This is a genomic window from Occultella aeris (genome assembly GCF_902703175.1).
GTDB lineage: Bacteria > Actinomycetota > Actinomycetes > Actinomycetales > Beutenbergiaceae > Occultella > Occultella aeris.
Genome location: NZ_CACRYJ010000021.1, coordinates 1 through 46,280 on the forward strand (window position 1 = coordinate 1; position 46,280 = coordinate 46,280).

The window sequence follows — 46,280 nt, forward strand, 5'->3', positions numbered from 1 at the left end:
GGGCAATGGCGGCGGCGATGACTGATCGCCCGCAGGGCCGTCGGCTGGTCCCGGGGACGCTCCTCCCGGGGACGCTCTGAGCGCCAAGGGCGCGGCCGTGCGCCGCGCCGTCGGGATCGGTGCCCTCGGTGCCGCCGCAGGGCTCGGCTGGGCCCTCCTGGAGGCGCAGGCCTACACGCTGCGCCGGGTCACCGCGAGCGTCCTGCCGGCCGTGGCACCGGACGTGCGCGTGCTGCACATCTCCGATCTGCACCTGCTCCCGAGCCAGCGGCGCAAGGTGGAGTGGCTGCGCGCCCTCGGGGACCTGCAGCCGGACCTGGTCATCAACACTGGGGACAACATGGCCCACCGGGACTCGATGCCTGCGGTGCTGGAGGCCCTGGCGCCACTGCTCAAGGTGCCCGGTGCGTTCGTGATGGGCTCCAACGACTACTACGAGCCGGTACTGCGCAACCCGGCCCGGTATCTGCGTGACGACCCCCGGAGCCCGGACGCGCCTGTGGCGCCTCCGCTTCCTGCCCGGGCGCTCGGCCAGGCGTTCTCCGCGGCGGGCTGGGCGGACCTGACCAACACCCGCGCGCAGGTCGAGGCGGGCGGCGTGACGTTCTCGTTCGTCGGGGTGGACGACCCGCATCTCGAGCGCGACCGCTACCCCGCAGCCGGCGCCGGCGACCCTGGCCGATCCACCGCGGGTGAGCCCGACGGCGGTGGACCCGTCGTGCACGTCGGCGTCACCCACGCCCCCTACGTGCGGATCCTCGACGCGATGCACGCGGACGGTTGCAGCCTGATCCTCGCGGGCCACACCCACGGCGGACAGCTCTGCGTGCCCGGCTACGGCGCGCTCGTCACGAACTGCGACCTCGACACCGGTCGGGCCAGCGGGCTGCACGGCTGGCCGGGCGTGCGCCCGGACGTCGACGGCGGCGCCTCCGGATCCTCCTGGCTGCACGTGAGCGCGGGGCTCGGCACGTCCCCGTTCACGCCGGTCCGGTTCGCGTGCCGCCCCGAGGCGACGCTGCTCACGCTGACCGCGGCGCGCTGACCGGCGAGCGACGGGCCGAGCGGCTGGCCGCCGCCCGGCCTGTGATCGTCCGCACACCGGGCCAGTTTCACTATGGGCCCCGGACTCCGCTATCCTGACGAGGCTCCCCGGGGTGTGGCGCAGCTTGGTAGCGCGCTTCGTTCGGGACGAAGAGGTCGCAGGTTCAAATCCTGTCACCCCGACAGATTGTCGCTCGGCGAGCAACACGAAGCAGGCCGGTCCCTCACGGGGCCGGCCTGTTTCGCATGTGGTTCCGGGTGCGGCGTCAGTCGCCGTCGGCAGGCGTGCCCGCACCCACCGGCTCGACCGCGGTCCCCCGCCACCGGGAGATGGCACGCATCACGTGGTAGACGAGCAGCGCGGAGGCGGTGCCGAGGGCGATCCCCTCGAACGTCAGCGATCCGGCCACCCAGGTGTAGTTCGCGATGCCGACGATGAGCGCGATGCCGGCGGTGGTCAGGTTCACCGGGTCGGAGAAGTCGACCTTGGCCTGGACCCAGATGCGGGCGCCGAGCACGCCGATCATCCCGTAGAGCACTGTGGCCGCGCCGCCGAGCACGCCCGCCGGCACCGTATTGATGACCTCGCCGAACTTCGGGGACAGGCTCAGCACCAGCGCGAAGGTCGCGGCGGTCGCGTAGGCGGCGGTGGAGTACACCCGGGTGGCGGCCATGACGCCGATGTTCTCGGCATAGGTCGTCGTCCCGGAACCGCCGCCGGCCCCGGCCAGGGTGGTCGCGAGGCCGTCGGCGATGAGCGCCCGCCCGGTGATCGCGTCGTAGTTGTCACCGGTCATCGCGGCGACCGACTTCACGTGCCCGATGTTCTCGGCGATCAGCACCAGGACCACCGGGATGAACAGGCCGAGCGTCGCGAGATCGAACGTCGGCGTGGTGAACTGCGGCAGCCCGACCCAGTCCGCCTCCCCCACCTTCGTGAAGTCGATCTCGCCCCGCCACGCGGCCACCGCGTAACCCACGAGCACCCCGAGCAGGACCGCGAGCCGTCCGAGGATGCCCCGGAACAGCACCGTGATCAACACGATCGCGGCAATCGTGACGATCGCGGTCACCGGCGCCGCGGAGACGTTGCCCCAGGCCGCCGGGGCGAGGTTGAAGCCGATCAGGGCGACGATCGTGCCCGTCACGACCGGTGGCATCACGACGTCGATCCAGCGCGCCCCGGCCACGTGCACCACGACGCCGACCAGCGCGAGCAGCACGCCGACCACGAGGATGCCGCCCAACGCCGTCGACATGCCGTGCGTGCCCATCACTGCACCGATCGGTGCGATGAACGCGAAACTGGAGCCGAGGTAGCTCGGCAGGCGGTTGCCGGTGATCAGCAGGAACCCGAACGTCCCGATCGCGGAGAAGAACAGGGTCGTCGAGGGTGGGAACCCGGTGATCAGCGGCACCAGGAACGTCGCGCCGAACATCGCGACCACGTGTTGGGCGCCGATGCCGATCGTGCGTGGCCAGGACAGCCGCTGCCCGGGGCCGACCACCTCGCCCGGTCGGATCGTCCTGCCGTCTCGATACAACGTCCAGCCCTGCACGGGTGCTCCTCACCGAAGTGTCCGGGCCACCGGCCGGGACCCGTCCGGCATCGTAGCGGCGCCACGAGGATCGGCCCGACGCCCCTTGCCTGGGCAGGCCGTGCGGAGCCCGCCCTCGTGCCCGTGGCAGGATCGGTGCCATGCCGATCCCCGACTTCGTCACGGACCTACGACGGCACGTCGGGACCGAGCTCCTCTGGCTCTCCGGGGTGAGCGCGGTGGTGTTCGACGACGCCGGCCGGGTCCTGCTCGGGCGCCGCAGCGACACCGGCCGGTGGGCCGTGATCAGCGGCATCCTCGACCCCGGCGAGCAGCCCGCCCTCGCCGCGCTGCGCGAGGTCGCCGAGGAGACCGGGGTGAGCGCACGGGTGGAGGCGTTGACGTCGGTGCGCACCGGCGCCGCGGTCACCTACCCGAACGGTGATCGTGCGCAGTACCTGGACCTGACGTTCTGGTGCCGGTACACGGGCGGCGAGGCCCGCGTCGCCGACGACGAGTCGCTCGAGGTCGGGTGGTTCGCGGTGGACGCGCTGCCCGAGCCGCTTGCCGACTCCACCGGGCAGCGCCTCGCGGACACGCTCGCCTTCCGGGCCGACCCGTCGGCCGGGCCCGCCTTCGAGCGGTGAGGCGACGCCGTCGCCGATCGGGCCCGACGGCGGAGCGTCAGTTCGCGCGTCGCCGCGCCGCCGCGGCGGCCAGGTCCCGGAGCACCGATTCCGTCGTGTCCCACGACATGCAGGCGTCCGTGACCGACTGGCCGTACGTGAGCCCCGTCGGCGCCGGTTCCTGGCGCCCGGCCACCAGGAAGCTCTCCAGCATCACCCCGGCCACCCCGCGCTCCCCCGCCGCGACGAGCTGCGCGATCTCCCGAGCCACCTCGGCCTGACGGACGTGGTCCTTGCCGCTGTTGCCGTGGCTGGCGTCCACCACGAGACGCCGGACCAGGGCTGAGGCCTCGAGCACGTCGAGGGCGGCGGTGAGCGCGGGCGGGGCGTAGTTCGGCCCCCGCCGACCGCCGCGCAGGATCACGTGGGAGTCCGGGTTGCCCGCGGTATTGACGACGGCGGCCCGGGCGGCCGCGTCCACGCCGAGGAAGGTCTGCGGTGCGGACGCGGCGATGCAACCGTCCGCGGCCACCTGGACGTCGCCGTCGGAGGAGTTCTTGAAGCCGATCGGCATGGACAGCCCGGAGGCCAGCTGCCGGTGCACCTGGGACTCGACCGTGCGGGCACCGATCGCGCCGTAGCTGACGGTGTCCGCGATGTACTGCGGTGACGTCGTCTCGAGGAACTCGCACCCGGCGCTCACGCCCGCGGCGAGCACGTCCAGGAGCACGGTCCGGGCCAGGCGCAGACCGCGCGGGATGTCGTAGCTGCCATCGAGCCCGGGGTCGTTGATCAGGCCCTTCCAGCCGGTGGTGGTGCGGGGCTTCTCGAAGTAGACCCGCATCACCACGTGCAGGTCGTCGCTCAGCTCCGCCGCGAGCTCGGACAGCCGGTGGGCGTACTCCACGGCCGCGACCGGGTCGTGCACCGAGCACGGGCCGACCACCGCGAGCAGTCGGTCGTCACGGCCGGCGAGGATGTCCTGGGTGTGCGCGCGGGAGCGGGCCACGAGGTCGGCGGCCGCATCCGGCAGCGGCTGCTCGGCGAGCACCTCGCTCGGGGTCGGCAGCGGCTCCATGCGCAGCACGCGCAGATCGTTCGTGCGTTCGCTCTGGATGGGGTTCATCTGAAGGGGTGTCCTTCCGGTCCGGGCGGATCACCCCAGGTCCCGGAGCGCCCGCCTCAATGGCGAAGGGCGGGACCGTAATGGTCCACGCCCTGTGTCGGCTCCGGTTGCGCGCGTCAGTGGCTGAGCGCGACGGCCGGGGCCGACTCGCTAAACCAATACTGCCGTGCGCAACGCATGAGGTGAGGATACACACCCGGCAAGGCTGCGCCGTCGGGCGTCTCACCCGACGGCGCCGCCACGCACTCAGTAGGCCGGACCGGTTCGCCGGATGTCGTCCGGCCAGGCCGTGGTCACTCCGAGCGTGCCCCGCAGCAGATCCTGGTAGTCGCCCCGGCTGGTGGCGTCGGCGTGCACCTTGCGGGGGGCCACGCCCCGGTCCAGGCAGAACGCCACGAGCGCGCCGACCGCCTCCCCGATCGACCACTCCACCGGGTGCAGGCGGTAGCAACCGTTCGTGATGTGCGTGGTGCCGATGTTCTTGCAGGCCGGCAACAGGTTGTCGACCCGGACCGGCAGGAGGGCACCGAGGGGGATCTGGAACGGGAAGCAGGCGATGTCCACATAGGTGCGCCCGGCGGTCGAGGGGTGCAGGTCGATCCGGTACTGGCCGATGCCCACGGCGTCGTCGAACGCCTCGGATCCCGCGCCCGCTCCGCGAGCCTTGACGCCCACGTGTTGCTCCAGGACCGTGAACTCGGCCTCGATCCGGCGTGACTCGCGGATGTAGGCGGCCTTGGCCAGTCCGTCCGCCGTGCCGGTCACGTCGGGGCGGAGCCGTAGGCCCGGGTAGCCGGTGCCGCCGTCCTCGCGCGGCGCGTCGGTCTGCATCCAGTACAGGAAGGACAGCGACAGCTCCCGGCTGGCCGCGAGGGCCTGCTCCTTCTCGGCCGCGTCGACGCCGAGGAGCGGCGCGTCCCAGTAGTCGATCTGCGGCCAGTTCACCGTCGAGATGTCACGCAGGCCCGAGGCCGGATCGAACTGCTCGGCGGCCAGGATCCGGCGGTAGCGCCAAAGGTCGAACGGGACGCCGTCCGTCGGTTTCGACATGAAGATCGGCCGGTCCCGACGGGCCAGGAACACGGGCTCCACGTCCACCCAGGACAGCTGCGGTCCGGGCCAGAAGTCGTCCACCTTCGTGGCCCAGTGCTGGTAGGACGCCGGGCGGTCGATCGTGTGGTCCTCCCCGGGCCGGTGCTCGAGGGCGTAGCACCAGGAGACGGCCTGCTGATCGAGCGGGTCCGCCTCCTCGGGCGCATGGAGTTCGCCGGTGCTCCGACGCGACTCGGCGCCGATGACGTGTTCCACGCCGCCGAGCTCGAGGAGGTCCCCGAGTTCGGTGGCATCGACGACGAAGTCCGCGGTGACGGTCACCTCGTTGCCGGTGCGCTGATCGCGCAGCGTCACCGCGTCGATGAGGTCGCCGCCGGCGTGGACCGCCGTCGGGATGTGCTCACGCAGCACCTCGATCGCACCCGAGGCGCACCACGGAGCCAGCATCTCCTCGATGGCGGCCACCGCGACCCTGGGTTCGTGGCACAGCTTGGACACCCGCCCGAGCCCCGGGTTGAGCGCGGGGTCCCCGGCCGCGTCCGGTAGTAGCGGGTAGTTGCGCCGGTAGTAGTCACGGATCCGGCGCCGGAGCTCGGCGTAGCTCGGGGAGACGAGGTCGGACTCGATCCAGGCGTGCTCGTCGGGTGGCGTGAGCTGGGCGGTCAGCTGCCCACCGAGCCAGTCGGTCTCCTCGGTGAGGACCACCCGCCGGCCCAGCTTGGCCGCGGTGAGCGCCGCGGCGACCCCGCCGAGCCCACCCCCGACCACGAGGATCTCGGTTCGTCGTTCCGTCATTGATGTGCCTTCCGTTGTTTCGCATGGGTGATGGTGCTGCCGGGCGCCACGGAGCACGGCACCCAGGTCTGCTTCGGGCCTGTGCTGGGTTCCTCGACGAGCTCGATCAGCTGATCCACGGCCCGGCGGCCGAGTTCGAGCCGGGGGATCACGAGGCAGTCCCAGGCCACCGCCGAGTCCGGTGCACGGGTCTCGAGCACCGCGATGGAGACATCCGCGGGCACGGTGAGACCGCGGGCGGCGAGCGCGGCAGCCATCTGCTCGGCGAGCCACACGCTCTCCGCCACCACCGCCGTCGAGCCGCTGCGCAGCAGCTCCTCGACCGAGTCGTCATCGAAGCCCGATCTGCCCGCCGCGCCCGGCGAGTCGTCCCGCAGGCCCAGCTCCGCGAGCGCGGTCTGGTACCCGGCCCGCCGGTCCTGGTAGGGCTCGTTGTCGTTCGGGTCCCGCAGGTAGGTGAAGGTGCCGTGGCCAAGACCGGCCAGCTGGGCGACCACCTCGGCGGACGCGGTGCGATAGTCCGGGATGACGCACGAGATCTCGACGCCGGGCACGTCCCGCCGGCCGACGTGCACGAACGGGTAGCCGTCGCCGCTGAGGCGGGCCAGCTCGTGCGGATCGGACGCGACGCCGAGCAGGATGCTGCCGTCCGCCATGCCGAGCCGGTTCATGCCCGAGTTGTAGACGGTGCCCGTCCCGCTGCGGCCGGTGGCCGAGGTGAACAGGACCAGGTCGTTGCCGGTCTCCTCGGCCCGCTCCTCGATGCCGAGCAGGAAGTCCAGGTAGAACCCGTCCCTGGCCCACTGGAACAGCGGCTCGAACGCATGCACCCCCAGCAGCGAGTTGCGCCGCCCGCGCAGGCTCCGGGCCGCCGGGTTCGGGACGTAGCCGAGTTCCCGCACGGCCGCCCGGATCCGCTCGGCCGTGACCGGGGGGATCCGGGTGAGGTCCCCGCTCACCACCCGGGACACCGCCGACTGCGAGACACCCGCCAGCCGCGCCACGTCCGACTGGCGCACCGGCCGGTCCCGGCGGGCCGTCGTCACAGTGCCGGCTCCGTGGTGCGCCGGGCCAGCGCGGCCGAGTAGCTCTCCGCCCCGATCTCGTCGGCGCGACCCTCCTCGTGCAACCAGCACCGGGACCAGTGCCCGTCGCCGAGATCGGTCCGGGGTGGTTCCTGGAGCGCGCATCGGCTCATCGCGAACGGGCACCGGGGGTGGAACCGACACCCGGTCGGCGGCTCGATCAGGCTCGGTGGTTCACCGAGCGTCTCGGCATCGGCGAACTGCTCGTCCCTTGACGTGGTGCCCACCCGGTCCGGGTCCGGTGAGGACTCCACGAGCAGCTTCGTGTACGGGTGCGCCGGGGCGCCGATGACCCGCTCCTTGGGACCGCCCTCGATCATCTGGCCGGCGTACATCACCACCACGTCGTCGCAGACGTAGCGGGCGCTGGCGATGTCATGGGTGATGTAGAGCATGGCCAGTCCCTCGTCACGGCTGAGCCGCCCGAGCAGGTTGAGCATCTCGAGGCGGATCGAGACGTCCAGCATCGAGATCGGCTCGTCACCGAGCAGCACCTTGGGGGCCACCGCGAGCGCCCGGGCGATCACGACCCGCTGGCGTTGACCGCCGGAGAGCTCGTGCGGGAACTTGTCGAGGAAGTCCGCGCCGGGGGTGAGGCTGACCCGCTCCAGCAACCCGATCGCCCGCCGGCGTCGCTCCGCCCGGCCGGTCCGGCGGTCGTGGATGCGCAGGGCACGGTCCAGGTTGTGCCACACCCGGTGCACCGGGTTCAGGGATCCGAACGGGTCCTGGAAGATCAGCTGGACCGTCTGGTGGTAGCCACGGCCGGCGGCACCCTTGCCCACCGGGACGTCCTCGAGCCGGATCTCCCCTTCGGTCGGTTCGTAGAAGCGCGCGAGCAGCCGGGCCAGTGTGGTCTTGCCGCTGCCGCTCTCCCCGACCACCGCGACGATCCGCCCGGCGTAAAGGTCGATCGAGGCGTGTTCGACGGCGCGCACCACGGAGGAGTCCCCCACCGCGTTGCGCACCACGAAGTGCTTGCTCACGTCGACGGCGGAGAGCACCGTGCCCTCGTCCGTTGCGGTTGATGTCGGGCTGCTCATCGGCTCTCCTCCGGGGTCAGCAGCAGGCACGCGGCCTCCTGTTCGGGCAAGGGTACGAGCGCCGGCGTCGTGCTCACGCAGGCCTCCACGCGCACCGGGCACCGGGGGTGGAACGGGCACCCGCTCGGCAGCCGGCGCAGGTCAGGCGGGCTGCCGGGAATGCCCTGGAGCGTGCGCAACGGTGCGTGCAGGGGTGGGAACGAGTCCCTGAGCCCGCGAGTGTACGGGTGCGCCGGGTCGCGGTACAGGGCGGCTGCGGTGCCCACCTCCACGATGCGCCCGGCGTACATGATGGCGATCCGGTCGGCCGCCTCCAGGAGCAGGGAGAGGTCGTGCGTCACCATGATCACGGCGAAGCCCGGTTCCCGCCGCAGCCGCAGCACCTGGGCGAGGATCTGCCGTTGCATCACCACGTCGACGGCGGTCGTCGGCTCGTCCATCACCACCAGTTCCGGTTCGCACGCCAGGGCCAGCGCGATCGTGGCGCGCTGGCGCATCCCCCCGGACATCTCGTGCGGGAAGCTCCGGGCCCGGTCCGCCGAGATACCGACCATCGCGAGCAGCTCGGTGGTGCGGTCTCTTGCACCGTTGCGGCCAAGGTCGGGGTAATGGGTGCGCAGCACGTCGACGAACTGGTCGCCGAGCCGCATCACCGGATTGAGCGCATCCATCGCGCTCTGCAGCACGATGGACATGGTCGACCACCGCATCCGGCGCAGCTCCCGCGCGGACAGGCCCACCAGGTCGGTCCCCGGCCGGCCGTCCGCGGGGTGGAACGTGATGCTGCCGGACGTCGTCGTGGCCGGAGGCCGCTGCAGCCGGGTCAACGCCGTGATCAACGTGGACTTGCCCGAGCCGGACTCACCGGCGATGCCGAGGATCTCACCACGCCGGAGCGACAAGGTGACGTCCTTGCAGGCCGCGACCGCGCCGTCGGGCCCGATGTATTCGACCGTGAGGTCACGCACGTCGAGCACCACCTCGTTGGCTGGCCTGCCGGCGGCGGCCGGGGTCCGGCTCCGGGTCCGGGCGGGCGCGCTCATGCCGTCCTCGCATCCGCCGCGACGGCGCGTTCCACCCGGCGGGTGCGCCGGACGACTCTGCGGGTGGCGGAGCGCAGCTTCGGGTTGGAGAGCTCGTCCACGCCGAAGTTGAGCATCGCCGCGGCGGTCCCGATCAGGGCGATGCACAGCCCCGGTGGAACGAACCACCACCACAGTCCCCGCAGCACCGCGCTCTGCGACTGGGCGGCCTGGATCATCGAGCCCCAGCTGATCGCTCCGGAGTCGGAGATGCCGAGGAAGGCCAGGCCCGCCTCGGCCAGGATCGCGCCGATCATCGCCGAGAGGAACATGGAGGCGATCCAGCCACCCAGGTGCGGGAGCACCTCGGCACCGATCAGGCGCGGGTTGGACTCCCCGAGCATGCGCATCGCCAGCACGAAGTCACGGTTGCGCACACTGAGCGTCTGGGCGCGCAGCGTCCGGGCCCCGCCGGCCCAGCCGAACACCCCGATGATGATCGCGATCATCCAGAGCCCGGTCCCTTGCAGGTACCCGGAGACGATGAAGATCAGCGGAAGCACCGGCATCACCATGAAGAGGTTCGTGACGAAGTTCAGGATGTGGTCGGTGCGCCCACCGAAGAAGCCGGCGGTGACACCGAACACGATCGCCAGCACGGTACCAATGAGCGCCGCCAGGACGCCCACGAACATCGATCCGCGGGCTCCGGCGATCAGTTGGGCGAGGACGTCCTGCCCGAACTGGGTGGTGCCGAGCCAGTGCTCGGAGCTCGGCGGGGCAGCGATCGCGGAGATGTCGTTCGCGCGGGGGTCGATGCCGAGGACGGTCCCGGTCAGCCATGGACCGAACACGGCGAGCCCGACGAAGAACCCCACCACCACGAGTCCGAAGCGGACCTTCGGATGGGACAGGAAGGTTGTCTTCACGACGGCATCAACCCTGCTCGCGGACCCGGGGGTCCACGAACACGTAGACGGAGTCGGCGATGAGGTTCGCCACCAGGACGGTCAGTGCTATCAGCAGGAACACGCCCTGCATCACGGGGTAGTCACGCTTGGTCAGTGAGTCGTAGAGCAGGTAACCGATGCCCGGGTAGCTGAACACGATCTCGGTGAGCAGGGCGCCGCCGATCACCCCGCCCAGCGCCAGGGCGAACCCGGTGAAGCTGGGCAGCATGGCGTTGCGCGCGGCATAGCGCAGCACCACCCGGCTCGGCGCGAGCCCCTTCGCCTGGGCGAGCAGCACGTAGTCCTCCCGGACGGTTGTGACCGTCATGTTGCGCATCCCCAACAGCCAGCCCCCGAACGCGGAGAACACGATCGTGGCGGCCGGGAGGATGCCGTAGCGAAGCGCGCTCAGCCAGAACGCGGGGCCCTCGAGGTCCGGGTCGTAGCCACCCGAGGACGGCAGCCAGCGCAGTTCGAAGGCGAACACCCACAGCGCGATCAGCGCCACCCAGAAATACGGCACCGACGAGATGAAGGTCGAGGCCGGGGTGACGATGGCATCGAAGCGTCCACCCGCCTTCCAACCCGTCAGCACACCCAGACCGGTGCCGATCACGAACGCGAGCACCGTGGTGGTGCCGACGAGCATGAGGGTCCAGGGCAGCCCGGCGGCCACGAGGTCCGCGACCGGGGTGGGGAAACGGGAGATCGAGGTGCCCAGGTCGAATCGGGCCAGCTGGCCGAGGTAGGCGAGGTACTGCTCGCCCAGGTTCGCGTCCGGATCACCGAACAGCGTCTGGATGGAGACCAGGGTCTCGGGCGGGAGCTGGCGCCCACTGACCCGTTGCAGCTGGTCCACGATCGCGATCGACGGGTCACCGGGCATCAGCCGCGGGAGCAGGAAGTTCAACGTGATCGCCGCCCAGGCCGCGGTCAGGTAGAACCCGAGCCGGCGGGTCAGGAAGGCCCATCTGCTCGGCACCCGCAGCCGGGTCGTGGGCGCCGCCACCTCCGTCAGCTGCGGTGCGAGGGTCACGGCGCCTCCCCCGGCCGGCGGCGCGCCGTCACGACTCCGCCCGGCGCAGGCCGAGCAGGGTCAGCGTGGTGTCCGGGCCCTGCTGCGGGGACGGGATGTAGCTGAAGTCCTCGGGGGTCGGCCAGCCCGTCCACTCGCTCGCGTTGATGTCGATGAACCAGTAGCTCGTGTAGATCGGGCTGTACGGGACGCCCTCCACCACGATCCGTTGCATCTCGTGGCCCAGCTCGCGCAACTCCTCGGGATCTGCCGTGGATGCCATCCGTGCGATGACGTCGTCGGTGGCCGGATCGTTCCAGCGCCCGTAGTTGGTGGCCGCCTGTTCACCCTCGGGTGCCAGGTACTGCGAGCTCAGCCCGCTGTAGACCCCGTACACGCCGGCCCCGCCGGTGGCGTTGATCGTGATGTCGAACTGACCGGTCTGCTGCTGCTCGAACAGGGCGGCGCCCGGCGCACCGGCCGGCGTCACCTCGAGGCCGAGGTTGTCGCGCCAGCTGTTGATCATGATGTCCGCGTAGGCCTCCCAGCCGAAGTCGGTGTTGAAGGAGATCGTCGGGTTGTAGACCTGCCCGTCCCGCACCAGGGCGCCGCCCTCGACGGTGAAGCCGGACTCGGCCAGCTCGGCCAGCGCGCCCTCGACGTCGACCTCCTGCACCAGGCCCTGATACTCCGGCAGCAACCAGTCGGCATAGACGCCGTCGACCAGCCCGGTGGGTCCGGCCTCGGTGCCCGGCCGGTTCAGCGTGGCCACGATGTCCGAGCGCGGGATCGTCATCGCGAGCGCGCGGCGCAGGTGGACGTCGTCGAACGGGGCGCGGCCGGTGTTGAAGATCGCCGAGAACGCACCCCCGGTCGCGTAGAGCTGATAGTGGTTCACGTCGGGGTCGAGGGCGACGAACTCGTCCTCCCCGTTCGCCCAGGACACGGTGCCCCATTGGACGTCACCGCTGAGCAGCTGCGCCTTCACCGTGTCCTGGGTGACCGGCACAACCTTCACGGTCTGCACCTCGAAGGTGCCGCCCCAGTAGTCGTCACGGGCCTCGAACGTGACCTGCTGCGGCGAGAAGGCCGCCACGGTGAAGCCGCCGGTGCCCACCGGTTCAGGGTTGGTCCAGGTGGTGAGGTCCTGCTCGCTCCAGATGTGCTCGGGCACGATCTGCAGGTTCGCGAACTGGTTCAGCGAGCTGTAGGAGGCGGCCGGGTAGGTGACCAGGACCTCGTGCTCCGAGACCGCCTCGACGGCCTCATAGGTGGCGCCGGTGGCGTTCAGCTCGGCATGCTCGAGTGGGATCGAGAGCGAGAAGGCGACGTCCTCGGCGGTCATCGGCTCCCCGTCGGAGAAGGTGACGTCGTCCCGCAGCGCGAACGTCACCTCGGTTCCGTCCGGGGAGAACGTCCAGGACTCGGCCAGCCACGGCACGAGGTTCCCGCCGTCGCTGTAGTCGATGCGGACCAGCGGCTCGTAGACGAGCGCACTGTTCGGCGACTTGTCCGTCGCCGGGGAGTACACGTTGTAGTTGAGCGTGTAGGTGGTGCCGCCGTCGGTATTGCCGTAGACCAGTGCCGGGACGTCCTCGTCGGAGCCGTCCGTGCCGTCCGGGTCGGCCACCGTGTTCGGCGAGCAGGCCGCCACGAGTGCCGCCGTGATGCCGAGGGGCAGAGCCACCCTCATGATCCTGTCCTTGATGCGCATGAGAACTCTCTCGTCGTCGAGGTCGATCAGTCGATGCGCCACGGTGGATCAGGGTTTGCTCATTCGTATGCCCACCGCAGCACGAAGCACCCAACCTTTGGTGGTACTACGTATGCGCAGACCATAGTTCGGAACCGCTGAGGACGTCAAGGACGAGTTTGCGGCGAGAGTTCGGGGCGCCGTCGCCGCCGCGGGCATCGATTCGGCCGTCCCGGCGTTCGCACGTCCCACATCTGGGACCAGATACCCAGGTGGCGTGCGGTCCCCACACCTAGCCTTGGGGTGGGGACCTCAACGACAGGAGAGCGCGATGACCGACCTTCCATTCGGCGACCGGGTTGCGATCGTGACCGGAGGTGGTTCCGGGCTGGGCGAGGCGATCGCGAAGGAGCTTGCCGCCGGCGGTGCCGCCGTGGTGGTCAGCGACCTGAATCCCGACGGCGCGGCCCGGGTCGCCGAGGAGATCGTTGCCGGCGGTGGCACGGCGTCCCCGTTCGCGCACGACGTGGCCAGCGCGGACACCTCACGTGCCCTCGTGGCGCACGCGGTGACCACCTACGGCGGCCTGCACCTGGCCGTGAACAACGCCGGGATCAGCGGTGCGCAGGCACCCGTCGGCGAGCTCGACCTGACCGACTGGAACCGGGTCATCGACATCAACCTGAACGGCGTCCTGTACGGGATGCGGTACCAGATCCCGGAGCTGCTCAAGGATCCGCGGCGCAGCGCGATCGTGAACATGGCCTCGATCCATGGCACGGTCGCGGCGCCCGGCAACGCGGCCTACACCGCGGCCAAGCACGCCATCGTCGGGCTCACCAAGAACGCGGCCGCGGAGTACGGCCCGGCGGGTCTGCGGATCAACTGCGTCGGCCCGGCGTACATCGACACCCCGCTCCTGCTGGACCTGCCCGACGAGTTCCGTGCCGCCCTGATCGGCAAGCACCCGCTCGGCCGGCTCGGCCTGCCCGAGGAGGTCTCCGCGCTGGTGTGCTTCCTGCTCTCGGACCGGGCCAGCTTCATCACCGGGAGCTACCACCTGGTCGACGGCGGCTACACGGCTGTGTAGCCGCTCGCCGGGCGCTCAGGCTCGCGCGGGCACCTCCCGCTGGTCCGGTCCGACGTACTCGCTCAGCGGCCGGATCAGCGCGTTCGAGGCCGCCTGCTCCATGATGTGCGCGGTCCACCCGGTCACCCGGGACGCCACGAACAGCGGCGTGAACGTCGGGGTGTCGAAGCCCATCAGGTGATAGGCGGGTCCCGCCGGGTAGTCGAGGTTGGGCTTGATGTTCTTGCGCTCGCCCATGGCCTTCTCGAGCGTCGTGTACAGCTCGCCGAGGTCGGGCCGGTCGTAGTGGGCCACCAGGTCGTCCAGGACGGACTTCATCGTCGGCACCCGGGAGTCGCCGTTCTTGTAGACCCGGTGCCCGAAGCCCATGATCTTCTTCTTGTGCGCGAGCGCGTCCTCGAGCCAGGCCTCGGCGGCGTCGGCGGACCCGATCTCGTCGAACGTCGCCATCACGGCCTCGTTCGCGCCACCGTGCAGCGGTCCCTTGAGCGCACCGATCGCCCCGACGACGGCCGAGTGCAGGTCCGCCAGCGTCGAGGTGATCACGCGGGCGGTGAAGGTGGAGGCGTTGAAGGAGTGCTCCGCGTAGAGCACCATCGACACCTCGAACGCGCGCACCACCTCCTTCTCGGGAACCTCGCCGAACGTCATGTACAGGAAGTTCTCGGCGTAGCCGAGGTCCTCCCGCGGCGGCACGAGCTCCTGGCCGCGACGGCGGCGCTGGTCGAACGCGACGACGGCGGGGAGCTGGGCGAACAGGCGCAGGGACTTCGCGAGGCTCGCCTCGGGCGAGGGGTCCTCGGCGGCCGGGTCGTGCGCGCCGATGACGGAGACCGCGGTGCGGCACACGTCCATCGGGTGGCAGGTGGTGGGCAGGGACGTGATGACGTCCACGACGCCGTCGGGCAGGGTCCGCTGGGCGCGCTCGGCGTCGTTCTGTGCCGCCAGCTCGGCCTCGGTGGGCAGCTCGCCGTGCCAGAGCAGGTAGGCGACCTCCTCGAACGAGCAGCGCGCGGCGAGGTCCTGCACGGGGTAGCCGCGGTAGAGCAGCGAGTTGGTCTCGGGGTTGACCTTGGAGATGGACGTGACGTCGACGACGACCCCGGCCAGCCCCTTCTTGATGTCGGTCTCGGTCATGGTGTGTCCTCCATCGTCGGTGGATCGGTGCTGCTGGGTGCCGGCTCAGGGCCGGTAGGTGAAGATCTCGGAGTCGAACTCGTTGTAGCCGGCGTAGTCGAGCAGTTCGTAGAGCCGGGCGCGGGTCTGCATCCGGGGCACCGCGCCGGCCTGGGTGCCGGCCGCCACGATCTCGTCCAGCCCCCGCTCGGCCTCCCCCATCGCCAGCCGCAGCAGGGTGACCGGGTAGATCACGATGCGCACCCCGGCGGAGGCGAGCTGGGCGGTGCTGAACAGCTCGGACTTGCCGAACTCGGTCATGTTCGCGAGCACGGGCACGTCCACCGCCGACGCCACGGCCTCGAACTCGCCGAGATCGGCCATCGCCTCCGGGAAGATCGCGTCCGCGCCGGCGTCCACAAGTGCCTTCGCCCGGTCGATCGCGGCGTCGAGCCCTTCGATGGCGCGCACGTCGGTGCGGGCCATGATGAGGAAGTCCGGGTCCCGGCGGGCGTCGACGGCCGCGCGGATCCGCTTGACCGCGTCACTGAGCCCCACCACGGACTTGCCGTCAAGGTGCCCGCACCGCTTCGGGTTGACCTGGTCCTCGATGTGGGCGCCGGCGAGCCCGGCGTCCTCGAGGACCTGGATGGTGCGGGCGACGTTCATCGGTTCGCCGAAGCCGGTGTCCGCGTCCACGATCGCGGGCAGGTTCGTCATCCGGGCGATCTGCCCGGACCGGGCCGCCACCTCGGTCAGCGTGGTGAGGCCGATGTCCGGCAGGCCGAGGTCGGCCGAGAGCACGGCACCGGAGATGTAGACCCCCTCGAAGCCCTTCTCCTCGATCAGCCGTGCCGAGAGTGGGTTGAACGCCCCTGGCAGGCGCAGCAGATCCTGGCCGGCAAGCGCCTCGCGCAGCCGGCGCCGCTTGTCCGACGCACTGGTGGGTGCGTGCAACATCAGAACAGGCCCTTCGGTGAGCGCACGGTGCCGAGCAGTCCGGACCTGGCGACCACGGTGAGCTGGGACAGTTGGCCCGGCTCGAGCTCCGGCAGCCGGGCCGCGACCGCGAGGAACCGGTCGATCTCGGCCGGCTCGAGGACGCCGTCGGCCAGGGTGCGGAACTTCTCCACGTACTGCGCACGCTCGAACGGACGGGCGCCGAGCGGGTGCGCGTCGGCCACGGCGATCTCCTCGACGATCCGCTGCCCGTCGACGGTGGTGATCTCCATCCGGCCCCCGAACGCCTTCTCGGACGGGTCGGTGGAGTGGTACCGGCGGGTCCACTCGGGGTCCTCGGCCGTCGTGATCCTGCGCCACAGGTCCACCGTGTCCGGACGGTTGGCCCGCTCCGGGGCGTAGGAGCGCTCGTGGTGCCAGGCGCCGTCCTGGAGCGCCACCGCGACGATGTACGGGATCGAGTGGTCGAGCGTCTCGCGGGTGGCCGACGGCGAGTACTTCTGCGGGTCGTTCGCGCCCGAGCCGATCACGTAGTGGGTGTGGTGGCTGGTGTGGATCACGATCGAGGCGATCCGGCCCGGGTCGGCCAGCTCGGGGCGGGTCCGGTGCAGCCGCCGGGCCAGATCGATGAGCGCCTGCGACTGGTACTCCGCCGAGTGCTCCTTCGTGTACGTGTCGAGGATCCCCGTGCGCGGCTCCCCCGGGCCGGGCAGCGGCACGTCGTAGGCCGCGTCCGGACCGTCGAGGAGCCAGGCGATCACGCCGTCCTCGCCCTCGTAGATCGGCTCGGGGGACGTCTGACCGCGCATCGCCCGGTCCACGGCCTCGATCGCGAGCTTGCCGGCCAGGGCTGGCGCGTACGCCTTCCAGGTCGAGATCTCGCCCTTGCGCGACTGCCGGGTCGCGGTCGTGGTGTGCAGGGCCTGGCCGATGGCCTGGAAGATCGTCTCGGTGTCCAGCCCGAGCAGGGTGCCGATCCCGGCGGCGGCGCTCGGCCCGAGGTGGGCCACGTGGTCGATCTTGTGCTTGTGCAGGCTGATCGCCCGGACCAGGTCCACCTGGATCTCGTACCCGGTGGTGATGCCGCGGATCAGGTCCGCGCCGGAGGCGCCGGCGTGCTGGGCGACGGCCAGGATCGGCGGGATGTTGTCACCCGGGTGGGAGTACTCGGCGGCCAGGAACGTGTCGTGATAGTCGAGCTCGCGCACCGCGACCCCGTTCGCCCACGCGGCCCACTCGGGGCTGACCCGCAGGTCCGGGCTGCGCCCGAATACCGTCGATCCGGGCGTGTACGGATGCGCGAGGGCCTGCGAGCGCGCCGCCACCACCGGGGCCCGCAGCAGCGAGGCGGTCGCGACCGCGGCGTTGTCGATCACCCGGTTGATGATCATCTCGGTGACCTCCGGGGTCACCGGCACCGGGTCGGAGGCGAGCTCCGCCAACTTCCAGGCGAGCTGCTCGGAGCGGGGCAGGTCCTCGTCGCTGCGGTGGGTGCGTACCTGGTGGGTGATCATGGGCGTCTCCGATTTCACGCGGTGGGTTCGTCGACCGATGGCGCGGGCGGCGCCGTCGGTGCTGGTGCGGGCGGTGCCGCTCGCGGCGGGGCGGTCTCGTAGGTGTGCAGGATGTGGCGCAGGCTCGCGCGCAGGTGCACGAGGGTGGCGCTCGATGCGAGTTCGGCGTCCCCGTCAAGGATGGCCCGGGCCACGCCTCGGTGCTCGCCGACGGACTCCAGCAGCCGGGCCGGGTGGTCCCGGGCCACCCGCCGAAGCCGCCGCAGGTGCAGCCGCACCCCGTCGAGCGACTGGGTCAGGAACCGGCTCGCGGCGGCCGCGTCGATGGCGTCGTCCAGGCGCTGCACCAGGTCGTAGTAGGCGGCCCGGTCCTCGGGGCCGCCGAGATCGAGGTCGACGGCGGCGCCCAGGTCCGTGACGAGCGTCCGGAACGGCCCTGGGTCGCGTCGCTCGGCCGCGAGCCGAGCCAGGCGCGTCTCGACGGCGATGCGCAGGTCGAACAGGTCGCTCACGTCCGCGGGCGCGAGGTCGCTCACGACGGCGCCGCGGGCACCGGCGCCGCGCACCAGGCCATCGGCGGCGAGCCGGGCGAGGGCCTCGCGGACGGGTGTGCGGGAGACACCCAACCGCTGCGCCTGCTCCACCTCGCCGAGCGGTGTCCCGGGCGGCAGCCGCCAGTCGAGGATGTCCTCACGGAGCGCGACGTAGGCACGTGAACCAGCCCGCATCGCGTCGCCCTCCTTGGTCAGATCTTGACCACAGCGTATACACGAGAGCCTCATCTGACCAGCGGATCGCGAAAAACAGAATCCAATGTATACAATACCGGATTCGATCCGGGAGTCGCGGAGCCAACCGAACGATCCGCCGCACCGGTCGCGCGGGTATGTCCACCTCGAGCACGGCAACCCCGCCGTCGCCGTGGTCGTAGGCTGCGAACATGCCGATCGAACGTGCCATTGGCCGCGCCCACCGGGCCGCCGACCGCGCCAACCGAGCTCCTGGGGACACCGCCGACGCGTGGCCACCGCCGCCGTGGGAGGAGCGCTTCCGCGCCCGCCGGGTCGGCCTGCCCGAATGGGCCCGGGGCAACCCGGACCGGGCGGTGGTCATCGCCACCGCGGGCGGAGCGCAGCAGGTGCACTCCTGGACCGTATCCACCGGCGCCCTGGTGCGGGCCACGGACCGCCCGCACGGCACCACCGACGCGACGATCGACCCCACGGGCGCGTGGATCTGGTGGTTCGACGACACCGACGGTGACGAGTTCGGCACCTGGCGTCGGCAGCCGTTCGCCTCGACGGTGACGCGCCGGCCCGAGCATCCCATCAGTCTGCCGCCCGCCTACGCAGCCGGACTCCTGCTCCACGACGACGGCACTGCCGTCATCGGCCGCAGCGACGATGGCTACGGAACCCAGATCCACGCCGTCCGCGCCGGGGTGCCCGACGCCGTGCCGGTGCCGCTGTACCACCACGCCCAGGACGCGGAGGCCGCGGCCCTGAGCCGCGACGGCAACCTGGTCGCCGTCGAGCACAGCGAGCGCGGCGACAACCGCCACCCGGCGATCCGGGTGCTCTCCGTGGACAACGGCGCCCGGGTCGCGGACCTCGACGACGGTCCCGGCCTCGGGCTGTGGGCGATCGCGTTCGCGCCACTGCCCGGGGACCCGCGGCTCCTGGTGCGGCACGAGCGCTCCGGCGCCACCCGGCTGCTGATCTGGGACGTGCGAACCGGCCTGATCCGCCCGATCGACCCGGGTCTGCCGGGCGACGTCGCCGATGCCGACTTCTTCCCCGACGGGCGCTCCCTGCTCATCGCGCAGGACCACGAGGCGCGCACCCTGCTGTTCCGCTACGACCTCCAGGACGGCTCCGTACGACAGGTGGGTTCCGCCGTCGGCACGGTCTCCGGGGCCACGCCCCGGCCGGACGGCGACGTCTGGATCGCGCGCTCGTCGGCCGCCGAGCCGCGCGAGGTGATCTCGGCCGCCACCAGCGCCGCACTGATCACGTTGAGCGGGCCCCGGCCGCCGGCGTCCGTGCCAGTGGAGGACGTCTGGGCGGACGGTCCGGGCGGACGCATCCACGGCCTGCTGCGCCGGCCGTCAACCGGCTCCGCCCCCTACCCGGTGGTCGTGGACGTGCACGGTGGCCCCACCTGGCACGACTCGGACTCCTTCGACCCGTACGCGGCGGCGTGGACCGATCACGGCTTCGCGGTCCTGAAGGTGAACTACCGCGGCTCCACCGGGTACGGCTCGGCGTGGCGCGACGCGCTCGAGGCGAAGGTCGGCTTCACCGAGCTCGCCGACATCGCCGCCGTGCACGACGCCCTGGTCGCCGACGGCACGCTCGACGCGAACCGGTCCGTGCTGGTCGGGGCCTCCTGGGGTGGGTACCTGACGCTGCTCGGGCTCGGCACCCAGCCGGAGCGGTGGACCCTCGGCGTCGCCGGGGTGCCGGTCGCCGACTACATCGCCGCCTACGAGGACGAGATGGACAGCCTGAAGGCGTTCGACCGGTCCCTGTTCGGCGGCTCACCGGAGGAGGTGCCGGACGCCTACCGGGTCTCCTCGCCGCTGAGCTACGTCGACGCGGTCCGGGCCCCGGTGCTCATCCTCGCGGGGCAGAACGACCCGCGGTGCCCGTACCGGCAGATCGAGAACTACGTGACCGCGCTGCGCGGCCGCGGCGCCACCGTGGAGACCTACACCTACGACGCCGGCCACGGGTCCCACGTGGACCACGAGCGGGTGCGGCAGATGCGTGCCGAGATCGAGTTCGTGCTCCGGCACCTGCCGGGCGCGCGCGCCTGACGCCTGGCGTCCACCCTGGTTCGGTGGCCGGTGGTGGGCAGCCGCTCGCGGCCGCCCACCACCGAACCCTCAGCGGGCCGCGAGCAGCTCCGCGATCTGGATGGTGTTCAGCGCGGCACCCTTGCGCAGGTTGTCGTTGGAGACGAACAGGGCCAGGCCGCGTCCATCCGGGACGCCCGGGTCCTGACGGATCCGGCCGACGAAGCTCGGGTCCTGCCCGGCCGCCTCGAGCGGGTTCGGCACCTCGGAGAGCTGCACGCCGGGTGCGGCGGCGAGGATCTCGGTGGCGCGGGCCACGCTGAGCGGCTGCGCGAACTCGGCGTTGATGGACAGCGAGTGCCCGGTGAACACCGGCACCCGCACGCAGGTGCCGGAGACCAGCAGTTCGGGCAGGCCGAGGATCTTGCGGGACTCGTTGCGCAGCTTCTGGTCCTCGTCGGTCTCACCGGAGCCGTCGTCGACCAGGTTGCCGGCGAGCGCGACCACGTTGAACGCGATCGGTGCCACGTACTTGTTCGGCTCGGGGAAGGTGACCGCCTTGCCGTCCTGGGCCAGCGCCTTGGTGTCCTGCCCGACGGCGGCCCGGATCTGGGAGTCGAGCTCCTCCACTCCGGCGACACCGCTGCCGGAGACCGCCTGGTAGGTGGACACGATGAGACGCTGCAGGCCGGCCTCGTCGTGCAGGGCCTTGAGCACCGGCATCGCGGCCATCGTGGTGCAGTTCGGGTTCGCGATGATGCCCTTGCGCGCGTCCGCGATCGCCTCGGGGTTCACCTCGGAGACCACCAGCGGCACGTCCGGGTCCATCCGGAACGCCGAGGAATTGTCCACCACGGTCACGCCGGCTGCGGCGAACCGCGGGGCCTGGGTCCGGGAGGTGTTCGCACCGGCGGAGAACACCGCGATGTCCAGGTCGGAGACGTCCGCGGTGGCGGCGTCCTCGACCACGATGTCCTCGCCCTTCCACGGCAGGGTGGTGCCGGCCGAGCGAGCGGACGCGAAGTACCGCACCGCGTCCGCCGGGAAGTCACGTTCCTCGAGCAGCCGGCGCATCACGGCGCCCACCTGCCCGGTGGCGCCGACGACGCCGATCCGTACGCCCATGCTCAACGTCCCGTTCCGCCGTAGACCACGGCCTCGACCTCGTCGGCGTCCAACCCGAACGCCGTGTGCACCGCGCGGACCGCGGACTCCAGGTCCTCGCTGCGGGTGACCACCGAGATGCGGATCTCCGAGGTGGAGATCATCTCGATGTTGATGCCGGCGTCCCGCAGGGCGCCGAAGAGCCGTGCGGAGACCCCCGGGTGGGAGCGCATCCCGGCACCGACCAGAGACAGCTTGCCCACACCCTCGTCATAGCTGAGGCTCTGGTAGCCGAGCTCGGCGGCCGTCGCCTCGAGCGCCTCCTTCGCCGCCTTCGACTGGTCGGTCGGCAGCGTGAAGGAGATGTCGGTCCGTCCCGTCTCCTGCTCGGACACGTTCTGCACGATCATGTCGATGTTCACGCCCGCGGCCGCGACGGCCTCGAACAGCTGCGCGGCTTTGCCCGGCACGTCCGGGACGCCGACGACGGTGACCTTGCCCTGGGAGCTGTCGTGGGCCACGCCGGAGATGATGGGGTTTTCCATTGGTCCTTCCTCGGGGTCTACATCGGTCACGAGCGTGCCCTCGTTGAGCGAGAACGAACTGCGCACGTGAATGGGAACGCCGTAGCGGCGGGCATATTCCACGGCCCGCAGGTGCAGGACCTTCGCGCCGTTGGCCGCCAGCTCGAGGGTCTCCTCGGTGGTGATCCGGCCGATCCGGCGGGCGGCCGGCACGATCCGCGGATCGGCGGTGAAGAGGCCGTCGACGTCGGTGTAGATCTCACACACGTCGGCGCCGAGCGCGGCAGCCAGTGCCACCGCGGTGGTGTCCGAACCGCCGCGGCCGAGAGTGGTCACGTCGTTGGTGTGCTGGGTGACGCCCTGGAAGCCCGCGACGATGGCCACGGCGCCGCCCTCGAGGACCCGCTGGATCCGGCTGGGCGAGACATCGATGATGCGCGCGTTGCCGTGTGAGGTGTCGGTGATGACCCCTGCCTGCTGGCCGGTGAACGCCTGCGCATCCGTGCCGAGCTCGTGGATCGCGATGGCGAGCAGCGCCATCGAGATCCGCTCGCCGGCGGTGAGGAGGATGTCCATCTCCCGGTTCGGTGGGCTGTCGGAGATCGCGGCGGCGAGGTCGAGCAGTTCGTCCGTGGTGTCGCCCATGGCGGAGACCACCACGACCACCTCGTTGCCGGCGGTCTTGGTCTCGGTCACCCGTTTGGCCACGCGCGCAATGCTGGCCGCGTCAGCGACCGACGATCCGCCGAACTTCTGGACGATGAGTGCCACGGAGGCTCCGATGGGGGTGGGAAATTGGAACGTCTGATTCTAGAGCGGACCAGTGGGTGGACACGCTTGCGTCCGCATCCCGAAACCGTCAGTTGCCGCTGACGACGTCCCAGGTGAGCTTGATGATGAGGGCGGCGACCACCACGAGGAACGCGATCCGGATGAACCCGCTGCCCTTGGCCACGGCCATCCGGGCGCCGATGTAGGCGCCGAGGACGTTCGCCGCGCCGACCATGATCCCGATCCCCCAGAGCACCGCGCCGTACGGCACGAAGAACACCAGCGCGCCGAGGTTGGTGGCGAAGTTCACGATCTTCGCGAGCGCGCTCGCCGGCAGGAAGGCGTAGCCGAGCACGCTGACCAGGCTGATGACCAGGAAGCTGCCGGTCCCGGGGCCGAGCAGCCCGTCGTAGGCACCGATCGCGAGGCCGAGCGCGATGGCCGCGCCGTAGTGCCGGTTCCCGCTCCAGCGCAGGTCCGTGACCGCCCCGAGCTTGGGCTTGGCCGCGGTGTAGATGGCGACGAGGATCAGCACCACGATGATGATCGGGCGCAGGGCCTGTTCGGGGATGTTCGAGGCCAGCGCCGCACCGCCGACGGCCGCGACGAAGGCGGCGATGGCCATCGGCGCCGCCGTGCGCATGTCCGGATGGACCCGCCGGTAGTACGTGAGGGAACTGGTGGACGTGCCCATGATCGAGCCGACCTTGTTCGTGGCCAGGGCCTGCACGGCGGTGATGTCCGGGACGAACAGCAGCAGGGCCGGGAGCTGGATCAGGCCGCCGCCACCGACCACGGCGTCGACCCAGCCGGCGGCGAACCCGGCCAGCACGAGCAGTGCGATGACGCCGAGCGTCAGTTCGAGACCGCCGGTCCCCGGGAGGGTGATCGTGGCGTCGGCGAGCATCGGGGCGTCGGGCACGGAGCAGGTCTACCACCTCCGCTCGCCCGCCGCCGAGCCGGTCCGAGCCGCGGGGCACACGATCCGGACACAGGACCCACGCAGGGCACGCTGGTGATCCGCCGCACGCAGGCGCAGCGGCGCCCTACCGTGAGGTGCATGTCCACACCGCACCATGAGGACGGTCCGCCGACGGATCCGATCGCGACCGCACTCTCGGGCCCATCCGGCACGCCTGACCCACCCGGCCCACCTGGCACGCCGGGCAGACCCGTCCCATCCGGCCCACCCATGGCAGCGGTGCCGGCGATCCTGGCCCGGGACCTGCACCGCTCCTTCGGTACCGTGCGAGCCGTGGCCGGCGTGGACCTGGCGGTACGGCCCGGATCGGTCACCGCGCTGATCGGCCCGAACGGCTCCGGCAAGACGACGCTGCTGCTGATCCTCGCCGGGCTGCTCGTCCCGGACCACGGTTCGGTGCTCGTGGCCGGGGCCGATCCCGCGTCGTCGGCGACCGCCCGGTCCCGGATCGGCTGGATGCCCGACGCGTTCGGTACCTGGGACTCCCTGACCGCGTTCGAGGTGCTCACCACGATGGCCGGCGCGTACCGGCTGGGGCCCGAGCAGGGTCGCGACCGCGCCTGGGAGCTGCTCAAGACGGTGCACCTGGAGGACCTGGCCACCGCGCCCGCGCACACGCTCTCGCGCGGGCAGAAGCAGCGGCTGGGCATGGCGCGCGCGCTGATCAACTCCCCCGACGTGCTGCTCCTGGACGAGCCCGCGTCCGGGCTCGATCCGCGCTCCCGCATCGAGATGCGCTCCCTGCTGCGTGCTCTGGCCGCCGCGGGCACCACCGTGCTGATCTCCTCCCACGTGCTCGCCGAGCTTGACGAGATGGTCGACGACGCCGTGTTCCTCTCCCGTGGTCATACCGTCACCGCCGAGCAGCTCCGCGCCGGTGCGGCGACCCGCCGGTGGCGGCTGCGCTCCCTCGACGGCCCGGCGCTGCAGCGGTGGGCGTTCGAGGCACGGATCACTCTTGTTCCGGACACCGACGCGCCCGACGGCGCCGGCTCGGTCCTCGTGGACCTCACCGACGACGCGGCTGCTGCGGCGCTGCTCGCCGCAGCGGTCGGGGCCGGGGTTCCGGTGGTCTCTCTCGCCCCCGTCAGCGGTCTGCTCGAGCAGGCCTACCTCTCCCTGGATACGGACCGACGATGACGACGACCTTCACCGTTCCCCTGGAACCGAGTGGCCCCGGCGGCGGATCGCCGGCTCCCGACACCGCGGCACCTGCGATCTCCTGGCAGGGCGTCCGCACGATCGCGGTGCTGGAACTGCGGCAGCGGATCCGGTCCACGCGGTGGCGGGTCGCCCTGGCGGTCTGGTTCGCCCTGGTCGGCCTGGTCAGCGTCCTCATCGGTGGGGCGTTCGCATCCCTCGGCGGCGACCCGAAGTGGGCGTTCGGCCTGGTCCTCATGTTCGTGCTCGGCCTCGGCCTGGTGGTGGCGCCGACGCTCGCGTCCACGGCGATCAATGGCGACCGCAACGCCGGCACCCTCGCGATCCTGCAGGTGACGCTCCTCTCGCCGGCGGACATCGCCGTCGGGAAACTGCTGGCCGGCTGGGCCGCGGCGCTCGCGTTCCTCGCGGTCTCGCTGCCGTTCCTGATCTGGAGCGCCCTGCTCGGCGGCACCACGGTGGGCGGGTTCTCTCTGTCCCTGACCGTGCTCGCCCTGATGCTCGGAGTGGTCTGCGCGATCGGGCTCGGATTCTCCGCGCTCACCGCACGCACTGCCGGCTCCAGCGTGCTCACGTACATCGCCGTCGCCTCGCTCACGGTGCTGACGCCGATCCTGTTCGTGCTGACGTTCCCGGCGGTGACCACCACGGAGCAGGTGGTGGTCTACGGCGCCACCCAGGAGCCGACCGCCGGCGACGACAGCTACGAGTGCACCAACTTCACGGCCGAGCGCGAGGTCAGCCACACCGAGCGGACCTGGTGGCTGCTCGCGATCAACCCGTTCGTGATCCTCGCGGACACGGGCGCCCAGCCCGGTCTCGACCCGGAGGACTCGGGCCCGTTCGAGGCGATCCGCGCGGCCACGAACGAGATGCGGAACGGCCCACCGGAGGTCGTGCAGGAATGCTGGTGGGAGAGTCAAGCGCCACCGACGTTCGATGACGGCGCGCCCATCTGGCCGTGGGGCCTGGGCGCGAACCTGCTCCTCGGGGCGGCCGGGCTCGCCGTCGCGATCCGCCGGCTCAAGGTGCCCTACCGCACCCTGCCCGGGGGCACGCGGGTGGCGTAGGCACCGCGCCGGGCCTCAGCCCCCGGTGTGCAGGGCGTCGAACTCGGCCTCTCCGGCCACGTCGTCGTCCACGTCCAGGCGCAGGTGCGAGATCAGGCTGAGCAGGATCCGCATCGCGCTGGCCGCGCGCTCACCCCAGGCCGACAGGTACGAGAACTGCCACCACCACAGCGCCTCCGACGGGTTCCCGGCCCGGTGGTGCGCCAGCCCGACGCTCAGGGCCTGCGCGATGTCCGACAGGTCGTTGCTCAACGCGCCCGCGCTGACCTCCGGGCTGACCAGCGGGTCCACCACCTCGGTGTACTCGTCGATGCCCTCCAGCACGTTCGCCAGGGACACCCGGAGCGGCTCGAGATCGCCCTCGGGGCCGTCGTCGGGCTCGAACCGCTCGGCCGGGACGATGTCCACGATCGCGCCGAGGCGGGCACCCGCCGCGCTGAGGTCGGAGACGGCGAGCAGCAGCAGTGGGATGGAGGAGTCCGGGCTCACCCCGGCGGCGACCTCGCGGACCGTGTCCAGGAATCGCTCGGCGACCCCGGCGGTCGCGGTGGCAAGCACCAGCAGGTCGGCATCCAGACCGTGGTTCTCAGACATCGATGCTCCTCCGTCCCTCGAACGCCCGGCCGAGCGTGATCTCGTCGGCGTACTCCAAGTCTCCACCAACCGGCAGACCGGAGGCCAGGCGGGAGATGGTCAGCCCCATCGGCCGCAGCATCCGGGCCAGGTAGGTGGCCGTTGCCTCGCCCTCGACGTTCGGGTCGGTGGCGATGATGACCTCCTGGATGGCGCCGTCGGCGAGCCGGGTCATCAGCTCCCGGATCCGGAGGTCGTCCGGCCCCACCCCGTCGATCGGATTGATGGCGCCGCCGAGCACGTGGTAGCGGCCGCGGAACTCCCGGGTGCGCTCGATCGCGACCACGTCCTTGGCCTCCTCGACCACGCACAGCATGGCCGGGTCCCGGCGTGGGTCGCGGCAGATCCGGCACTGGGCGTCCTCGGAGACGTTGCCGCAGATCTCGCAGAACCGGACCTTGGCCTTGACCTCGGTGAGCACGTGGGCGAGGCGCCGCACGTCCGCCGGGTCGGCGGCGAGGATGTGGAACGCGATCCGCTGCGCGCTCTTGGGGCCCACGCCGGGCAGCCGGCCGAGTTCCTCGATGAGGTCGGCGATGATTCCCTCGTATGCGGCCATCAGGGCTGTCCGTCCGTGGTCTCGGTGATCTCATCGATCACGGTGCCGCCGAGCAGGCGCGCCACGAGCGGCGCGCCGATCAGGCCGGAGGACTCGATGTCGGGGTCCGACATGTCGGGTTCGTCGATCGCCGCATGGCTCGACGGCGGCCGGTCGCCGCCCCGCGGGCCGGCGCCATTGGTCTGGGCGGCGCGGGCGGCCGCGAACGCGGCGTCCCGGGCCGAGCCGGGTGGGCCGCCACCGGTGGGTCCGGCGGGGCCCGGTGCCGAGCTGCGCGGGGTGGAGGCGCGCCCACCCCGGTAGGGCTCGGGCGGAGGGCCGTCGTCGAAGTCCGGTGGCTCGGCCGGGGGGATGTCGTCGTCCGGCGTCGGCCGTGGCGCGCCCCCGGCCGACGGCGTGGGCCGGTCACCGGGGCCACTCGGACGCCGCGTGCCGCCGGACGGCGGATCCTCATCGGTGCCGCGACCGTCGTTCGCACCCCCGGAGCCGTGCGTGCCGCGACTGTCGTTCGCGCCTCCGGAGCCGTGCGTGCCGCGACCGTCGTTCGCGTCGTTCGCGCCGTGCGTGCCTCCGGGGTCGCCGGTGCTGCCCGTGGCCCCGCCAATGTTCGGGTCGCTGGCGACGTTCGGTTCGCCGGCGGCGTTCGGGTCGCCGGAGCTGCTCACGCCGCCCGCGCTCGAACCCGGGTCGCCCACGGGAATGTCCCAGGGTGGGGGCGGGAAGTCGTCATCCGCGGCGGAACCGCCGGTCCCGTCAGCACCCGCGGGAGACGCGGTGCCGGCCCGGGCAGGCTCGGGGTCGTCGGGCTCGCCCTCTCCGGAGCCGGAGGGCCCGGCCGGTGCACGGCCGCCTGCGGCTTGGGTCGCCGAGCCGGCGGACGGCTGAGCCCGAGCCGACGGCTCCACCGGCCTGTCGCTCGAGCCCTGAGCAGCGGACCCTTGCGACGACACCGCGGCAGGGCGCGCGGAGACCGGCCCCTGCGCGGCTGGCGCCGGGTTCGCCGGTGCGGCTTGGTTCGCCGGTGGGGCTGGGTTCGCCGGTGGGGCTGGGCTCGCTGGTGGGGCTGGGCTCGCTGGTGCAGCCGGTCGACCCCAGTCGGCCTCGGCGCGACTCACCGCGTCGTTGCCGGGGGTGTGACCACCGGTGGGCGCAGCCGCGTCGGCCGGATCACGGCCCGCATCGCCGGGCTGGGCGCCGGACTGACCGGCGGGAGCGCTGCCGTCGGCGACGACGGCATCGATGCGCACGGTCAAGCCGAGCGTCTCGGACAGCGCACGTTGCAGGTGTTCGCCGTGGCTGCCGTTGCGGAACGCGGAGGCGAGCCCCGGGGTGGAGAACCCGAGCGCGAGGTTCGTCGCGTTCAGGTCGACGACCTGGGCGTCCTGGGAGATCAGTGCCCAGGTGGTGCGCTTGATCCTGGTCAGGGTCTCCAGTACCTCGGGCCACCGCCGGCGTACCTGCTCGGCCGTCATCCCTGCGGATCCGGCGGGCGCGGCCTCCGCAGCGGGCGCCGCGGCCGTGGGCGTGGCGGTTGGAGGCGGCGTGGCCGCGGCCGGAGCCTCGGAGACAACCGGCCGGTCCGGACCTTCCGACTCAGGAGCAGCGGAGCCGGATCCTGCTCGCTCGGTTGAGTCGCCGCCGGATGCTGCCGGCTCGGACGCGAGGACATCGGACGCCGGCTCGTGGGGCGTGGCGTCGCCGTCCGTTGCTCCGGCGGATATGCCGTGGTCGGCCGGGTCGCCCGGCGCCGGCGCGCTCGACCGGTCGCCGCTGGCAGCGTGATCGGCGGCGCCACCCACGGGAGAAGGCTGTGCCAGTGCGGGCTGCACTGACGGTGCAGAGGTCGGGACCGGCCCCCGTGGCCGCGCAGGATCGGCCGCAGCGGATGCCTCGGCCGCAGCGGGTGCCTCGGCGGGTACGGATGACTGTGGCTGGGCAGGCGCCGGTGCGGGCGGCCGTGGCTGAGCGGGCGCCGGTGCGGGCGGCCGTGGCTGAGCGGGCGCCGGTGCGGGCGGCCGTGGCTGAGCGGGCGCCGGTGCGGCCGCGTGCGGCTGCGGGAGCGCTGGCCCACGCGGAGCCAGCGGCGCCCCGCCGCTGAGCGCGCCCTCCAGACGGTCCAGGCGGGCGTTGAAGCCGTCGACCCCGTCGTCCGCAGCGGGCAGGAGCAGTCGGGCGCAGAGCAGTTCGAGCTGCAGCCGGGGCGAGGTCGCTCCGATCATCTCGGTGAGCGCGAGGTTCACCAGATCCGCGGCCCGGGACAGGGTGCCCAGGCCGAGGTGCTGGGCCTGCACGGCCATCCGCGTCAGCTGGTCCTCGGGGACGGCCCGCAGCACCGTGCCCGCCTGTTCGCCGGCAGCGAGCACCACGATGAGGTCGCGCATCCGCTCGAGCAGGTCCTCGACGAACCGGCGCGGCGCGTGCCCGGAGTCGATCACCCGCTCCACCACCCGGAACAGGCTGGCGCCGTCCCGCGCGGAGAGGGCGTCTATCGCGTCGTCGAGCAGCGCGCCGTGGGTGAACCCGAGCAGGGCGACGGCCCGTTCGTAGGTGATCTCGCCGTCGTCCGCGCCGGCGATCAGCTGGTCCAGGACGGACAGGGAGTCCCGCACGGACCCGCCGCCGGCGCGCACCACGAGAGGCAGCACACCGGAGGCCACGGTGATGTTCTCGGCGGTAGCGAGCCGCTCCAGGTAGGCGGTGAGCTGCTCCGGCGGGACGAGCCGGAACGGGTAGTGGTGCGTCCGGGACCGGATCGTGCCGATGACCTTGTCCGGCTCGGTGGTCGCGAAGATGAACTTCACGTGTGCCGGCGGCTCCTCGACGAGCTTCAGCAGGGCGTTGAAGCCCTGCGTGGTGACCATGTGCGCCTCGTCGAGGATGAAGATCTTGTAGCGGTCCCGGGCCGGGGCGAACGCGGCGCGCTCACGCAGCTCGCGGGCATCGTCGACGCCGTTGTGGCTCGCTGCGTCGATCTCGACGACGTCGAGGCTGCCGGGGCCACCGCGGGCCAGTTCCACACAGCTGTCACAGGTGCCGCACGGGGTGTCGGTGGGTCCCTGGGCGCAATTGAGGCAGCGCGCCAGGATCCGGGCGGACGTCGTCTTGCCGCAGCCACGCGGCCCGGAGAACAGGTAGGCGTGGGTCACCCGGTTCGCGCGCAGGGCGGCCATCAAGGGCTCGGTGACGTGCTCCTGACCGATCACGTCGGCGAACGTCTCTGGCCGGTAGCGGCGATACAGCGCGGTGCTCACCCGATCACAATAGGCGGCGGCACCGACACCGCACACTCGCCTGTGTCCAGCGGGCCCGAACCCGGCCCGAACCCACCTGTGCCGGGCAGAGACCCGCCGCGGCGCGCACCCTCCGCGGGGCATGAAGGACCCCCCGCGCACCCATCAGAGCCCACCTGCCCTTGCTGCCTTCCGGCCCTGGGGGGATTCAGCGGGATGACGCCACACGGGGGGTCTGCCGTCCAGTCTAACTGGACTCGCGCACAGGTTCGAACCGCCCGAAGGTGACGGCGCCGGCGACGGCGACCATCCGCCGTCGGGCATCAGCCTTCGGCCGACCTGCTCAGCCGCCGGACTCGGTCCGGCGCACCCGCACCGAGACGATCCGGTGCCCGTCGATCTCGACCACCTCGAGAACATGGTCGCCGGCCGGCACGACGTCGCCGACCTTCGCGACGCGGCCGAGCCGGTCCAGGAAGTACCCGCCGACGGTCTCGTAGTCACCCTCGTCCGCCAGCTCGAAGCCGGCCCGGTCGGCGAAGTCCTCCAGGTTGAGCCCGGCGTCGATGAGCCCGTCGTCCTCGGTCGGTGAGGCCGCACCGACGAGCTCGATGTCGTGCTCGTCGTGGATCTCACCGACGAGTTCCTCGACAAGGTCCTCCAGCGTGACGATGCCGTCCGTGCCGCCGTACTCGTCGATGACGACGGCGATGTGGATACGGGCGCGTCGCATGATGGACATCGACGGCAACAGGGCGTTCGTGGACGGCAGCACCACCACCTCGCGGGCGAGGTCCCGGACCCTGCGCACCGTCCGCGGCGGGCGCACTGTCACGGGGATCTCCTCGTCGTCGGCGGCGAGAGTGGCGACGTCGGCGAGGAACAGGTCCCGCACGTGCACGAAGCCGAGGATGTCGTCGAAGTTCTCGCCGATGACCGGATAGCGGGAGTACGGCTGGTCGGCGATGAACCTGGTCGCATCCCGGATGCCGAGGTCCCCGTCGAGGAAGGCGACCTCGTGGCGGGGACGCATCACCTCGCTGACCGAACGCTCGCCCGCGTCGAACACGTCCCGCAGGATCTGACGCTCGTCCTCGGGCAGCCCCTCGTGGGCGATGACCATGCCTCGAAGTTCCTCGTCGGTCATCTCCTCGTTCTTCGCGTTCGGGTCACCACCGAAGAGCCGTACGACGGCATTGGTGGAGACCGAGAGCAGCCAGATCACCGGCCGCATCAGGACCGAGAACCGGTCCAGCAGCGGACCGACGCCGAGGGCGACCCCGGTGGAGCGCTGCAGTGCGAACCGCTTCGGCACCAGCTCGCCGAGGACCAGGGACAGGTAGGCGATCACGAGCGTCATGACGATCAGGGACAGGGTGCTCGCCACGGACTCCGCCATGCCCCAGCCGACCAGGATCGGGACGAAGTCCGGCGCGATCGTGGACGCGCCGTACGCGGCGGAGAAGAACCCGGCCACCGTGACCCCGATCTGGACGGAGGCGAGGAACCGGTTCGGGTCGCGGGCCACGGCGGCCACCCGGGCACCGCGGTCGCCCTTCTCGGCGAGCTGGTCGATCTGGCTCTCCCGGAGCGAGACCAGCGCGATCTCCGTGGCCGCGAAGAGCCCGCCGATCAGGATGAACAACAGCACGAGGCCGAAACTGACGAGTGTGCCGCCGTCCATCAGGCGGCCGTTCGGGTGGCGTGCGGGGCTGCGCCGTCAGTGCGGCGGCTGGGAGCCGCCGGGACTCGTCGTGGCCGGGATCGTCGATGCGGAGGGTCGTCCATGTCACCATGCAACCGTCAGCGGCCCCACCGGCGCAACCGGCTGAGGTCCGGCTGTGCTGTGGCTCACTCCGATCGGTTCGGAGCGGTGCCCCAACTCGGGTATCCTCTTTGAGGCCTGACCAGGAGGATTCGCCTAGTGGCCTATGGCGCACGCTTGGAAAGCGTGTTGGGTGCAAGCCCTCGGGGGTTCGAATCCCCCATCCTCCGCCAGCCAGCCCCGGGATCTCGCCAGAACCAGTAGTTTTTGGCTAGATCCCGGGGTTTTTTCATGGTCGCTTCGTATGCACGAGTGTGCAGGAATGGGCGCTATATGGGAGGATTTCTGACACACACCTGACACAGCACGGTTGCTGGGTCAGTCCTGGAGGGGAGGATGCCGGGATGGTCGCCGCCAAGCTCCCACGTGGGATCACCCTCTTACGCGGACGCTACCGAGTGCGGATCGACGCCTACGGCGCCACGCACAGTATCGGAGTCTTCGACACCGTGCGCGATGCGCGAGCGGCGCTCGAGATCGCGAAGGGTGAGCGGGCGCGGGGCACGTTCATTCCGCCCGGCATCGTGCGAGCCGAGCGGCGCGCAGCAGAGGTACGGGCACAGACCGAGGGGCTGACTCTCGGCGAGTGGGCGGAGCAGTGGCTGGCGGACCTGGCCGCAAACCCGGACCGCTCCCCCTCGACCGTGGTCTCCTACCGGTCCGTGCTGCGCACTCACGTGCTGCCCGAGCTCGGCGCGACGCGGCTGGTGGAGCTGACGCCAGCGCAGATCGCAGCCCACCTGGCGAGGCTGCGGGCGATGCCCTCCCGGCGTCACCCCGGCGCGCGAGCCAACGGGGTGGCACCGAACGCGGCGCGGGTGCTGCGTTCGTGCCTGAATGCGGCCATCAAGCGGCCGGACGTGGCGCTGGACTCGTTCGCCTTCCCCGAAGCGCCCTCGCAGGCCCGCGTGCGACCCGTTGAGGTTGACGGCGACATCGCAACTCCCGGGCAGGTGGCGGCGATGGCCGCGGCGATGCCCGAGCACCTGCGCGCGGCGGTGCTGCTGGCAGCATGGTGCGCGCTGCGGCTAGGCGAGGTGCTCGGACTGGAGCGTCGCGACCTGGAGCACCTCGACGATCCCGAGCGCGCGATCCTGCACGTGCGCCGGCAGTGGAACACCAAGGCCGTGCGACTGACCGACCCCAAGCGTGGCAGCACCCGCAGCGTCGCGATCCCGGCATCCATGCTGCCGATGCTGCGCGAGCACCTCGACGTCCACGCCGCTCCCGGACCCGACGAGCCAGTGTTCACACCGCCGAGCCGACGTGGCCGCAGGGTCTCGCAGACCTCGTTCGACACCCACTGGCGAGCGGCTCGGAGCGTGGCCGGACGGGACTCGTTCCGCTTCCACAGCCTGCGCCACACGGGGCTGACCGAGTACGCGCGCCAAGGCGCCACGCTCGCGGACCTGCTGGAGCGCGGCGGACACACGGATGTGTCGGTGGCGCTGAGGTACCAGCACGCTTCGGCGCAGCGGGACCGGGAGCTGACTGCTCGGCTGGATGAGGTTGTGGTGATTGGCCCGACCGCTGACGGCAAACCCGACTAGTTGCCCGGGTGCCAGAACCCCTTGCCCATATGCGGCGTCGGCTTCCGGCTACTCCTTGCCCGTTGAAGTCTGCGCTGTCTCAAGGCTGAGCGAGCACAACGACTCCTACGTGCCCTTCGGCGGCGCTTGTACGTGCCGCGACGGGACGTCACACCATCGTGATCTCGACCGAGTTCGGAGGGGCTGCCCAAGTCAACACCTGCGACGTCGATCAATGATTCGCGCAACCTCGCCACATACGCGACGATCGCGTATGTGAGGTAGGCGAGTCCTGGCCGCCCGGATCGGCCACGATCCGCGCCTGGGTCGCATGATCCCCGTCGCAGCGACGATGACCCGTGAACTCGCAGCCGTGTTCCGGGCTCACGCAAATGCTCGCCGAGACTGGCACGGGGATTTGTCGCCCGGCTGCGTTCGACGTGTCCTCCCTCTGTGAGGCGCAGGCAGAGCTTCCATTAGACATCGAGAGCCAGATCCAGTCGCTCCTGGACAAGCGCGTCGCGGCGGTCCGCGAACTCGTTCGCCGCAGCCAGAACGTCACCGACGCCGAAGCCAACCTGAGCGCCGCCCGCAGCGAACAGCGCAAGGCCTGGATGCAGGCGATCCAGCGCGGCTGGACCGAAACCGAACTCCGCGGCCTCAACCGGCCGACCGCGGCGCGTACGCGCCGCACATCCAAGGCCGACCCCACCCAATCCGAGACGTCGAATCCCGAGCATTGATCCTCCAGCCCGTGGCGCGCGAGTCAAGGGCTTCGCAAGCGCCTCCGGCGCCCTTGACACACACGCCACGGGCAGGGCTGTCCGCCTATCGGGAATGCCGGCGGGGACCATCCACGCCACCAACCCAAGGGAGCCCGACATGTCTCACCCATCACCAATCGAACAAGCCATCGAGCAACAACTACCGGCCGAACAGCCGGCCGCCCAGGCGGCCATCGACTGGATCCAACTGCAGCTCGACCTGACCATCACCGACCTCGACGGCGGTGAGCAGCGATGACCAGCATCAGCCTCGGCGAGTACCTCGCGACACTGCCCTACCAAGTCGGCTACGAACTCACCGACCAACACGTCATGCTCGTTGGCGAGATCGGTGACACACCCGTCGTCAGTGCCTCGATCGAGTGGCGCAGCGACCGCAGCCACGTGCACCAGGCCGAAGGCCTCGCCGCCCAACTCCTACCCGTCATGCAACGCAACGGCGCCACCGAACTCATGCTCATCGGATACGGCACCGACGGTGCCACCCGAATGGAGGCACTCGCCGACGCCATCACCGCCAGCTCAGCGACACCGCCGGCCATCACCCTGGTCGAGGTCGACAACGACCGCTTCCGCGTCCGAGACGAACTCGACCCGGACTGGTCCACATGGGGCAAGGTCTCCCCTCCCCCGATCGAGCTCATCGTCGAGGGCGGCTGGCCGGCGCCAGCCGCGACCCGAGAGGAGGTGATGGAACGCTACGCACCCCTGCCAGAACCCACCTTCACCACACTCACCCCGTCAGAAGCACGGCGACTCGATGACCTCCTCCCCTCCCTCCGAGCAGAGATCGCCTCCCGCACCCTGAGCCGGCTCACCGACGACCCAACCATCCACGACCCCAAGGCGTTCGCGACCATCGCCCACCTCATCCAAGGAGACCGGACCGTCCGCGACGCCACCATCGTCGACGCCGCACGGACACCCGCTCGCGCAGACACCCTGATCCGGCTCTACCGCTCCGCACCCCAGGAGCTCAGGCCAGAACTCGCCGCTACCGCGGCAACCGCACTGTTGCTGTCTGGGTCAACCACCCTCGAGCCGACGGCAGTTCTCGCCCATGCCGACCCACCGAACCGACTCGCCTACCTGACCAAAGCCGCCATCGAGACAGGCGCACCAGCAGGACAACTCCTCACCGGCCTCAGCGCCAGCGTCGCCCAGGGCCTCGCCGAAGCAGACCACAAACACGAATCCCACCTCACCGACAAGCTCCGCGCCGCGGCCTTCCCAGGACGAGCAGCCACTACGACCGCCGACGTCACTTCGCATCCGGCCTCCCGCAAGTCGCCTACAAGGGACAAGGGCAGCAGTCCCGAGTTGTAGCCACCGACCGGAAGGGGCGTGCTGCTCCACAGCAGTTGCCGCACGCCCCTTCTGCGGGTGGTGGCAATCGAGCCATAGAAAGAATGGCTGTGATAATATTACAGGATGAACCATGAGAAGCGGGTCGTCGACGCGTTGGCACCTCTCTGCGAGCCCTTGTACGACGCGCTCACTGAAGGTCGAGCACGCGCCCGCGAGCGACACCCCGAGTTCGTGGGTGAACCGGGTCTCGGATCCGTGGTCACGCATGTCGCGAGAGGCCTCGCCCTCTACGCGCTCCGCAGCCGCGAACTCGGTCCATGGACGCTGGTGCCACAGAACAACGCAGGCATCGCACTGTCGCTAGACAGTTACTCCATCCGCGTGTTGCACCAGCTCCCTGATAAGTCAGCGCCACCGCCTGGATCCAACAGGGTTCGCCGCAGTTTCTACGGGAACGGGACGCTCGACCCAGAGATGTTTCCAGTCAGCGACAAGTTGCTAGCGCTGTGGGGCGACGATGAGAAGGGCGCGCTGATGATCCGCATCGTTCGGCCGCTCGGAGTCTGGTCTTTTGGCGCACGCCACAAGGTTGATCTCGATTTTGTACTCCCCCCGATGGCAGACGACCTCGAGGCTCTCGTCTACGACACAGCCGACGACGACATCATCATTACGATTCCCGGTGAAGAGGGTGAAACCAGTGTCGAGCACGGCGTCGGTAGCTGAGCGAGTTCGCACGCTGCGAGAGATGCACGGCTGGACCCAGAAGGACCTCGCTGACGCGACCGGCTTGTCTCAGCCACTCTTGTCGAGCATCGAGAAACTCCGGCGCGATGCTACGCCCGACTCGCTGCGGGCGATCGCCGAGGCGACCGAGACGCCCTTGTCGTTTTTCGAGATCGAGCCATCGAGTGTGCCGGCTGACTCCCTGCACTTCCGAAAAAACAAGACTGCCCCCGTCAGACTGACAACTCAGGTCAAGGCCTACTTCCGTGAGGCCCACCGCGTCACGACTGCGCTACTCGACAGAGTCGCGTATCCCGTTGGACAGTTCCCCTCTGCCGACGCGCGGCGCACCGCCGTCGACCAGGATGAGATCGAGGCGTTAGCCGGCGAGACCCGGCGCGCTCTCGGGATCGAGTCCCACTCGCCTATCCCCAATCTGACCCGGGCGCTTGAGAGAGCTGGAGCGATTGTATTCCGGATGGCGCTACCAGGAGTCGAGGAGAACCAGGTCATCGGCAAGGGCCACTTCGGCATCTCCTACTGGGGTGGACCGGGCGAGCGACCAGTTATCGGCTATTTCACAGGGAGCGGTGACCGGGACCGATTCACCATCGCTCATGAACTTGGCCACGTCGTGCTCCATAGCTACCGGGAGCCTGGTGGCGACGCCGAGCGGGAAGCACACGGCTTCGCCGGCGCGCTCCTCCTGCCACGCTCCCGCGCGGTCGATCTAGTCACGCCGACGACGTCTCTGAGCGAGTTCGCACGGATCAAGGCGGCCTTCGGTATCTCGATCCAGGCGACCATCATGCGCGCCGCGAACCTCGGACTCATCGACGAAACGCGCAAGTCATCCCTAATGGTCCAACTCACTCAGCGGGGGTGGAGGAGAGCCGAGCCGGTTGACGTCGTCCACGAAGAGCCCCAACTCGTTACGAAAGCACTCATCGCTGCATGGCCCGAATCGCCTTACCGTGCCGCAGCTGAGCCACTCGCCATCCAACCGCAGGTGCTCCATTCACTCGCGCCTGCAGTTTCCTCGGCTGCGCATGGCCCATCCGGCGACGCACAGAACAACGTGACCTCGCTAGACGCGCGACGCTCACGCGCTTGAACTGAAGCTACGTGATGCTGCTCAAGTGAGCGCGCAGCCTCCACCGGGGCTACGGGTCCAATCGAGGTCGCCCTCGCCAAACCCGGGCACGCCGCCTGCAATCTCCCACTTTGTGAGCGGCGCCGCCTGCGAGGAACTCACCAAGACGACCTGGGCAACCTCCCCTAACCTCCGCCCCCACCACCGAACGTGATCAGGCGCACCAGTGGCTCGGCCGAAATCCACGTCACCTCTCAGCGTCGACCGCAACCGCATAGGTGTCACCGGCAGTCCCGTCGTCTGTGAACGTGTAGTCCAACTCGAGGAGGAAACGTACAAACGGGTCGCCCACATCGTGCTGAATGCTTGGGTTCGTCAGCAAGAGCGACTCACCCTGGTGCATCCGCCGGGGCAACCGTGCATCAGAACCATGCGGCACCAACTTCTCGTCGGTGACCGCCGCGCGGGTCATGGGGTCGGCCAGGGCGGACTGGCGGAACGCGCGGCGGATACGAACGTTCTGGACGACGACTGCGTCCCCGGTCGACACGATGAGGAGACAGGCGGTGTACTCTCCCTCGGCCTTGAGCGGGGCTACAGCCACCCATCTCCCAGTGAAACTTGGCCTGATCCGAGATTGTGCAACAGCGGCAGCATGCCGCGCTGCATCTGCGGATCGCTCGGCTGCTGCCGTCGCCCGCGCGCTCTCGCTAGCGGCCTCCTTCGCGGTATCCGCCATGGACTTTGTGGTTCGGGCGTATCGGTAGGTGACCCAGAGCAGACCTACTGTGGCAAGCAGTTGGATGCCCGCCATCACATCACTAGCCATCAGTGCGCTCCATCGTGCTCGCCATCGTGCTCGCCATCGTGCTCGCCATCGTGCTCGCCATCGTGCTCGCCATCGTGCTACCGTAGGCAACGCAGACCCCCCCACACACGTGGATAAGGGGGTCTAGCTGTTTCTCCGGCTAGATTGCTTGAGCGCCTCGGGCCGGATCCCTCTCTGCTAGGAACGTGGAATACCACTCCCAGGCAAACTCGTTCCGTGCGTGCCGGTCAATAGTGACGTTCGCACTCCAAGCCACGAGGTCCGCCATCTGAATCAGTTGCGACGCCTTGGAGTCGAGGTGAACTGCGTCCTCGATCACTCTGCGCGCCGCGAGCTTTAATCCTCGGTGGGTCGAGCGATACGAGCCGTCTGTGCCATCGCCGTCCATGAACACGATTCCGAGGGAACCTGAGTCGGCCAGTTCGCGCTCGAACCTCTCGATTAAGGCACCGTAGGCCTCCTGCTTCGTACGTGCGAGCTGCTCGGGTGCACCCCGCCGCCACACCGCGCCAACCTTCAGGCCCTCCGTGCACCGGAGCGTCTCCAGGCACTGGTCGGCAACTTCGCGACCAAAGTCCTTCCAGTACTCGACGCCTTTGTGCACATGGCGGTCTGGAAGTTGCTTGGAGATCCTGCCACGGCCATTGGCATACTCAGTAGTGTGCAGTTCCTGGGTGAGAGGAATTCCGAACTCCCGCCACAACCGCTTACGCGTATCGAGCCAGCAGCGAAGTACGCCGGCCCATCGATCTGGAGCGAACTCGACCCATCCGTATACGACAGTCCCCTCCTGCGGGTGGCCCGAGTCGTCAACGTAGATCATGCGATCGAGGTGGTCTGGCATAGCGCTCACTCTATGGACAGAAGGGCAGACTCGGCTGCCAACCGCTGTAGCACGCCACGGCACATCGACCACTGGGGGCCACCTGCGGAGCGTGTGGAAACGAACTGCCGGCGGACCAGATATCGGGCGGTGTCAGATCCTTGGGTTTGAGACGGGTGTCGGCAACGGGCGAGGACCCGGGGGCGGCCTTGGGGTCGCACCACCCAGGACCCGAGCTGGCCGCCTCGGGCGTGTTGCATGCCTGGCGTGGATGTCTGGCTGCCCCGTCTGGTGCACATCCATCCCGCGGGGCCTCGGACAGATTTGGTCCTCGCTGGCGGTGGCGAGGGCGAAACTCATGAGTCAGGCGTGTCCCACTGCTATGCGCAGCATGGCCCGCCTCTCACCGAAGGCGTGACGCGCGCTCTTCGTTCCAAAGCGAGAACACATGCCCCTCGCCGAACTCTTGGATCACCCAGGCACGTGCCTCATCCGGGGACGTCGCCTCCACTCGGAAGCGAAGCCCCGGTTCATCGCCGATCCAGATAATGCCGACGTACTCGACGAGGCTTGGCTTGTCATCTTCGTTGACCATTGGGCTCTCCCGGGCTCTCAGCGGAAGGGGCGAGGCAGGCGGTGCTGTCGCAGGCTATCCGATCGACCCAGTCTGATTCAGACCCCATAGCCGCCGTTGTCGAGTTCCTCCAAGGAGCCAGAACCTTGGGTCTTGAGACGCACCGGCCGGTCGAGGACGCGGTACTGAGCCGCTCTCTGCATGCCGCTGTCCGCGACACTTAGCGCATGACGCGGTACGGCTGGCAGCACCCCTTGGGACAGCGCACGTGGAGCGAGATCCTCCGTGACCTGGACGACTCACGAACCGGCCCCGCTGCTGCGATCGTAGAAACCACCGATAGAGAGCCCGTCGAGCCTCGAAGCCGTCGTCATCGAAGCCCGCCCGCAACGACAGGTGCTCAAGCAGGCAATCGCTCGCACGTCGTTGTTGAGTTCCTCCAACCATCCGCAACCTTGGGTTCTGAGACGCGGAGCCTTCGGAGCGACCCGCACAGCGGTCATGATGCCGCTACTCCTCGATCTCACATAGGAGGAAGCCATGGTCGGCAAACCACTGCAGTGACTCGCTGGGGCTGCCGAGATACCCGTGCCAGATCGGATTGCCGCCAACTTCTTCGAGTGTCATGTCGAGGTTGTGCGCCCGTCGCTCGGCCTCAGCGAGGACCGCTGTGTCCGTCACGCCGACGTAGTGCGGGCCATGAAGCCAGGCACGTCTCAGGATGGCGTAGCGCCCCGCCTTCAGACCCGCAACATGCTCGACGCTGGGTGCCTCGTAGTACACGAGTCCATTGTCGTTGGCGACAGCCCGGCCCACCGCATGAACGAAATGCTCAGGTTGTGTCCCGTGTCCAGAAATGTCTAAGACCTTCGTTTCCGCCCAGAGGATCCAGTGAGCGTGCGCACCCTGCTCGCTGCTGTCGACGCGCGTGTAGACCCACCGCGCGATCGCGCCGGTCAGGGTCCTGCCGGGCCCCGCGACGAGCCCGATGTCGAGGTTCCCGATCCCGAGCGCACGCAGGACGTCGCAGGCTGTCGCGGACTGCAACTGATCTACGAAGCTTCGGCGGACCAGGCTTGTCAATCATGCGGTTAGCAGACGTCGGATGCGACCAATTCTGGCCATTGCTCGCGGAGATAGTCGACGAACGGCGGGGTCACGTCGACGCGGGCGAGCTCGTGCTGGGTGAAGGGCGGCCGCACTGGTTGCCAGCCCGGTCGGGCGGCGTGGCGGGGCCAGTCGGGATTGAAGATGGCCGCTCGCCCCAGCGCCACGAGGTCGGCGCCGTGGGCGATCAGGGCGAGTGCCTGTTCTGGTGTCCAGATGTTCCCGGCGCCGATCAACGGGACGCCGGGGATCGCCTCGCGGACGAAGTCGACGGGGTGTCGTCCGGGATCGGTCTCGGACATCGCTGCTGCGTCCCCGAGCGAGAGGTGCAGGTAGTCCGTGCCGTCTTCGGCCAGCCATGCTGCGACCTGAGCGGTCTCGGCCAGGTGGATGCCTCGCCGGGGGTTCTCGGGTGAGAGGCGGACGCCCACGATGAAGTCCTTCCCGACGGCTTTCCTGATGGTGTGGACGAGGTTGCGGAGGAAGCGGGCACGGCCGGCGAGGGCTCCGCCCCATGCATCGTCACGCTTGTTCTCGGTGGTGCTCAGGAATTGGGCGGGCAGGAATCCGTGGGCGGAGTGGATCTCGACACCGTGCAGGCCCGCCGTCTTCACGCGACGAGCTGCGTCGCCGTGGGCGGCGAGGATGCGTCGGATGTCGTGATCTGTGGCGGCCCTGGCTCCGGGCGCGTCAGAGGCCGAGATGCCCGGTTCCTGGGTGATCTCGAACGTGGCGCGTGATCCGGCGTGGATGAGCTGCACGACTGCCAGTGCCGGGGATGCCGCGATGCGGCGAGCGAGGTCGGTCAGGGGTGGCTCGTGTCGCGGCTCGTACAGACCCGCTTGGCCGTGCCAGGTCCGACCCTCTGGGCTGACCGCCCAGGCGCCGGTGATGACGAGACCCGATCCACCCTCTGCTCGCCGTGCGATCCAGTCGATCTCCGCGGCGCTGAGCGTGCCGTCCTGCCCGCTTTGCTTGTTCGTCATCGGCGCCATCGCGACTCGGTTGGTGACGTCGAAGGGCCCGACCCGGGTCGGGGTGAGCAGGAAGGACGGGTCCCTCATCGTGGTGAGATCCGTACGACGGCAGCCTTGGGCCCTTCGCCCTGCATGACGGGCACGGCGGAGCTGCCGGGGTACTTCGCCTCGTACGCGGCGTCGATGGCGGCCTCGTTCTCAGCGACGGCAGCCTCGAACACGGCGTCGATGTACTGGCCGGCGACGCGGACCCGGCCAGCGCGCTGGGTGATGGCGGCCTGGTACCAGCGCGACTGCGGGCCGTTGGCCGCGCGGACGTACACGTCCTCGCCCACGACGAGGGCCCAGGTCTCGGTATCGGTGCCGTAGGTGGTGCCGTCGGCCCGGTAAGGGGCGACGTAGAAGGCGTCGTTGTCGGTGATGCTCGCCAGCTGCTCGGCAGTCCACCCGGTCATAATGCTGCTCCCTTCAGGAGATGGTTGTCGGTCGTTCTGGAGACGATCAGCCGAGCTCGACGATGGCCTGCTCACTGGAGTGGACGTACCGGCCACGCTGCTTGTCGCCGAACGGCCCGTAGGGGTAGTCGTCAGGGCGGGGCTCGCTGACCTGGCTCAACCGGGCGGTCTGCTCTGGAGTGAGCTGGAGGTCACCAGCGACGAGGTTCGCTGCGAGCTGTTCCATGGTGCGTGCGCCGATGATCGGGGCGGTCACGGTTGGGCGGTCATGCAGCCAGGCGAGAGCGACCTGGGCGGAGGTTGCCCCCAGCTCGTCAGCGACGGCTCGGACGACGTCGAGGGTCTCCCAGTTCTGCTCCTTGCCGCTGTGGGCGGAGAAGATGTGGTCGGTGAGACCACCGCCCTTCCCGGCCCGCGTGTCGGTGCTGGCGACGCTGTCGCGCCGGTACTTGCCGGTGAGGAAACCTGCCGCCAGCGGTGACCACGGCAGCAAACCGATGTTGTTGTACTGCGCAGCCGGGATGGTCTCGTACTCGATCTCGCGGACCACGAGGCTGTACTGCTGCTGCAACGTCACCGGAAGGTGCAGGCCGAGGGCCCTGGCGGTGGAGATCGCGAGCTGCATCTGCCAACCGGTGAAGTTCGACAGACCGTAGTAGTGGATCTTCCCCGCCTCTATGGCGTCGTTGAGGAAGCGGAGGGTCTCCTCGATCGGGGTCAGCGGGTCCCACCCGTGCATCTGATAGAGGTCGATGGTCTCCAGGCCCAGCCGCCGCAACGACCCGTCGAGGGCGCGGTGCAGGTGGCGGCGCGAGGTGCCGGTCTCGTTCACGTCCGGGCCGGTTCCGAAGCGCGCTTTGGTGGCCAGCACCACTCGGTCGGTGAACTCGGCGGGGCGATCGGCGAACCAACGCCCCAGGAGCTCTTCGGACGCGCCGGCGCCATAGACGTTGGCGGTGTCGACCAGATTGCCGTCGGCTTCGACAAACCGGTCCAGGATCGTGAACGCCTCAGCCTCATCGGTCTCGGTGCCGAAGCCCATCGTGCCCAGGGCAAGGTTGGAGACGCTGATGCCGGTGCCCGGCAGGGTGCGGTACTGCATGTCGTGCTCCTTTCAGGGGTGGTGGTGGGGTCAGCGGTCGATCGAGGCGAAGTTCGCCTCGTCGTGCCGCTCGCCGGCTGCGGGCTCAAGCGCCTCGAGGCGCGCGATCTGGTCGGCCGTGAGCTCGATCGCGTCGGCCGCGGTGTTCTCCTCGACGCGCGAGACGCGGCGGGTGCCGGGGATCGGCGCGATATCGGAGCCACGTGTGAGGATCCATGCGAGGGCGGTCTGTGCCGGCGTGGCACCGATCTCGGCGCCGATTGAGGTGACCTCGTCGACGAGTGCGAGGTTGCGGGTGAAGTTGTCTCCGGTGAACCGCGGGTTCGTCTTCCTCCAGTCGTCGTCGGCGAAGTCGTCGACGGTGCGGATCTGGCCGGTGAGGAGGCCGTGTCCGAGGGGAGAGTAGGGCACGAGACCGATGCCCAGCTCGCGTAGGAGCGGCAGGGTCTCCTCTTCTACGTCGCGCGTCCAGAGCGAGTACTCCGTCTGCAGCGCGGAGACGGGCTGCACGGCGTGCGCGCGACGGATGGTGTCGGGCGACGCCTCGGACAGGCCGAAGTGCAAAACCTTGCCCTGGGCGATCAGGTCAGCGACGGCCTGCGCGGTCTCCTCGATCGGCGTCGACTGGTCGACCCGGTGCTGGTAGTAGAGGTCGATGTGGTCAGTGCCGAGCCGGCGGAGGGAGCCCTCCACGGCTGCGCGGATGCTCGAGGGTCGGCTGTCGATCTGGCCGATCACCGGGTCAGCGCCCTCCCGGTGGGAGACGAGGCCGAACTTCGTCGCGATGACGACCTGGTCGCGACGGTCGGCGACGGCGCGGCCGACGAGCTCCTCGCTGAGGAACGGCCCGTAGATCTCGGCGGTGTCGATGTGCGTGACGCCGAGGTCGAGGGCGCGGTGGATGGTGCGGATGGACTCCTGGTGGTCCAGGGCACCCTCGGAGGTGTAGGTGCCGGCCATGGTCATGGCACCAAGGCCGATGCGGGAGACCTCGAGGCCTCCAAGTCGTGCAGTTCTCATGTGCTTTGCTCCTATCGAGTTGGTCAAACCTGCGAGGTGGGCATGGCCCACAGCTCGGCGATAGACGAATGGCTGGGGCGCGTAACCATGTAGGCGATGCTGTCGGCGATGTCCTCGGGCTGCAGACGCACGGGGATGTCATCGGTGGCCTCAAGGCCGTCGCGGACCCGCTGGCTGTTGTGGGAGACGAGCTCGGTCATGACGGCACCGGGCTCGAGGACGCCGACACGGACCTGCTGCTTCGTGACCTCCTGGCGGAGCGCCTCGGTGAAGCCGTTCACGCCGAACTTCGTCATGTTGTAGACGCCGAAGTTCGCGGATGCCTGGCGGCCGGCGATGGAGGAGATGTCCACGATGTCGGCGACGCCGCGCACGTCGTCCTTCGCAGCCGCGAGCAGGTGCGGCAGGGCCGAGTGGGTCATGTGCAGCAGTCCCTGCTGGTTGACGGCGATCATCCGATCCCACTCCTCGATGTCCGCGCCGACGATGTCGCCGAGCAGCATGAGACCTGCCTTGTTGACGAGGATGTCGAGCCGGCCGAAGCTGGCGACGACGGTCTGCACGGCGGCCTGCGCCTGCGCACGGTCGGTGATGTCGACCGCGATGGCGAGTGCGCTGCCGCCAGCGGCCTCGATGGATGCGACGAGCTCGTCGAGGCGGTCCTTGCGGCGGGCGACGACCGCGACGGTCGCGCCGTGCTCGGCGAGACGACGCGCGGTCGCCTCGCCGATGCCGCTGCTGGCTCCGGTGACGATCGCGACGGTGCCGGTGAGTGAGGTGATCTGCATGGGGTTCCTCTGGTGGTGCGTACGTATGGTCTGCGGTGGTGCGAGCGGCTCGGTCAGAGGGTCTCGGGGAAGTACCCACCGGCCGGTCCGCGCTCGGCCGATGCGATCAGCGATCGGAGCTGCTCGGTCGAGACCGGGACCACCGGTGCGGACAGCAGCCAAGCGAGGAGCTCGTCGGTCGGTAGCGGCTCGGTCGGCCATGCCGGCATGTACGGGTCGCAGTAGGCGGGCGTGCCAGGCTCGCTGCGCCCGCCCTCGCTGAGCGGGCCGATGTCGAGCGCGTCGCACCCGAGCGTGTCCAGCAGGGCGGTGGCGCGCTGCTTCGCATCCGCGTCGCCGCCGGCGATCGGCAGGGTACTGCGCTCAGGCGAACCAGCAGGGCGGGCGCCGTTGCCGAGGCTCGCGAAGGCGATGCTGTTGATTGCCTTCACGACGGACGAGTCGGCGAGGTGTTCTTGTACGAGCTCGCTCGCGGTGGAGTCCTGGTCGTCGAGCGGCTGGATCTGGCCATCGCGCTGGGGGTAGTAGTTGGTTGTGTCGAGCACGACCTTGCCTGCCAGCTCGGTCGCGGGCAGGTCGGCGTAGGCACTGAGCGGGATCACGGCGACGATGATGTCCGCCTCGCGGGCGACCTCGCGGGCAGTGGCGGCGCGGGCGTGCCGGCCGAGCTCGTCGATGAGGTCGGCGAGGGTCTCGGGTCCGCGGGAGTTGCCGATGATGACGTCGAGTCCGGCGGCGACGGCGAGGCGCGCGAGCGTCCCGCCGATCGCGCCGGCGCCGATGATGCCCAGTGGAGAGGTCATGCGTGTCCGATCAGAAGTGATGGGTGGGTGGGGGT

Annotated in this window: 42 protein-coding genes, 2 tRNA genes and 1 other RNA gene; 14 read left to right on the top strand and 31 right to left on the bottom strand. The window is 70.1% G+C overall.

The window, feature by feature from the left end; all coding sequences use genetic code 11:
- The first annotated feature begins 97 nt into the window (after nucleotides 1-97).
- Both HALOF300_RS07710 and HALOF300_RS07715 read left to right on the top strand, forming a co-directional pair.
- Entirely contained in the window at nucleotides 98-1,045 is a 948-nt protein-coding gene (locus tag HALOF300_RS07710) for a metallophosphoesterase (protein WP_231955124.1), read from the top strand.
- A 108-nt stretch (nucleotides 1,046-1,153) separates the two neighbouring features.
- Nucleotides 1,154-1,227 (top strand) — tRNA-Pro (locus HALOF300_RS07715).
- Nucleotides 1,228-1,310: 83 nt separating this feature from the next.
- Here HALOF300_RS07715 and HALOF300_RS07720 read toward each other — a convergent pair.
- A complete protein-coding gene (locus HALOF300_RS07720) occupies nucleotides 1,311-2,603 on the bottom strand; it encodes a uracil-xanthine permease family protein (protein ID WP_156740384.1) in 1,293 nt (430 codons plus the stop codon).
- A 140-nt stretch (nucleotides 2,604-2,743) separates the two neighbouring features.
- On the opposite strand from HALOF300_RS07720, the gene HALOF300_RS07725 reads away from it, so the two are divergent.
- On the top strand, nucleotides 2,744-3,229 hold the full coding sequence (locus tag HALOF300_RS07725; protein ID WP_156740385.1) for an NUDIX hydrolase: 486 nt from the start codon (nucleotides 2,744-2,746) through the stop codon (nucleotides 3,227-3,229).
- A gap of 37 nt (nucleotides 3,230-3,266) precedes the next feature.
- On the opposite strand, the gene HALOF300_RS07730 is transcribed toward HALOF300_RS07725, so the two are convergent.
- The 8 genes from HALOF300_RS07730 to HALOF300_RS07765 all read right to left on the bottom strand — a co-directional run bounded on the left by HALOF300_RS07730 (nucleotide 3,267) and on the right by HALOF300_RS07765 (nucleotide 12,990).
- The gene (locus tag HALOF300_RS07730) at nucleotides 3,267-4,334 is read right to left on the bottom strand and encodes a 3-deoxy-7-phosphoheptulonate synthase (RefSeq protein WP_156740386.1); all 1,068 of its coding nucleotides are present in this window, start codon (nucleotides 4,332-4,334) and stop codon (nucleotides 3,267-3,269) included.
- A gap of 246 nt (nucleotides 4,335-4,580) precedes the next feature.
- Complete coding sequence (locus HALOF300_RS07735; RefSeq protein ID WP_156740387.1) at nucleotides 4,581-6,182, bottom strand: FAD-dependent oxidoreductase; 1,602 nt, start codon at nucleotides 6,180-6,182, stop codon at nucleotides 4,581-4,583.
- Nucleotides 6,179-7,228: a LacI family DNA-binding transcriptional regulator gene (locus HALOF300_RS07740; protein WP_156740388.1), complete on the bottom strand. Its 1,050-nt coding sequence runs from the start codon at nucleotides 7,226-7,228 to the stop codon at nucleotides 6,179-6,181. The genes HALOF300_RS07735 and HALOF300_RS07740 overlap by 4 nt, the downstream gene beginning before the upstream one ends.
- Nucleotides 7,225-8,310 (bottom strand): ABC transporter ATP-binding protein, encoded by a 1,086-nt coding sequence (locus tag HALOF300_RS07745; protein WP_156740389.1) that lies wholly within the window; start codon nucleotides 8,308-8,310, stop codon nucleotides 7,225-7,227. Before HALOF300_RS07745 ends, HALOF300_RS07740 begins: the two co-directional genes overlap by 4 nt.
- Nucleotides 8,307-9,353 carry an ABC transporter ATP-binding protein gene (locus HALOF300_RS07750; RefSeq protein WP_156740390.1) on the bottom strand — a complete coding sequence of 349 codons (1,047 nt, stop codon included), beginning with the start codon at nucleotides 9,351-9,353 and terminating at the stop codon, nucleotides 8,307-8,309. Before HALOF300_RS07750 ends, HALOF300_RS07745 begins: the two co-directional genes overlap by 4 nt.
- Nucleotides 9,350-10,261 carry an ABC transporter permease gene (locus tag HALOF300_RS07755; RefSeq protein WP_156740391.1) on the bottom strand — a complete coding sequence of 304 codons (912 nt, stop codon included), beginning with the start codon at nucleotides 10,259-10,261 and terminating at the stop codon, nucleotides 9,350-9,352. The genes HALOF300_RS07750 and HALOF300_RS07755 overlap by 4 nt, the downstream gene beginning before the upstream one ends.
- 7 nt (nucleotides 10,262-10,268) lie before the next feature.
- The gene (locus HALOF300_RS07760) at nucleotides 10,269-11,264 is read right to left on the bottom strand and encodes an ABC transporter permease (protein ID WP_156740421.1); all 996 of its coding nucleotides are present in this window, start codon (nucleotides 11,262-11,264) and stop codon (nucleotides 10,269-10,271) included.
- 82 nt (nucleotides 11,265-11,346) lie between these two features.
- Complete coding sequence (locus HALOF300_RS07765) at nucleotides 11,347-12,990, bottom strand: ABC transporter substrate-binding protein (protein ID WP_231955126.1); 1,644 nt, start codon at nucleotides 12,988-12,990, stop codon at nucleotides 11,347-11,349.
- 331 nt (nucleotides 12,991-13,321) lie between these two features.
- On the opposite strand from HALOF300_RS07765, the gene HALOF300_RS07770 reads away from it, so the two are divergent.
- A complete protein-coding gene (locus HALOF300_RS07770; protein ID WP_156740392.1) occupies nucleotides 13,322-14,080 on the top strand; it encodes an SDR family NAD(P)-dependent oxidoreductase in 759 nt (252 codons plus the stop codon).
- A 15-nt stretch (nucleotides 14,081-14,095) separates the two neighbouring features.
- On the opposite strand, the gene HALOF300_RS07775 is transcribed toward HALOF300_RS07770, so the two are convergent.
- From HALOF300_RS07775 to HALOF300_RS07790, 4 genes are read right to left on the bottom strand one after another with little or no spacing between them, the layout of a single operon-like run.
- Nucleotides 14,096-15,217, bottom strand: a complete 1,122-nt coding sequence (locus HALOF300_RS07775; protein WP_156740393.1) for a bifunctional 2-methylcitrate synthase/citrate synthase — start codon at nucleotides 15,215-15,217, stop codon at nucleotides 14,096-14,098.
- Between the two features lie 45 nt (nucleotides 15,218-15,262).
- A complete protein-coding gene (prpB, locus tag HALOF300_RS07780) occupies nucleotides 15,263-16,156 on the bottom strand; it encodes a methylisocitrate lyase (protein WP_156740394.1) in 894 nt (297 codons plus the stop codon).
- The gene (locus HALOF300_RS07785; protein ID WP_156740395.1) at nucleotides 16,156-17,670 is read right to left on the bottom strand and encodes an MmgE/PrpD family protein; all 1,515 of its coding nucleotides are present in this window, start codon (nucleotides 17,668-17,670) and stop codon (nucleotides 16,156-16,158) included. Before HALOF300_RS07785 ends, prpB begins: the two co-directional genes overlap by 1 nt.
- 14 nt (nucleotides 17,671-17,684) lie before the next feature.
- Nucleotides 17,685-18,398, bottom strand: coding sequence for a GntR family transcriptional regulator (locus HALOF300_RS07790; protein WP_156740396.1), 714 nt, complete (start codon nucleotides 18,396-18,398; stop codon nucleotides 17,685-17,687).
- Between the two features lie 212 nt (nucleotides 18,399-18,610).
- On the opposite strand from HALOF300_RS07790, the gene HALOF300_RS07795 reads away from it, so the two are divergent.
- The gene (locus HALOF300_RS07795) at nucleotides 18,611-20,488 is read left to right on the top strand and encodes a S9 family peptidase (RefSeq protein ID WP_156740397.1); all 1,878 of its coding nucleotides are present in this window, start codon (nucleotides 18,611-18,613) and stop codon (nucleotides 20,486-20,488) included.
- Between the two features lie 69 nt (nucleotides 20,489-20,557).
- On the opposite strand, the gene HALOF300_RS07800 is transcribed toward HALOF300_RS07795, so the two are convergent.
- The 3 genes from HALOF300_RS07800 to HALOF300_RS07810 all read right to left on the bottom strand — a co-directional run bounded on the left by HALOF300_RS07800 (nucleotide 20,558) and on the right by HALOF300_RS07810 (nucleotide 23,773).
- Entirely contained in the window at nucleotides 20,558-21,592 is a 1,035-nt protein-coding gene (locus HALOF300_RS07800; protein WP_156740398.1) for an aspartate-semialdehyde dehydrogenase, read from the bottom strand.
- Nucleotides 21,593-21,594: 2 nt separating this feature from the next.
- Complete coding sequence (locus tag HALOF300_RS07805; RefSeq protein ID WP_156740399.1) at nucleotides 21,595-22,866, bottom strand: aspartate kinase; 1,272 nt, start codon at nucleotides 22,864-22,866, stop codon at nucleotides 21,595-21,597.
- A gap of 88 nt (nucleotides 22,867-22,954) precedes the next feature.
- On the bottom strand, nucleotides 22,955-23,773 hold the full coding sequence (locus tag HALOF300_RS07810; protein ID WP_156740423.1) for a sulfite exporter TauE/SafE family protein: 819 nt from the start codon (nucleotides 23,771-23,773) through the stop codon (nucleotides 22,955-22,957).
- A gap of 285 nt (nucleotides 23,774-24,058) precedes the next feature.
- Here HALOF300_RS07810 and HALOF300_RS07815 point away from each other — a divergent pair, with 285 nt between their 5' ends.
- Entirely contained in the window at nucleotides 24,059-24,988 is a 930-nt protein-coding gene (locus HALOF300_RS07815) for an ABC transporter ATP-binding protein (RefSeq protein ID WP_156740400.1), read from the top strand.
- Nucleotides 24,985-26,079, top strand: a complete 1,095-nt coding sequence (locus HALOF300_RS07820) for an ABC transporter permease (protein ID WP_231955128.1) — start codon at nucleotides 24,985-24,987, stop codon at nucleotides 26,077-26,079. The genes HALOF300_RS07815 and HALOF300_RS07820 overlap by 4 nt, the downstream gene beginning before the upstream one ends.
- Before the next feature lie 15 nt (nucleotides 26,080-26,094).
- On the opposite strand, the gene HALOF300_RS07825 is transcribed toward HALOF300_RS07820, so the two are convergent.
- The 5 genes from HALOF300_RS07825 to HALOF300_RS07845 form a co-directional block, all read right to left on the bottom strand.
- On the bottom strand, nucleotides 26,095-26,673 hold the full coding sequence (locus tag HALOF300_RS07825; protein WP_156740401.1) for a DUF5063 domain-containing protein: 579 nt from the start codon (nucleotides 26,671-26,673) through the stop codon (nucleotides 26,095-26,097).
- The gene (gene recR, locus HALOF300_RS07830; protein WP_156740402.1) at nucleotides 26,666-27,271 is read right to left on the bottom strand and encodes a recombination mediator RecR; all 606 of its coding nucleotides are present in this window, start codon (nucleotides 27,269-27,271) and stop codon (nucleotides 26,666-26,668) included. The genes HALOF300_RS07825 and recR overlap by 8 nt, the downstream gene beginning before the upstream one ends.
- Nucleotides 27,271-30,522: a DNA polymerase III subunit gamma and tau gene (locus HALOF300_RS07835; RefSeq protein ID WP_231955130.1), complete on the bottom strand. Its 3,252-nt coding sequence runs from the start codon at nucleotides 30,520-30,522 to the stop codon at nucleotides 27,271-27,273. Before HALOF300_RS07835 ends, recR begins: the two co-directional genes overlap by 1 nt.
- A gap of 121 nt (nucleotides 30,523-30,643) precedes the next feature.
- An RNA gene (ffs, locus tag HALOF300_RS07840) (signal recognition particle sRNA small type) lies at nucleotides 30,644-30,740 on the bottom strand.
- Nucleotides 30,741-30,844: 104 nt separating this feature from the next.
- Nucleotides 30,845-32,185: a hemolysin family protein gene (locus HALOF300_RS07845; RefSeq protein ID WP_156740404.1), complete on the bottom strand. Its 1,341-nt coding sequence runs from the start codon at nucleotides 32,183-32,185 to the stop codon at nucleotides 30,845-30,847.
- Between the two features lie 226 nt (nucleotides 32,186-32,411).
- Between HALOF300_RS07845 and HALOF300_RS07850 the strand changes: the two genes are divergently transcribed.
- From HALOF300_RS07850 to HALOF300_RS07880, 7 genes are all read left to right on the top strand, one after another.
- Nucleotides 32,412-32,499: transfer RNA gene (locus HALOF300_RS07850), tRNA-Ser, on the top strand.
- Nucleotides 32,500-32,670: 171 nt separating this feature from the next.
- Nucleotides 32,671-33,876 (top strand): tyrosine-type recombinase/integrase, encoded by a 1,206-nt coding sequence (locus HALOF300_RS07855; RefSeq protein WP_156740405.1) that lies wholly within the window; start codon nucleotides 32,671-32,673, stop codon nucleotides 33,874-33,876.
- Between the two features lie 338 nt (nucleotides 33,877-34,214).
- Nucleotides 34,215-34,598: a hypothetical protein gene (locus tag HALOF300_RS07860; protein WP_156740406.1), complete on the top strand. Its 384-nt coding sequence runs from the start codon at nucleotides 34,215-34,217 to the stop codon at nucleotides 34,596-34,598.
- Between the two features lie 139 nt (nucleotides 34,599-34,737).
- Complete coding sequence (locus HALOF300_RS07865) at nucleotides 34,738-34,878, top strand: hypothetical protein (protein ID WP_156740407.1); 141 nt, start codon at nucleotides 34,738-34,740, stop codon at nucleotides 34,876-34,878.
- Nucleotides 34,875-35,966, top strand: coding sequence for a hypothetical protein (locus tag HALOF300_RS07870; RefSeq protein WP_156740408.1), 1,092 nt, complete (start codon nucleotides 34,875-34,877; stop codon nucleotides 35,964-35,966). Before HALOF300_RS07865 ends, HALOF300_RS07870 begins: the two co-directional genes overlap by 4 nt.
- A 105-nt stretch (nucleotides 35,967-36,071) precedes the next feature.
- Complete coding sequence (locus HALOF300_RS07875; protein WP_156740409.1) at nucleotides 36,072-36,674, top strand: hypothetical protein; 603 nt, start codon at nucleotides 36,072-36,074, stop codon at nucleotides 36,672-36,674.
- Nucleotides 36,649-37,788, top strand: a complete 1,140-nt coding sequence (locus HALOF300_RS07880) for a helix-turn-helix domain-containing protein (RefSeq protein WP_269455268.1) — start codon at nucleotides 36,649-36,651, stop codon at nucleotides 37,786-37,788. Before HALOF300_RS07875 ends, HALOF300_RS07880 begins: the two co-directional genes overlap by 26 nt.
- Nucleotides 37,789-38,014: 226 nt before the next feature.
- Here HALOF300_RS07880 and HALOF300_RS07885 read toward each other — a convergent pair whose 3' ends face one another.
- The 10 genes from HALOF300_RS07885 to HALOF300_RS07930 form a co-directional block, all read right to left on the bottom strand.
- Complete coding sequence (locus tag HALOF300_RS07885) at nucleotides 38,015-38,596, bottom strand: hypothetical protein (protein ID WP_156740411.1); 582 nt, start codon at nucleotides 38,594-38,596, stop codon at nucleotides 38,015-38,017.
- A gap of 139 nt (nucleotides 38,597-38,735) precedes the next feature.
- Nucleotides 38,736-39,440: a DUF3800 domain-containing protein gene (locus tag HALOF300_RS07890; RefSeq protein ID WP_156740412.1), complete on the bottom strand. Its 705-nt coding sequence runs from the start codon at nucleotides 39,438-39,440 to the stop codon at nucleotides 38,736-38,738.
- Nucleotides 39,441-39,822: 382 nt separating this feature from the next.
- Nucleotides 39,823-40,014 carry a hypothetical protein gene (locus HALOF300_RS07895; RefSeq protein ID WP_156740413.1) on the bottom strand — a complete coding sequence of 64 codons (192 nt, stop codon included), beginning with the start codon at nucleotides 40,012-40,014 and terminating at the stop codon, nucleotides 39,823-39,825.
- Between the two features lie 489 nt (nucleotides 40,015-40,503).
- Nucleotides 40,504-41,040, bottom strand: a complete 537-nt coding sequence (locus tag HALOF300_RS07900; RefSeq protein WP_156740414.1) for a hypothetical protein — start codon at nucleotides 41,038-41,040, stop codon at nucleotides 40,504-40,506.
- A gap of 44 nt (nucleotides 41,041-41,084) precedes the next feature.
- Nucleotides 41,085-42,164 (bottom strand): oxidoreductase, encoded by a 1,080-nt coding sequence (locus HALOF300_RS07905; protein WP_156740415.1) that lies wholly within the window; start codon nucleotides 42,162-42,164, stop codon nucleotides 41,085-41,087.
- Nucleotides 42,161-42,532 (bottom strand): DUF2255 family protein, encoded by a 372-nt coding sequence (locus tag HALOF300_RS07910; RefSeq protein ID WP_156740416.1) that lies wholly within the window; start codon nucleotides 42,530-42,532, stop codon nucleotides 42,161-42,163. Before HALOF300_RS07910 ends, HALOF300_RS07905 begins: the two co-directional genes overlap by 4 nt.
- Before the next feature lie 46 nt (nucleotides 42,533-42,578).
- Nucleotides 42,579-43,634, bottom strand: a complete 1,056-nt coding sequence (locus HALOF300_RS07915; RefSeq protein WP_156740417.1) for an aldo/keto reductase — start codon at nucleotides 43,632-43,634, stop codon at nucleotides 42,579-42,581.
- 30 nt (nucleotides 43,635-43,664) lie between these two features.
- Nucleotides 43,665-44,654, bottom strand: a complete 990-nt coding sequence (locus HALOF300_RS07920; RefSeq protein WP_156740418.1) for an aldo/keto reductase — start codon at nucleotides 44,652-44,654, stop codon at nucleotides 43,665-43,667.
- A gap of 23 nt (nucleotides 44,655-44,677) precedes the next feature.
- Nucleotides 44,678-45,442: an SDR family NAD(P)-dependent oxidoreductase gene (locus tag HALOF300_RS07925; RefSeq protein ID WP_156740419.1), complete on the bottom strand. Its 765-nt coding sequence runs from the start codon at nucleotides 45,440-45,442 to the stop codon at nucleotides 44,678-44,680.
- A gap of 53 nt (nucleotides 45,443-45,495) precedes the next feature.
- Entirely contained in the window at nucleotides 45,496-46,245 is a 750-nt protein-coding gene (locus tag HALOF300_RS07930; RefSeq protein ID WP_156740420.1) for an NADPH-dependent F420 reductase, read from the bottom strand.
- Between the last annotated feature and the right edge of the window lie 35 nt (nucleotides 46,246-46,280).

What these genes read in the sequence shown, in the direction of transcription:
- prpB (WP_156740394.1), bottom strand. Translation starts at nt 16,156, where the DNA reads ATGTTGCACGCACCCACCAGTGCGTCGGACAAGCGGCGCCGGCTGCGC.
- HALOF300_RS07795 (WP_156740397.1), top strand. Translation starts at nt 18,611, where the DNA reads ATGCCGATCGAACGTGCCATTGGCCGCGCCCACCGGGCCGCCGACCGC.
- HALOF300_RS07750 (WP_156740390.1), bottom strand. Translation starts at nt 9,353, where the DNA reads ATGAGCGCGCCCGCCCGGACCCGGAGCCGGACCCCGGCCGCCGCCGGC.
- HALOF300_RS07765 (WP_231955126.1), bottom strand. Translation starts at nt 12,990, where the DNA reads ATGAGGGTGGCTCTGCCCCTCGGCATCACGGCGGCACTCGTGGCGGCC.
- HALOF300_RS07810 (WP_156740423.1), bottom strand. Translation starts at nt 23,773, where the DNA reads ATGCTCGCCGACGCCACGATCACCCTCCCGGGGACCGGCGGTCTCGAA.
- HALOF300_RS07735 (WP_156740387.1), bottom strand. Translation starts at nt 6,182, where the DNA reads ATGACGGAACGACGAACCGAGATCCTCGTGGTCGGGGGTGGGCTCGGC.
- HALOF300_RS07920 (WP_156740418.1), bottom strand. Translation starts at nt 44,654, where the DNA reads ATGAGAACTGCACGACTTGGAGGCCTCGAGGTCTCCCGCATCGGCCTT.
- HALOF300_RS07885 (WP_156740411.1), bottom strand. Translation starts at nt 38,596, where the DNA reads ATGGCTAGTGATGTGATGGCGGGCATCCAACTGCTTGCCACAGTAGGT.
- HALOF300_RS07855 (WP_156740405.1), top strand. Translation starts at nt 32,671, where the DNA reads ATGGTCGCCGCCAAGCTCCCACGTGGGATCACCCTCTTACGCGGACGC.
- HALOF300_RS07925 (WP_156740419.1), bottom strand. Translation starts at nt 45,442, where the DNA reads ATGCAGATCACCTCACTCACCGGCACCGTCGCGATCGTCACCGGAGCC.
- HALOF300_RS07790 (WP_156740396.1), bottom strand. Translation starts at nt 18,398, where the DNA reads ATGCGGGCTGGTTCACGTGCCTACGTCGCGCTCCGTGAGGACATCCTC.
- HALOF300_RS07815 (WP_156740400.1), top strand. Translation starts at nt 24,059, where the DNA reads ATGGCAGCGGTGCCGGCGATCCTGGCCCGGGACCTGCACCGCTCCTTC.
- HALOF300_RS07775 (WP_156740393.1), bottom strand. Translation starts at nt 15,217, where the DNA reads ATGACCGAGACCGACATCAAGAAGGGGCTGGCCGGGGTCGTCGTCGAC.
- HALOF300_RS07930 (WP_156740420.1), bottom strand. Translation starts at nt 46,245, where the DNA reads ATGACCTCTCCACTGGGCATCATCGGCGCCGGCGCGATCGGCGGGACG.
- HALOF300_RS07845 (WP_156740404.1), bottom strand. Translation starts at nt 32,185, where the DNA reads ATGGACGGCGGCACACTCGTCAGTTTCGGCCTCGTGCTGTTGTTCATC.
- HALOF300_RS07800 (WP_156740398.1), bottom strand. Translation starts at nt 21,592, where the DNA reads ATGGGCGTACGGATCGGCGTCGTCGGCGCCACCGGGCAGGTGGGCGCC.
- HALOF300_RS07820 (WP_231955128.1), top strand. Translation starts at nt 24,985, where the DNA reads ATGACGACGACCTTCACCGTTCCCCTGGAACCGAGTGGCCCCGGCGGC.
- HALOF300_RS07870 (WP_156740408.1), top strand. Translation starts at nt 34,875, where the DNA reads ATGACCAGCATCAGCCTCGGCGAGTACCTCGCGACACTGCCCTACCAA.
- HALOF300_RS07730 (WP_156740386.1), bottom strand. Translation starts at nt 4,334, where the DNA reads ATGAACCCCATCCAGAGCGAACGCACGAACGATCTGCGCGTGCTGCGC.
- HALOF300_RS07745 (WP_156740389.1), bottom strand. Translation starts at nt 8,310, where the DNA reads ATGAGCAGCCCGACATCAACCGCAACGGACGAGGGCACGGTGCTCTCC.
- HALOF300_RS07890 (WP_156740412.1), bottom strand. Translation starts at nt 39,440, where the DNA reads ATGCCAGACCACCTCGATCGCATGATCTACGTTGACGACTCGGGCCAC.
- HALOF300_RS07825 (WP_156740401.1), bottom strand. Translation starts at nt 26,673, where the DNA reads ATGTCTGAGAACCACGGTCTGGATGCCGACCTGCTGGTGCTTGCCACC.
- HALOF300_RS07725 (WP_156740385.1), top strand. Translation starts at nt 2,744, where the DNA reads ATGCCGATCCCCGACTTCGTCACGGACCTACGACGGCACGTCGGGACC.
- HALOF300_RS07770 (WP_156740392.1), top strand. Translation starts at nt 13,322, where the DNA reads ATGACCGACCTTCCATTCGGCGACCGGGTTGCGATCGTGACCGGAGGT.
- HALOF300_RS07905 (WP_156740415.1), bottom strand. Translation starts at nt 42,164, where the DNA reads ATGAGGGACCCGTCCTTCCTGCTCACCCCGACCCGGGTCGGGCCCTTC.
- HALOF300_RS07785 (WP_156740395.1), bottom strand. Translation starts at nt 17,670, where the DNA reads ATGATCACCCACCAGGTACGCACCCACCGCAGCGACGAGGACCTGCCC.
- HALOF300_RS07895 (WP_156740413.1), bottom strand. Translation starts at nt 40,014, where the DNA reads ATGGTCAACGAAGATGACAAGCCAAGCCTCGTCGAGTACGTCGGCATT.
- HALOF300_RS07865 (WP_156740407.1), top strand. Translation starts at nt 34,738, where the DNA reads ATGTCTCACCCATCACCAATCGAACAAGCCATCGAGCAACAACTACCG.
- HALOF300_RS07915 (WP_156740417.1), bottom strand. Translation starts at nt 43,634, where the DNA reads ATGCAGTACCGCACCCTGCCGGGCACCGGCATCAGCGTCTCCAACCTT.
- HALOF300_RS07875 (WP_156740409.1), top strand. Translation starts at nt 36,072, where the DNA reads ATGAACCATGAGAAGCGGGTCGTCGACGCGTTGGCACCTCTCTGCGAG.
- recR (WP_156740402.1), bottom strand. Translation starts at nt 27,271, where the DNA reads ATGGCCGCATACGAGGGAATCATCGCCGACCTCATCGAGGAACTCGGC.
- HALOF300_RS07910 (WP_156740416.1), bottom strand. Translation starts at nt 42,532, where the DNA reads ATGACCGGGTGGACTGCCGAGCAGCTGGCGAGCATCACCGACAACGAC.